The organism is Burkholderia sp. Bp8984, assembly GCF_003853755.1.
Classification (GTDB): Bacteria; Pseudomonadota; Gammaproteobacteria; order Burkholderiales; family Burkholderiaceae; genus Burkholderia.
Genome location: NZ_QTQN01000004.1, coordinates 56,224 through 111,101 on the forward strand (window position 1 = coordinate 56,224; position 54,878 = coordinate 111,101).

Annotated in this window: 53 protein-coding genes and 1 pseudogene (2 of these 54 only partly in view); 20 read left to right on the forward strand and 34 right to left on the reverse strand. The window is 68.2% G+C overall.

Annotation, left to right across the window (positions count from 1 at the left end; translation table 11 throughout):
* The 3 genes in view from DID98_RS05880 to DID98_RS05890 are tightly spaced (at most 12 nt apart) and all read right to left on the reverse strand, a layout consistent with a single transcriptional unit that may run on beyond the window.
* Window positions 1-759: the 5' portion of an NAD(P)H-quinone oxidoreductase gene (locus DID98_RS05880; protein WP_124486115.1), read on the reverse strand. It extends 237 nt beyond the left edge of the window; the window shows 759 of its 996 coding nt (coding positions 1-759); the start codon lies at window positions 757-759; its stop codon lies beyond the left edge, outside the window.
* Window positions 756-1,133 carry a carboxymuconolactone decarboxylase family protein gene (locus DID98_RS05885; protein ID WP_124486114.1) on the reverse strand — a complete coding sequence of 126 codons (378 nt, stop codon included), beginning with the start codon at window positions 1,131-1,133 and terminating at the stop codon, window positions 756-758. The genes DID98_RS05880 and DID98_RS05885 overlap by 4 nt, the downstream gene beginning before the upstream one ends.
* A gap of 12 nt (window positions 1,134-1,145) precedes the next feature.
* Window positions 1,146-2,582, reverse strand: a complete 1,437-nt coding sequence (locus tag DID98_RS05890) for an NAD-dependent succinate-semialdehyde dehydrogenase (RefSeq protein ID WP_124486113.1) — start codon at window positions 2,580-2,582, stop codon at window positions 1,146-1,148.
* 379 nt (window positions 2,583-2,961) lie between these two features.
* Between DID98_RS05890 and DID98_RS05895 the strand changes: the two genes are divergently transcribed.
* A complete protein-coding gene (locus DID98_RS05895; RefSeq protein ID WP_124486112.1) occupies window positions 2,962-3,897 on the forward strand; it encodes a LysR family transcriptional regulator in 936 nt (311 codons plus the stop codon).
* A 107-nt stretch (window positions 3,898-4,004) separates the two neighbouring features.
* Here the strand turns inward: DID98_RS05895 and DID98_RS05900 are convergent, their stop codons facing one another.
* From DID98_RS05900 to DID98_RS05920, 6 genes are all read right to left on the reverse strand, one after another.
* Window positions 4,005-4,502 (reverse strand): hypothetical protein, encoded by a 498-nt coding sequence (locus DID98_RS05900; protein ID WP_124486111.1) that lies wholly within the window; start codon window positions 4,500-4,502, stop codon window positions 4,005-4,007.
* 89 nt (window positions 4,503-4,591) lie between these two features.
* Entirely contained in the window at window positions 4,592-5,428 is an 837-nt protein-coding gene (locus DID98_RS05905) for a bifunctional allantoicase/(S)-ureidoglycine aminohydrolase (protein ID WP_124486110.1), read from the reverse strand.
* Window positions 5,429-6,128: 700 nt separating this feature from the next.
* Window positions 6,129-6,569, reverse strand: coding sequence for a hypothetical protein (locus DID98_RS05910; RefSeq protein WP_124486109.1), 441 nt, complete (start codon window positions 6,567-6,569; stop codon window positions 6,129-6,131).
* A 377-nt stretch (window positions 6,570-6,946) separates the two neighbouring features.
* Window positions 6,947-7,606, reverse strand: coding sequence for an isoprenylcysteine carboxylmethyltransferase family protein (locus DID98_RS05915; RefSeq protein ID WP_124486108.1), 660 nt, complete (start codon window positions 7,604-7,606; stop codon window positions 6,947-6,949).
* A 166-nt stretch (window positions 7,607-7,772) separates the two neighbouring features.
* Window positions 7,773-7,940, reverse strand: a complete 168-nt coding sequence (locus tag DID98_RS35740) for a hypothetical protein (protein WP_185500310.1) — start codon at window positions 7,938-7,940, stop codon at window positions 7,773-7,775.
* A 256-nt stretch (window positions 7,941-8,196) separates the two neighbouring features.
* A complete protein-coding gene (locus DID98_RS05920; protein WP_044848523.1) occupies window positions 8,197-8,616 on the reverse strand; it encodes an HIT family protein in 420 nt (139 codons plus the stop codon).
* A 289-nt stretch (window positions 8,617-8,905) separates the two neighbouring features.
* Between DID98_RS05920 and DID98_RS05925 the strand changes: the two genes are divergently transcribed.
* On the forward strand, window positions 8,906-10,093 hold the full coding sequence (locus DID98_RS05925; protein WP_185500309.1) for a hypothetical protein: 1,188 nt from the start codon (window positions 8,906-8,908) through the stop codon (window positions 10,091-10,093).
* Between the two features lie 203 nt (window positions 10,094-10,296).
* Window positions 10,297-11,700, forward strand: a complete 1,404-nt coding sequence (locus tag DID98_RS05930) for a serine hydrolase (protein ID WP_124486107.1) — start codon at window positions 10,297-10,299, stop codon at window positions 11,698-11,700.
* A 66-nt stretch (window positions 11,701-11,766) separates the two neighbouring features.
* Here DID98_RS05930 and DID98_RS05935 read toward each other — a convergent pair whose 3' ends face one another.
* The 4 genes from DID98_RS05935 to DID98_RS05950 all read right to left on the reverse strand — a co-directional run bounded on the left by DID98_RS05935 (window position 11,767) and on the right by DID98_RS05950 (window position 14,927).
* Complete coding sequence (locus tag DID98_RS05935) at window positions 11,767-12,390, reverse strand: glutathione S-transferase family protein (RefSeq protein WP_044848521.1); 624 nt, start codon at window positions 12,388-12,390, stop codon at window positions 11,767-11,769.
* 141 nt (window positions 12,391-12,531) lie between these two features.
* Window positions 12,532-13,002: a DUF2269 domain-containing protein gene (locus DID98_RS05940; RefSeq protein WP_124486106.1), complete on the reverse strand. Its 471-nt coding sequence runs from the start codon at window positions 13,000-13,002 to the stop codon at window positions 12,532-12,534.
* Complete coding sequence (locus tag DID98_RS05945; RefSeq protein WP_124486105.1) at window positions 12,999-14,252, reverse strand: SDR family oxidoreductase; 1,254 nt, start codon at window positions 14,250-14,252, stop codon at window positions 12,999-13,001. Before DID98_RS05945 ends, DID98_RS05940 begins: the two co-directional genes overlap by 4 nt.
* A gap of 141 nt (window positions 14,253-14,393) precedes the next feature.
* Complete coding sequence (locus tag DID98_RS05950) at window positions 14,394-14,927, reverse strand: GbsR/MarR family transcriptional regulator (protein ID WP_006760784.1); 534 nt, start codon at window positions 14,925-14,927, stop codon at window positions 14,394-14,396.
* A gap of 206 nt (window positions 14,928-15,133) precedes the next feature.
* Here DID98_RS05950 and fabV point away from each other — a divergent pair, with 206 nt between their 5' ends.
* Window positions 15,134-16,336, forward strand: coding sequence for an enoyl-ACP reductase FabV (fabV, locus tag DID98_RS05955; protein ID WP_124486104.1), 1,203 nt, complete (start codon window positions 15,134-15,136; stop codon window positions 16,334-16,336).
* Between the two features lie 57 nt (window positions 16,337-16,393).
* On the opposite strand, the gene DID98_RS05960 is transcribed toward fabV, so the two are convergent.
* On the reverse strand, window positions 16,394-17,098 hold the full coding sequence (locus DID98_RS05960) for an SDR family oxidoreductase (protein WP_044848517.1): 705 nt from the start codon (window positions 17,096-17,098) through the stop codon (window positions 16,394-16,396).
* 338 nt (window positions 17,099-17,436) lie between these two features.
* Here DID98_RS05960 and DID98_RS05965 point away from each other — a divergent pair, with 338 nt between their 5' ends.
* Window positions 17,437-18,021, forward strand: coding sequence for a TetR/AcrR family transcriptional regulator (locus tag DID98_RS05965; RefSeq protein WP_124486103.1), 585 nt, complete (start codon window positions 17,437-17,439; stop codon window positions 18,019-18,021).
* A 31-nt stretch (window positions 18,022-18,052) separates the two neighbouring features.
* Here the strand turns inward: DID98_RS05965 and DID98_RS05970 are convergent, their stop codons facing one another.
* Window positions 18,053-18,631 carry a hypothetical protein gene (locus DID98_RS05970; protein ID WP_124486102.1) on the reverse strand — a complete coding sequence of 193 codons (579 nt, stop codon included), beginning with the start codon at window positions 18,629-18,631 and terminating at the stop codon, window positions 18,053-18,055.
* A gap of 178 nt (window positions 18,632-18,809) precedes the next feature.
* Entirely contained in the window at window positions 18,810-19,340 is a 531-nt protein-coding gene (locus tag DID98_RS05975) for a GNAT family N-acetyltransferase (protein ID WP_044848514.1), read from the reverse strand.
* 196 nt (window positions 19,341-19,536) lie between these two features.
* On the opposite strand from DID98_RS05975, the gene DID98_RS05980 reads away from it, so the two are divergent.
* The 3 genes from DID98_RS05980 (at window position 19,537) to DID98_RS05990 (ending at window position 20,957) form a co-directional block, all read left to right on the forward strand.
* Entirely contained in the window at window positions 19,537-19,914 is a 378-nt protein-coding gene (locus tag DID98_RS05980) for a helix-turn-helix transcriptional regulator (RefSeq protein ID WP_124486101.1), read from the forward strand.
* A complete protein-coding gene (locus DID98_RS05985; protein WP_124486100.1) occupies window positions 19,877-20,362 on the forward strand; it encodes an SRPBCC family protein in 486 nt (161 codons plus the stop codon). The genes DID98_RS05980 and DID98_RS05985 overlap by 38 nt, the downstream gene beginning before the upstream one ends.
* Before the next feature lie 118 nt (window positions 20,363-20,480).
* Window positions 20,481-20,957, forward strand: a complete 477-nt coding sequence (locus DID98_RS05990; RefSeq protein ID WP_044848511.1) for an SRPBCC family protein — start codon at window positions 20,481-20,483, stop codon at window positions 20,955-20,957.
* Window positions 20,958-20,985: 28 nt separating this feature from the next.
* Here the strand turns inward: DID98_RS05990 and DID98_RS05995 are convergent, their stop codons facing one another.
* The 4 genes from DID98_RS05995 to DID98_RS06010 form a co-directional block, all read right to left on the reverse strand.
* Window positions 20,986-22,116 (reverse strand): amidohydrolase, encoded by a 1,131-nt coding sequence (locus DID98_RS05995; protein ID WP_124492197.1) that lies wholly within the window; start codon window positions 22,114-22,116, stop codon window positions 20,986-20,988.
* Window position 22,117: 1 nt separating this feature from the next.
* Window positions 22,118-23,425 (reverse strand): MFS transporter, encoded by a 1,308-nt coding sequence (locus DID98_RS06000; protein ID WP_124486098.1) that lies wholly within the window; start codon window positions 23,423-23,425, stop codon window positions 22,118-22,120.
* Window positions 23,426-23,510: 85 nt separating this feature from the next.
* Complete coding sequence (locus DID98_RS06005; RefSeq protein WP_124486097.1) at window positions 23,511-24,806, reverse strand: CaiB/BaiF CoA-transferase family protein; 1,296 nt, start codon at window positions 24,804-24,806, stop codon at window positions 23,511-23,513.
* Entirely contained in the window at window positions 24,803-25,789 is a 987-nt protein-coding gene (locus DID98_RS06010) for a hydroxymethylglutaryl-CoA lyase (protein ID WP_124486096.1), read from the reverse strand. The genes DID98_RS06005 and DID98_RS06010 overlap by 4 nt, the downstream gene beginning before the upstream one ends.
* Window positions 25,790-25,962: 173 nt before the next feature.
* On the opposite strand from DID98_RS06010, the gene DID98_RS06015 reads away from it, so the two are divergent.
* From DID98_RS06015 to DID98_RS06030, 4 genes and pseudogenes are all read left to right on the forward strand, one after another.
* Window positions 25,963-26,784 (forward strand): IclR family transcriptional regulator, encoded by an 822-nt coding sequence (locus DID98_RS06015; protein ID WP_124486095.1) that lies wholly within the window; start codon window positions 25,963-25,965, stop codon window positions 26,782-26,784.
* Window positions 26,785-26,918: 134 nt separating this feature from the next.
* The gene (locus DID98_RS06020; RefSeq protein ID WP_044848505.1) at window positions 26,919-27,557 is read left to right on the forward strand and encodes a 2-hydroxychromene-2-carboxylate isomerase; all 639 of its coding nucleotides are present in this window, start codon (window positions 26,919-26,921) and stop codon (window positions 27,555-27,557) included.
* A 39-nt stretch (window positions 27,558-27,596) separates the two neighbouring features.
* Window positions 27,597-27,763, forward strand: a pseudogene (locus DID98_RS36610) (MFS transporter); the annotation flags it as partial.
* A gap of 431 nt (window positions 27,764-28,194) precedes the next feature.
* Window positions 28,195-28,890 (forward strand): phosphatase PAP2 family protein, encoded by a 696-nt coding sequence (locus DID98_RS06030; RefSeq protein WP_044848504.1) that lies wholly within the window; start codon window positions 28,195-28,197, stop codon window positions 28,888-28,890.
* Window positions 28,891-29,026: 136 nt separating this feature from the next.
* On the opposite strand, the gene DID98_RS06035 is transcribed toward DID98_RS06030, so the two are convergent.
* Both DID98_RS06035 and DID98_RS06040 read right to left on the reverse strand, forming a co-directional pair.
* The gene (locus DID98_RS06035) at window positions 29,027-29,686 is read right to left on the reverse strand and encodes a glutathione S-transferase family protein (RefSeq protein ID WP_124486094.1); all 660 of its coding nucleotides are present in this window, start codon (window positions 29,684-29,686) and stop codon (window positions 29,027-29,029) included.
* A gap of 129 nt (window positions 29,687-29,815) precedes the next feature.
* Entirely contained in the window at window positions 29,816-30,886 is a 1,071-nt protein-coding gene (locus DID98_RS06040) for an MBL fold metallo-hydrolase (protein WP_124486093.1), read from the reverse strand.
* A 234-nt stretch (window positions 30,887-31,120) separates the two neighbouring features.
* On the opposite strand from DID98_RS06040, the gene DID98_RS06045 reads away from it, so the two are divergent.
* On the forward strand, window positions 31,121-32,026 hold the full coding sequence (locus tag DID98_RS06045) for an HTH-type transcriptional regulator ArgP (protein ID WP_124486092.1): 906 nt from the start codon (window positions 31,121-31,123) through the stop codon (window positions 32,024-32,026).
* Between the two features lie 159 nt (window positions 32,027-32,185).
* The gene (locus tag DID98_RS06050; protein WP_044848500.1) at window positions 32,186-32,398 is read left to right on the forward strand and encodes a DUF1059 domain-containing protein; all 213 of its coding nucleotides are present in this window, start codon (window positions 32,186-32,188) and stop codon (window positions 32,396-32,398) included.
* A 112-nt stretch (window positions 32,399-32,510) separates the two neighbouring features.
* Here DID98_RS06050 and ltaE read toward each other — a convergent pair whose 3' ends face one another.
* On the reverse strand, window positions 32,511-33,524 hold the full coding sequence (ltaE, locus tag DID98_RS06055) for a low-specificity L-threonine aldolase (protein WP_124486091.1): 1,014 nt from the start codon (window positions 33,522-33,524) through the stop codon (window positions 32,511-32,513).
* A 547-nt stretch (window positions 33,525-34,071) separates the two neighbouring features.
* On the opposite strand from ltaE, the gene DID98_RS06060 reads away from it, so the two are divergent.
* Genes DID98_RS06060 through DID98_RS06070 form a run of 3 tightly spaced genes read left to right on the forward strand, consistent with a single transcriptional unit; the run spans window position 34,072 to window position 36,681 of the window.
* Complete coding sequence (locus DID98_RS06060; protein ID WP_124486090.1) at window positions 34,072-35,493, forward strand: cytochrome ubiquinol oxidase subunit I; 1,422 nt, start codon at window positions 34,072-34,074, stop codon at window positions 35,491-35,493.
* Between the two features lie 29 nt (window positions 35,494-35,522).
* Window positions 35,523-36,530 carry a cytochrome d ubiquinol oxidase subunit II gene (gene cydB / locus DID98_RS06065; protein WP_124486089.1) on the forward strand — a complete coding sequence of 336 codons (1,008 nt, stop codon included), beginning with the start codon at window positions 35,523-35,525 and terminating at the stop codon, window positions 36,528-36,530.
* Window positions 36,502-36,681: a hypothetical protein gene (locus tag DID98_RS06070; protein WP_044848496.1), complete on the forward strand. Its 180-nt coding sequence runs from the start codon at window positions 36,502-36,504 to the stop codon at window positions 36,679-36,681. Before cydB ends, DID98_RS06070 begins: the two co-directional genes overlap by 29 nt.
* Window positions 36,682-36,786: 105 nt before the next feature.
* Here the strand turns inward: DID98_RS06070 and DID98_RS06075 are convergent, their stop codons facing one another.
* From DID98_RS06075 to DID98_RS06110, 8 genes are all read right to left on the reverse strand, one after another.
* Window positions 36,787-37,074 carry a helix-turn-helix domain-containing protein gene (locus DID98_RS06075; protein WP_044848495.1) on the reverse strand — a complete coding sequence of 96 codons (288 nt, stop codon included), beginning with the start codon at window positions 37,072-37,074 and terminating at the stop codon, window positions 36,787-36,789.
* A 14-nt stretch (window positions 37,075-37,088) separates the two neighbouring features.
* Window positions 37,089-38,405, reverse strand: coding sequence for a type II toxin-antitoxin system HipA family toxin (locus DID98_RS06080; protein WP_124486088.1), 1,317 nt, complete (start codon window positions 38,403-38,405; stop codon window positions 37,089-37,091).
* 120 nt (window positions 38,406-38,525) lie between these two features.
* Window positions 38,526-38,720, reverse strand: coding sequence for a YqaE/Pmp3 family membrane protein (locus DID98_RS06085; protein WP_044848494.1), 195 nt, complete (start codon window positions 38,718-38,720; stop codon window positions 38,526-38,528).
* A 285-nt stretch (window positions 38,721-39,005) separates the two neighbouring features.
* On the reverse strand, window positions 39,006-39,461 hold the full coding sequence (locus DID98_RS06090; protein ID WP_124486164.1) for a TIGR00725 family protein: 456 nt from the start codon (window positions 39,459-39,461) through the stop codon (window positions 39,006-39,008).
* Between the two features lie 70 nt (window positions 39,462-39,531).
* Window positions 39,532-40,362 carry an ABC transporter permease gene (locus DID98_RS06095; protein ID WP_124486087.1) on the reverse strand — a complete coding sequence of 277 codons (831 nt, stop codon included), beginning with the start codon at window positions 40,360-40,362 and terminating at the stop codon, window positions 39,532-39,534.
* A gap of 10 nt (window positions 40,363-40,372) precedes the next feature.
* Window positions 40,373-41,461, reverse strand: a complete 1,089-nt coding sequence (locus DID98_RS06100) for an extracellular solute-binding protein (protein ID WP_124486086.1) — start codon at window positions 41,459-41,461, stop codon at window positions 40,373-40,375.
* Between the two features lie 35 nt (window positions 41,462-41,496).
* Window positions 41,497-42,528 carry an ABC transporter ATP-binding protein gene (locus DID98_RS06105; RefSeq protein ID WP_124486085.1) on the reverse strand — a complete coding sequence of 344 codons (1,032 nt, stop codon included), beginning with the start codon at window positions 42,526-42,528 and terminating at the stop codon, window positions 41,497-41,499.
* 7 nt (window positions 42,529-42,535) lie between these two features.
* Complete coding sequence (locus DID98_RS06110) at window positions 42,536-43,387, reverse strand: ABC transporter permease (RefSeq protein WP_124486084.1); 852 nt, start codon at window positions 43,385-43,387, stop codon at window positions 42,536-42,538.
* A 162-nt stretch (window positions 43,388-43,549) separates the two neighbouring features.
* On the opposite strand from DID98_RS06110, the gene DID98_RS06115 reads away from it, so the two are divergent.
* Window positions 43,550-44,446, forward strand: coding sequence for a LysR family transcriptional regulator (locus DID98_RS06115; protein WP_044845028.1), 897 nt, complete (start codon window positions 43,550-43,552; stop codon window positions 44,444-44,446).
* Between the two features lie 79 nt (window positions 44,447-44,525).
* Here DID98_RS06115 and DID98_RS06120 read toward each other — a convergent pair whose 3' ends face one another.
* Window positions 44,526-46,202 (reverse strand): alkaline phosphatase family protein, encoded by a 1,677-nt coding sequence (locus DID98_RS06120; RefSeq protein WP_124520065.1) that lies wholly within the window; start codon window positions 46,200-46,202, stop codon window positions 44,526-44,528.
* A gap of 303 nt (window positions 46,203-46,505) precedes the next feature.
* Here DID98_RS06120 and DID98_RS06130 point away from each other — a divergent pair, with 303 nt between their 5' ends.
* A complete protein-coding gene (locus tag DID98_RS06130) occupies window positions 46,506-46,727 on the forward strand; it encodes a hypothetical protein (RefSeq protein ID WP_185500307.1) in 222 nt (73 codons plus the stop codon).
* 65 nt (window positions 46,728-46,792) lie between these two features.
* Here the strand turns inward: DID98_RS06130 and DID98_RS06135 are convergent, their stop codons facing one another.
* Both DID98_RS06135 and DID98_RS06140 read right to left on the reverse strand, forming a co-directional pair.
* Window positions 46,793-50,623, reverse strand: coding sequence for a DUF748 domain-containing protein (locus tag DID98_RS06135; RefSeq protein WP_124486081.1), 3,831 nt, complete (start codon window positions 50,621-50,623; stop codon window positions 46,793-46,795).
* A 152-nt stretch (window positions 50,624-50,775) separates the two neighbouring features.
* Entirely contained in the window at window positions 50,776-52,215 is a 1,440-nt protein-coding gene (locus tag DID98_RS06140) for a DUF1254 domain-containing protein (RefSeq protein WP_124486080.1), read from the reverse strand.
* A 379-nt stretch (window positions 52,216-52,594) separates the two neighbouring features.
* Between DID98_RS06140 and DID98_RS06145 the strand changes: the two genes are divergently transcribed.
* Window positions 52,595-54,878, forward strand: the 5' portion of a protein-coding gene (locus DID98_RS06145; protein WP_124570440.1) for a heavy metal translocating P-type ATPase. It continues 575 nt past the right edge of the window; the window shows 2,284 of its 2,859 coding nt (coding positions 1-2,284); it begins with the start codon at window positions 52,595-52,597; its stop codon lies off the right edge, out of view.

Genomic DNA, 54,878 nt, shown 5'->3' on the forward strand with positions numbered 1-54,878 from the left:
GATCTGTTCGAGACTCACGCTCACGTCACCGCCGCCGCCGAGTATGCCGACCTGCACCAGCCGGCCGCCGTTTGCCAATGACGCGACATTCCGGGAAAAATACGGCGCGCCCACGAAGTCGATAACCACGTCGACGCCGCGTTTGTCTGTCCTGCTTGCGACGACTTCCGAAAAGTCCTGCGTCTTGTAGTCGATCGCATGGTCCACACCCAGTTGAACGATCCGTTCCAGCTTCGAGGCTTCGGCGGTCGCGAATATCGTCGCGCCGGTTGCGTAGGCCAGTTGGACCGCCGCGGAACCCACCCCGCCCGCCGCTGCGTGAATAAGCACCGATTCGCCACGCTGCAAGCGGCCAAGATGCAACAACGCTTCGTGCGCCGTGACGAAGACTTCCGGTATCGCAGCCGCGTGCACGTAGTCGATCGTTGCCGGAATGGGCATCGCCATTCTCCAGTCAATGCGCGCCAGTTCTGCATAGGCCCCGCCGCCCACGACGCCCATTACACGATCACCGACCTTGTAACCCTGCACGGAAGGTCCCGTCTCGATCACCTCGCCGGCGATTTCGAGCCCCATGATCGTCGAGTCGCCGAAGTTCGGACGGCCGTATCCTCCTCGCCGATGCGTAAGATCCGCGCGATTCACGCCTGCGGCATGGACGCGTACCAGCAGATCGTCGGGGCGAACCTCGGGAGCCTGAACGTCGGCGAGCTGGAGAACCTCGGCCTCGCCGAATTCGTTGAATGTGATGGCTTTCATTTCAAACCGTCCTGCGTCGTGGATGAATGGCCGGCGAAATCGTCGGACCGGGGTTGCGCGCCGAGCGTTGCCTGCGCCGCGGCCGATGCCGAGATTGCCGCAGGAAACCCCGCATAGAACGCGAGGTGAGTGATCGTCGCGGCGAGTTCTTCGCGGGTTACGCCGTTTGCCAACGCGCGGCGCAGGTGCGCCGGCAACTCGTCGAGATGGCCCCCCGCGATCAGCGCGGCGACGGTCACGAGGCTGCGGTCCCGCGGCGAGAGCGCCGGATCGCTCCAGATCCGCGGATAGAGCGTGTCGTCGACGAATGCCGAGAGCTTCGGCGTGAAGGCACGCGCGGCCTCGCGCGGACTGTCGAAATGCGTATGAGACATGGCGATCCCCCTTCAGGCCTGGCTGATGAACTTGCGCGTGAGGTAGTACTCGATGCCCTCGGCGCCGCCTTCCGAGCCGTGGCCGCTTTCCTTCATGCCGCCAAACGGCAGTTCGGTCGAAACGATGCGGTACTGGTTGATGCCGATCATGCCGGCTTCGAGACCGTCTGCTACATCAATGGCCGTGCGCGCACTGCGCGTGAATGCGTAGGCGGAGAGCCCGTATGGCAACCGGTTCGCTTCGGCGAGCCCGTCGGCAAGGGCATCGAAGCGCATCAGCACCGCGATCGGGCCGAACGGTTCTTCGTGCATCACACGCGCGTCCTTCGGTACGTCGGCGAGGACCGTGGGCTCGAAGAAATACCCTTCTCCCGCGATGCGCTTTCCGCCGGCGAGGACCCTTGCGCCACGCTCCACCGCATCGGCGATGAGTTCCTCCATCTTGGCAAGCTGGCGCGGATTTGCCAGCGGCCCGACCTGCGTGCCCGCATCCAAGCCGTTGCCGACCTTGAGCGCGTTGGCTGCGCGCACGAAGTGCCCGACAAACTCGTCGTAGACGTCGCGTTGGATCAGGAAGCGCGTCGATGAGATGCAGATCTGGCCCGTACCGCGAAAGCGATTCGCCGCGCCTTCGACCGCGGCCTTTTCGACATCCGCATCGTTGAATACGAGGACGGGCCCGTGGCCGCCCAGCTCCAGCGTGATGGGTTTGACGCCTTCGGCTGCGCGCGCCGACAGCAGACGGCCGATCGGCACCGAGCCCGTGAACGTCACCTTCCGGATGACCGGGGAAGCGATCAGCTGCTTCGACACCTGGTCGGGCACGCCGAATACGACCTGAAGCACGCCCTTCGGCAAACCGGCGTCGTCCAGTGCGCGTGCCAGCGCGAGCGCCGTTGCGGGGCTTTCCTCGCCGGGTTTGATGATGACACTGCATCCGGCGGCGAGTGCGGCGGAGAGCTTGCGCGCCGGGGTGATCGCGGGAAAATTCCACGGCGTGAATGCGGCGACGGGCCCGATCGCCTGTTTCTTCACGAGCTGTTGCACACCCGGGCGATTGGACGGCACCACACGGCCGTCGATGCGGCGCGCCTCTTCGGCGAACCATTCGAAGTAGTCCGCGGCACGCAGGACTTCGTCACGGCTTTCCGCCAGCGGTTTGCCTTCCTCGAGCGTCATGACGGTGGCGATGTGCTCGGCGCGCTCGCGCATCAGTTCCGCCCCGCGCTTCAGAATGCGCGCGCGTTCGGCTGGCACGGTGTTGCGCCAGACGTCGAACGCCTGTGCAGTGACCTGCAGGGCGCGATCCAGGTCGGCTGCCGTCGCCAGCGGGACGCGGCCGATCTCGATTTGCGTGGCGGGGTTGATCACCGGCGCCGTTTCGCGTTCGCTCGCGCCGATCCATTCGCCGTTGATGAAAAGATGAAGTGCGTCGTAAGTGATGTCCATGGTATTAACCTTTATGGTTAGGATTGCGATTCAATATGTGTTCGCCGCGAGCCGGATTGGGGGACCGTGCCGCCACGCCGTGCCGGGATGATTCGCCGTGTCGGGCTGGGCTCGGGTATGAAACGTCCGTGTTCCGACTGCCTGACTTCGGGACCAAGTCTAGACGTGAAGCGGACGGCAACTTAGGGGGGCCGGAAAGAATGAATCTTGTCTCCGGAGAGAAAATCCCCGATGAACATGAAGGCATATTGAAAGGATGCACAAAAACGACACGCGGTCGCACGCTGACTGCACGAAACAGGCGCGGGCCCTATGATCACAGGCTCGCGCGGGCCGAAACGCAGCGATTCGACGAAAAATTCAAAGCCAGGGATGCGTAATGGACAAGGTTCACACCATGTCGGTGTTTGCGAAAGTGGTCGAGATGGGCAGTTTCACGGCTGTTGCAAACCACCTCGATACGACTGTCGGCAACATTTCCCGAGCGGTCTCGGTACTTGAGGACAATCTCAACACGCGGTTGCTGCAGCGCTCGACGCGACGGCTCGTAGTCACCGATGCGGGGCGACGTTTCTACGAGCGCAGCGTTGCGATCCTGTCGGACATCGAGCGGGCAGAAGCAGAAGCCCGCGATGCGCTGCTGGAGCCGCGTGGTGTATTACGCGTGCACACGGTTCCGGGATTAGGCCGTCAGCTTGTTTCGCAAGCCGTGCTTGCCTATCGAAGCGCATACCCGGAAGTATCGGTCGATCTTATGCTGTCGCAGCGGATGCCGAATCTGCTCGAAGAGCAGCTCGACGTTGCGATCGTGATTGCGCGCACACTGCCGGACTCGGCGTATGTGAGCCAGAAGATCGGCGCCAGCCATTGCATTCTGGCGGCGTCGCCCGATTATCTGGCACGGCATCCGGCTCCCGAGTGTGTGGAAGATCTTGTCGATCACACATGTGTGCTCCTGAGCACGGTCGATTACGCACCGGACGAGTGGCATCTGCAAGGCAGGGCCGGCGAGGCGGTGTATCGTCCAACGGGATCGCACTTCAGTGTCAACGACATGGACGCGATGTCCACGGTGCTGCAGGAGGGCGCGGGAATCGGGCTGATCGCCGCTTTCTCGGCAATCGACGATTTGCGTAAAGGGTCGCTCGTTCGCGTCCTGCCTGAATTCCACACCGCTCAGCGCAACGTGTACGCGGTGTATTCGTCCCGCCAGTTCGTCGACGCGAAGATCAAACGGTTCATCGATACGCTGAAGGTGCGGGTAGGTGACCGGTTGAATGCGTATGCGGAGGAACTCGCCATCACGGTCGTATGACCGACTTTACAGTCGGCATCGTCGGGGAAGGTGTCCGATTTCCCGGCGCCGAGAGTCGTATCCGCGATCCGGATCGCATGCGGGGTGCTTCGTGCGAAGGTGGTCGGTCAACCGTGGAGCGTCGACCGCTGAATCAACCGATTCACGCCCCATACGATCAGACCCGCGATACCAAGGCAAACACCGAGAACGAGAAGGAGCCCGACTCCTTCAACATCATCGGCATGTGCGATCGTGTCGACGCCGAAAAGCGCCATCACCGATTCGATGGTTGACGGAATCGACGTCTCGATTGGAAGTCGGACGAACCAGCGCGCGAGCAGCACGCCGAGAGCTCCCGTTGCAAGAACATTGATGCTGTAGCGGACCGCTTTCATTACCTGACCTCGACGATTCCATATGCCTTGATGGCGGTGCCCGGAATCGGAACCGTTGCGCCGTGCGCGCAAAATCATGGAGCCGTCCCAAGCGCCCGCCAGTCTGTGTGTCGACAATGTAATAGAGGCCACGCGGTAGCGGGCCTGATTTCGGTTTAGCGACCGGTTCTGCTTCCGCTCGATTCCTTGTTCTATCCGGCGCTTCTTCGCGCCCGCAAAACGTGTCAATCTGTTTCCGGACGGGTCACAGGTCACAATGAAAAAAGCCCGCCGGCTTGCACCGGCGGGCTTTCGTATCCGACTTGCGCGGTGGCGCGTTAACGCGCCGGATTCAGCGTCAGGTTCATGTGACGGTTCACGTCTTTATACAGCAGGTAACGGAAGCGGCCGGGGCCACCCGAATAGCAAGCCTGCGGACAGAACGCGCGCAGCCACATGAAGTCGCCCGCTTCCACCTCGACCCAGTCCTGGTTCAGGCGATAGACGGCCTTGCCTTCGAGCACGTACAGGCCGTGCTCCATCACGTGCGTCTCGGCGAACGGAATCACGCCGCCCGGCTCGAAGGTCACGATGTTCACGTGCATGTCGTGACGCATGTCGCTCATGTCGACGAAGCGCGTCGTCACCCACGCGCCGTTGGTGCCCGGCATCGGGATCGGCTCGACGTCCTGCTCGTTGGTCACGAACGCTTCCGGCAGCGGAATGCCGTCGACGACCTGGTAGTGCTTGCGGATCCAGTGGAAACGCACGGCGGCATCGCTGACGTTGTGCAGCGTCCAGTCGGCGCCCGGCGGAATGAACGCGTAGCCGCCCGGCTTCAGCGTGTGCTGCTTGCCCTGCAGCGTCAGCTCGGCCTCGCCCTCGACGACGAACAGCACGGCTTCGGCGTTCTTGTCCTGCTCGGGCTTGTCGCTGCCGCCGCCCGGGTTCACTTCGACGATGTACTGCGAGAAGGTTTCGGCGAAACCCGACAGCGGACGCGCGATCACCCACAGGCGCGTGCTGGTCCAGAACGGCAGCCAGCTCGTGACGATGTCGCGCATCACTCCCTTCGGAATGACCGCGTACGCCTCGGTGAACATCGCGCGATCGGTCAGCAGATCGGTCTGCGGCGGGTGGCCGCCATGCGGCGCGTAATACGTTGTCTTAGACATAAAGCATCCAGGCAATGGGTTGGTCCGGCCCCGGGTCGCAACGGCAGGCGCGGCACGCGCGTGGGGCACGCATGCGGCGGCGGGACATCGTTGCCGGGGTGGCTTGAAAGCGCGGGCGCCTTCGTTCGGTCGGCCAGGCTTCGCGACGGGTCCGCCCGGTTCAGCGGGCGGGGCGCCCCATGCTTGCGGGTCCGGCGGCCGGGCCGCGGACACTCGGGGTGATGCGGCGGGGCACGGGGGACGGCACGGTTCGAGTCCGTACGCGGGCAGCGTTGACGATAGCGAAGTCGATCCTGATCGACCAATTAAATGTTGCGATGCCATCCATTCGATTTCCCACTACCCGCCGCGGTGCGCGACGGCCGGCGAACGCGTGCCGCGGATGCGTCGGCGCATGAGGGAAATCCTGATGACCGGACGCCAACGCGTCGATCAGCAATATCGAAACGGGGTCGGCCGAACCTGCCCGGCTGCATGTCGATGCAACGGGAGAATGCCGTCTACAAGCGGGAAAAGTCAGGCGGGAGAGAAGGCGCCAAGCCGTCGAACGAGGCTGGGCATGAACTGCCGAAGGGGAGAAGCCGCCGGTCTTGCCGGCGACGGCCGCCCGGCTGAAGCTGCCGGGCCGGCCGTCGGATCGGGTGCCGACGCGTCGGGCGCGCCGGTGCGCAAAGCGCGCACCGTGCCGCGCCCGCGGGGATCAGTCCCAGTCGCGGTGATGGCGATGCTTGCGGTGACGATGGCCGCGATCGCCATAGTCGCCGCGGTCGTACGAGTTGCGCGACAGGTTGCCGCCGAGCGCCGCGCCGGCGCCGCCGCCGACGGCTGCGCCCAGCAGGCCGCCCGTGCGGCCGCCCATCGCGTTGCCGGCCGCGGTACCCGCGCCGCCGCCGAGTGCGCCGCCGATGATCGCGCCGGTGCGTTCGCGACGGTTCGACGTCACGGCACCACCCGCGCCGCCGCCGATCGCGCCGCCGATCACGGAGCCCGTGCTGCCGCCGACCGCGCCGCCGACCGCTGCGCCGGCAACCCCGCCGAGCGCGCCGCCAAGCGCGTTGTTCATGTCACCGGCCATTGCCGGCAGTGCGGTCGCGCCGGTCAGCACGGCGACGACGAGAGTGGGGGCGATTTTCTTCCACATTCCCGTATTCTTCCTTGTTCGCAATCTGGTTATTAAAGGTCTGCTCGTTACGACGATCTGAATCGATCGACGTCGATGCCGGCATTGTGCCGAATCCCGGACCAATTCATTTCAATGAGCTTGCGGCGAAGAATAGCACCGGTCGTGTCCCCTTGCCGTCGACATTCTGGTAACAAGTTGTTTACCGCAACAGGACCGGAAAAGGTTGCCGAAAACCGCCTGCAAAGCCCGCCGGCACGGGCTCCGGCCGTGGGCCGGCCGCACTCGAAGGCGGTGCCGGAAGCGCCCGTCGCGCGGGTTCGGACACACGTGGCAACACATCGCGGGTGCGCCACGAGGCGGCCGGGATCGACCGGGCCATCCAGGACGAACGAGGGTCAGTACACGCCCGGCAGCAGCCGCCACGTGTGCGCGCAGTACGCGTCGTATTCGGCACCGAATTGCGCGCGCAGCAACGCTTCCTCGGAACGGATGCGGGCGACCAGCGGGATCATCGTCAACGCGACGAGCAGCAGCCCGATGCCCGAGCGGAACGCGCACGCCCAGCCGGCCGCATTGACGAGCAGGCCGAGATAGCTCGGGTTGCGAATTCTCCGATAGATACCGTCCGTCACCAGCGTGTGGCCCGGCTGGATCGCGACGAGCCCGCTGAAGCGCTTGCCGAGCACGAACACGGGCCAGATGCGCAGCACGCCGCCCGCGACGTACAGCACGACGCCGATCCAGCGCACCGTGTCGCCGCCGAAGGTCCATACGTCGAGCCGGTCGGTCAGCGCGGGCAGGTAAGCGAGCAGGAACCCGCTGGCCGCGAACGCCGCGAGCACCCAGCGGTTGTCGCGGTTCTCGCGTTCGCCGGCGCTCAGGTTGCCTTCGGTGAACAACGCGGCGACGGCCAGCGCGAGCGTCGCGACGGCAATGACGGTCAGTTGCGGATGCGAGAAGAAGGCGGCGAACCCGCCGATGCCGAGCACGGCGAGCCCGAGATAGACGAGCGTGGAGACGCTCGCCACGATTGCGACCTTGCGCGTAACGGCCATGGCTGCCTCGCCGGAGTGGGCTTTCCTGTGAAGTATAGGAACCCGGGCGGGCCATGCGCACGCGCGCCGTCATGCGGCGCGCGAGTCGTCCGTGCGGGAAGCGGCGGCCAAGCGTCGAACGACGGGGCCGCTCGACGTGCGGGCGGCGCCCGCGCCCGCCGCCCGGTCAGCGAATGCGGAAGTTGCCGCCGATGCCGACGCTGACGGGCGGTGCGTAATAGGCGGGCGCATAGCCGTAGTAGGCCGGCGCGGGTGCGTAGTAGCCGTAAGGCGGCGCGACATAGCAGCCGGACAGGCCGCCGATCAGCGCAAAGGTGATGAGGATTTTGTACATGACTCGATTCCCGGCGAAGAGGGCACGTTGCATCTCGCGAAAACCACGCCGTCGCAGCCTGCGACGGCCGGCACGGAAGAGACAACCGGCCCTTCCCGTCGCTCGATGCGGCAATGCGCGGAGTCTAGCGCCGGGGCCACCGGGACACGTTTCGCGAGCGGTTACACGTGTTACGTGGTGTGACCGCTGAAACAGGCGCGCCCGGCGTCGCGGCACGCGCCGGCTGGCGCCGCCCGAACCACGCGCCGTCTGCGCGTTACACGAAACGCGCGCGGATCCGCTCGGCGACCGATTCGAGCGTCGCCGAATCGGCGATGTCGCGCGCGTGCATCCGCAGCTCGACGCCTTCCCAGCGCGGAATCACGTGGAAATGCACGTGCGGGACCGTCTGGCCCGCCGCCGCGCCGTTGAACTGGCCGATGAACACGCCGTCCGGCCCGAGCGCCGCGCGCACGGCCGCCGCGACGCGCTGCGTCATGCGGATGCCGGCCGCGGCCGCGTCGCCGGACAGCTCGAAGATCTGCGCGGCCGGCTCCTTCGGGATCACGAGCACGTGACCGTCGGCCTGCGGCATGAGATCCATGATCGCGAGCGTTGCGTCGTCTTCGGCGACCTTCACGCACGGCAGTTCGCCGCGCAGGATCCGGGCGAACGGGTTGTTGTTGTCGTAGGACATGGGCGTTTTCCGATGTTTGCGATTGCGGTTTGACTGGGAACGATGCCGGACGATTATCGGCCGACGGCGGTCCGGATTTCAACTTGTCAGGCCGTGTCGCCATGGCGGCGAACAATGCGCGCCGACTCGCGTGCAATGCCCGTCGCCGGATGGAATATCCGGCCGTCGCGATCCGTTTATTTCGAGTGCGGACTCGCACGGCAAGACTGCGGATCCGCGCCGGACATCCGCGCGCTGCGCAGGCCGGCAGCCGGGATGACTGCTCGCGATCATCAACCGGAGTCATGCCATGGACCCTCTCCCATCCTGTCGTTCGCCCGCCCCGCCCGTGTTTGACGCCGCGTTTGCCGATCACCCGCCGATCCTCGCCCACGCCTGTCGCACGATGGCGCGCACGCTATGCCGCGCGGCTTGCGGCGCGGGACTGATCGCGTTGTCGTCGGCTTTCGCGTGGGCCGGCGGCGGCAATTCGATCCTGCCGGTCTCGTCGGTCACGGCGTCGACCGTGCCCGCCAACGGCGACGTCAATCCGTACGGCATCGCGTTCGTGCCGCGCGGCGTGCCGAGCTGGAGCACGCTGAAACCGGGCGACGTCGTCGTATCCAACTTCAACGCGGCATCGAACACGCAAGGCACCGGCACGACGGTCGTCAAGCTGTCGCCCGGCAAGACGCCGGCAACGTTCTTCCAGGGCAGCAATGTCGGCCTGACGACCGCGCTCGCGGTGCTGCGCAGCGGCTTCGTGCTGGTCGGCAACGTGCCGGCACCGGACGGCAAGACCGTGGTCCCCCCGGGCTCGCTGCTCGTCATCGGTCCGCAAGGCAATCTCGTCACGCAACTGTCGAGCACCACACTGCTCGACGGACCGTGGGACATGACCGTGATCGACCGCGGCCAGCGCGTGACCGCGTTCGTGTCGAACGTGCTGAACGGGACGGTCGCACGGATCGAGCTGATGATCGGCAGCGACGGCGTCAGGATGCTGCCGGGCTCGCAAATCATCGCATCGGGCTACGTGAACCGGACCGATCCCGCTGCGCTCGTCGTCGGCCCGACCGGCCTCGCGTACGATCCCGACATCGACGTCCTGTATGTCGCCTCGACCGGCGACAACGCGGTGTTCGCGATCCAGAATGCCGCGACGACGCATCGCAACGGCGGCGTCGGACGGATGATCTACTTCGATGCGGCGCACCTGCACGGCCCGCTCGCGCTGGCGCTCGCGCCGAACGGCCATCTCGTGACCGCGAACGGCGACGCGGTCAACCCCGACCCGCTGCAACCGAGCGAGATCGTCGAATTCACGGTGGACGGGCGCTTCGTCGCGCAGATGCAGGTCGATACCGTGCCGGGCGCGGCATTCGGGCTCGCGTTCGGGCGCGGCAGCAAAGGCCAGCCGGAATTCGCGGCCGTCGACGACAACACGAATACCGCGACGGTCTGGACACTGCGTTCGGACAACGGCAACGCACAATGACGCATCACGCGAACGGGCCGCGTGCGGCCCGTTCGAACCTGCGCGATCGACACATGCGATTCGCAGACGCCGGGCACCATGCCGCCTGACCGACGCCGCCCGGCGTCACCCGCCCCCACGATTGCCACCGCTCGCGCGAACCTGCGACACTGCCGGATCGTTGCCATCGTTGCCGGCCGGCACGCCACCGAGGACGCTCGCGCATGACGATCCCCTTCAAATCGCTGATCCTGCGCGGTGCCGCCGTCGCGCTCGTCGCCGCGGCCGGCTACACCGGCTACATGCTGTCGCGGCTCGCGCCCATCGCGACGGGCTATGCCGCGAAGGCGCTGTGTTCGGGCGTGTTCGTGTCGGGCCGTCCGGCCGCGTCGGTGATCGACGTCGACATCATGGCCGGCGTGCATCCGCTGCTGAAGCTGGTGCGTCCGTCGATCGATCCCGAGCATCATCGCGCCGTCGCGACCTTCGCCGGATTCGCGCAACGCGAGGCGGACTTCCGGCCCGGGCTCGGCTGCACGCTCGCGCTCGGACCGTCGCCCGGCGGGCTGCCGGCCGCGCTGCCGCCCGTCCCCGATCCGCCGCCCGCGCACGAAGCGGCGCCGGCCGCACCGCCCGCCGGCATCGACGCACGCAAGCTGCAGGCCGCGCTCGACCGCGCGTTCGACGAACCCGATCCGGCGCGGCCGCGGCGCACCCGCGCGGTCGTCGTGATGTGGCGCGGCCAGGTGATCGCCGAACGCTATGCGCCCGGCTTCGCGGCCGACACGCCGCTGCCCGGCTGGTCGATGACGAAGACCGTGACGGCCGCGCTGGCCGGCATGCTCGTCGCGCAGCACAAGCTGTCGCCGGACGCGTCGGCGCTGCTGCCCGAATGGCGCGACAGCGGCGATCCGCGCGCGGCGATCACGCTCGACGAGCTGCTGCGGATGACGAGCGGCCTGCAATTCAACGAGGACTACGACGACCCGCTGTCCGACGTCGCCGTGATGCTGTTCACGCAGCCGGACACCGCGCGTTTCGCGTCGGCCATGCCGCTCGCCGCGCAGCCCGGCACGCAGTGGTACTACTCGAGCGGCACGAGCGCGATCGTCGCGCGCGTGATGCGCGAGGCGATGGGCGGCACCGAAGGCGACTACCTCGCGTTTCCGCGCTGCGCGCTGTTCGCGCCGCTCGGCATGCGCAGCGCGGTGTTCGAGCCCGATGCGGCCGGCACGCTCGGCAGCGCGTCGTTCATGTATGCAAGCGCGCGCGACTGGGCGCGCTTCGGGGAGCTTCTGCGGCAGGACGGGGTGTGGGACGGGCAGCGGCTGCTGCCGCAAGGCTGGGTGCGCTACCTGACGCGCGCGACGCCGCTGTCGACGCGCCAGGAATTCGGCGCGCATCTGTGGGTGAAGGTGCCGGAGCCGTTCAACGATCGCGATGCGCACGCGAGCCCGCTGCCCGTCGACGCGTTTCATGCGGTCGGCCATGAAGGCCAGTTCGTGAGCGTGGTGCCGAGCCGCGAGCTGGTGGTCGTGCGGCTCGGGCTGTCGCGGCCGGAATCCGCATGGAATCACGAGGCATTTCTCGCGCGCGTGCTCGAGGCCGTACCGGCATCGGGCTCGTGACGGCCGCGGCGCGGCGGCGATGCGGCGGCACATCACGCCGCCGCGCCGCGCACGACATGCGATGCGTTACGGGTTCGCGCTGCCCGCGTACTGCTGGAAACCTTCGCGCGTCGCCAGGCGCTCGATGTAGCGCTTCACTGCCGGGAAATCCGGATGCTCGAACGGCGTGCCGAACCAGCGGTTCACCGACAGGCCGATCGGAATGTCCGCGAGCGTGAAGCGGTCGCCAGCCACGAACGCGCCGGTCGCTTCGAGCTGCGCGTTCAGTATCTGCATGTGCTTCGTCCAGCCCGCGATCGACTGCGCGATCGCCGCCGGGTCCTGGTGATCCGGCGACTTGCGCACGAGGCCGAGGAACGCGCCGACCCACGAGCGGTTCAGGTCCGTGCCCTGCCAGTCGATCCACTGATCGACCCGCGCGCGCGCCTGCGGCTCGGCCGGATAGAGCGCGTCGCCGCCATAGCGGTTCGCGAGATAGCGGATGATCGTGTTCGACTCCCACAACACGAAGTCGTCGTCCTTGATGACCGGCACGAGGCCGTTCGGATTCAGCGCGAGGTAGGCCGGGTCGTTGGTCGTGCGAAAGCCCGCGCCCCAGTCTTCCTGTTCGAACGGCAGGTTCAGTTCGGTGCACAGCCACAGCACCTTGCGGACGTTGATGGACGGGATCTTGCCGAGGATGTGCAGCATGCAGGCTCCTTGTGAGGTCGAATGCGAAGCGTTCGGGAGGCGCGACACGGCCCGGACGCGCTCCCGTCGAAGTTATACACGAGCCCGCGAGAATCGACAGCGCGTCAGGCGAAATCGCCGTTGCAGGCCCCACTGCCTCGCTCACATCGGCTTGAGCACCATCAGGAAATAAACGCTCAGCATCGCGAAGAACGCCGGATAGCCGAGCAGCTCCCAGCGCTTCGCATAGCGCCAGTACCGTTCCGGCAGCGCGGCAGCGCCGTTCGCATGCGCGAGCTTCGCCATCGCGGCCAGTTCGATCTGCAGCCATACGACCGGCAGCCAGCACGCGCCCGCGACCGCATACAGCACGATCGACGCGACCAGCCACGGCGTCGTCCACGGCCAGCCGGCCGTATGCGCGAGCCACAGCCCGGATGCGGGCTGGAACAGCACGGCCGGCGTCGTGAACCACCAGTCCGCGCGCACGACGAGGCGCGACACGGCGGCGATCGCCGGCACCGAGCGCGTGCGGTTCGCGAAGAACAGGTAGAACGCGGTGCCGAAACCCGTGCCGACCATCAGCACCGAGGACAGGATATGCAGCGTCTTGATCACGAGATAGGTGTTCATGCGTGTTCTTCTTCTGAAAAGAGGATCAACAGGATCGCCAGAATCGGCACGTTCTTGAGCACGGGGCCGAACGGCTCGGCGAGCAGGCCGGGCATCGTGACCGCGATGACGGCCGAATACGCGACGATCAGCGCGCCTTGCGCGGCCCACAGCCGGCGGGACGGCGCGACGACGGTCGCCACGCCGAACGCGAAGTCAAGCGCGCAGGCCGCGTAGAGCGCGATCAGCGCGGGCAAGCCAGTCAGGTGCGCGCGGGCGAGCATCGCGAGGCTGTCGTGCCGCGGATGGATGAACGCGCTGACGATGGCCGTCCAGATCCAGACGATCGCGAGCGCGCCCAGCAGCAGCGGCCGCCGCCACATCGCGAGCGCGTCGCGGCGCAGCGCGGGCGCGTCCGCGCCGATGAAATGCCGCAGCCCGCGCGGCGGCCGGCCGAGCACGGCCGCGAGCGCCGCGGGGTCGCCGGTGTTGCCGCCGCGCAGCATCGTCCACGTGTCGCGGGTCAGCATCGCGCCCGGCAGCGCGCCGAGCAGCGCGGCCGCCGCCCCGACCAGCGGGCCCGGCAGCGCGATGCGCGCCGCCGGCGGGAAGCCCAGCGCGGCGCGATAGACGCTCAGCATCTCGCGATACTCGACTTCGTCGCCGCCGACCGCGTCGATGACCGGGTTGCCGGCCGCCGGCGCATCGACGAGCCGCGCGACGAGTTCGGCGAGATCGTCGATGTGCACGGGGCGCAGCCGCTGATGGCCGCCCGTCGGCAATGCCTGCACGGGCAGGCTCGCGAGCATCCGGAAGAACCGTGCCGACGTGCCGGAAGCGCCGTAGACGAGCGCCGGGCGCACGATCCGGTAATCGAGCGGCAGCGTCCGCAGGAAGGTGTCGGCTGCGTATTTGCTGGCGAAATACGACGTGTCGCCGCGCTCGACGCCCAGCGCCGAGATCTGGATCACGCGTCGCACGCGGGCACGACAGCACGCGGTGAAGAGCGCGCAGGGCGCCGCGCGATGCACGGCGTCGAAGGTCGCGTCACGCCGGTCCGCAAGGATCCCGACCGCATTGATCACCACGTCGACGCCGTCGAGCCGGGCGAGCCACGCATCGGGATCGACGTCCTTCGTGAAGTCGATCGCGACGTCGTGCGGACCGACCGCATGCCGCACGCCGCGCAGCACGCGATGGCCGCCGGCTTCGAGCCGCGCGCCCAGCGCCCGCCCGATGAAGCCGTTCGCGCCGCAGAGGAGGATGTTCATGTCGCACTCCGCGGTGCGGCATGCCGGCGGATCGATCGCGATGCCCTGTTCATTTTCGTCCTTTACCTACAGTTATTTCTGTAAAGACAGAAATTTCAATTTCAAAAAAAGCGGGCTGCGTGCCCGCACGTCCGGTACCGCTTACTTCGACGACTTGCGCCTGACCGTCTGGCTGATCTTCGCGCCGATGCCGAGCGCCTTCATCAGCGTGTCGGGCTTGAGCCGCAGCATCTCGTCCGACCAGGTCGTGAGCGTCTCGACGAACTGCAGCGTGTCGCGGATGCGCTGTTCGGTTTCGCGGCTCTCGTCGGCGATCTCCGGGCTCGTCAGGCAATCGCGCAGCACCGTGAGCGTCGGTTCGATCTCGCGCTGCCGCCGCCCTTCGACGATCAGCTTGAACAGTTCCCAGATGTCGGTCGACGTCTCGAAGTGGTCGCGCCGGTCGCCCAGCACGTGCACGACCTTCGCGAGCCGCCATGCCTGCAGTTCCTTCAGGCTCGTGCTGACGTTGGAACGCGCGACGTTGAGCGTCTCGGCGATCTCGTCGGCCGCAACCGGCCGGCCGGCCAGGTACAGCAGCGCGTGAATCTGCGAGACGGTGCGGTTGACGCCCCAGCGCGAGCCCATTTCGCCCCAGTGGAGGATGAATCGTTCGGCAATCGGTGTGAGTTCCATGTCGGGGAATTTAGTTTTTTCAGTTATTTCTGTCAAGAGAGAAATAACGGGCGGCGACGCGAATGGCTGCCTCGACCGTCCCGCCCGCGGGCAACTGCGACCGCGGCCACGGCTCGCCTTTCCCGCCGTTGCGCCCGCTTCCATTACAATGCGCGGGATTTTTCCGATTTCAGGCCGTCCGCGCCTTTCTGACTAGAGGTTCTCCCATGATCATCAAACCGCGCGTGCGTGGCTTCATCTGCGTGACGACTCATCCGGTCGGCTGCGAAGCCAACGTCAAGGAACAGATCGACTACGTGACTTCGCACGGCCCGATCGCCAACGGTCCGAAGAAGGTGCTCGTGATCGGCGCGTCGACGGGCTACGGCCTCGCCGCCCGGATCTCGGCCGCATTCGGCTCGGGCGCGGACACGCTGGGCGTGTTCTTCGAGCGCGCCGGCAGCGAGACGAAGCCGGGCACCGCCGGCTGGTACAACAGCGCCGCGTTCGAGAAATTCGCCGCCGAAAAGGGGCTCTATGCGCGCAGCATCAACGGCGACGCCTTCTCCGACAAGGTCAAGCAGATCACGATCGACACCATCAAGCAGGATCTCGGCAAGGTCGACCTGGTCGTCTACAGCCTCGCGGCACCGCGCCGCACGCACCCGAAGACGGGCGAAACGATCAGCTCGACGCTGAAGCCGGTCGGCAAGTCGGTCACGTTCCGCGGCCTCGACACCGACAAGGAAGTGATCCGCGAAGTGTCGCTCGAGCCGGCGACGCAGGAAGAGATCGACGGCACCGTCGCCGTGATGGGCGGCGAGGACTGGCAGATGTGGATCGACGCGCTCGATGAAGCCGGCGTGCTGGCCGACGGCGCGAAGACGACCGCATTCACGTATCTCGGCGAGCAGATCACGCACGACATCTACTGGAACGGCTCGATCGGCGAAGCGAAGAAGGATCTCGACAAGAAGGTGCTGTCGATCCGCGACAAGCTGGCCGCGCATGGCGGCGACGCGCGCGTGTCGGTGCTGAAGGCTGTCGTCACGCAGGCGAGCTCGGCGATCCCGATGATGCCGCTCTACCTGTCGCTGCTGTTCAGGGTGATGAAGGAAAAGGGCACGCACGAAGGCTGCATCGAGCAGGTGTACGGGCTCCTGAAGGACAGCCTGTACGGCGCGACGCCGCACATCGACGAGGAAGGCCGCCTGCGCGCGGACTACAAGGAGCTCGACCCGCAAGTGCAGGACAAGGTCGTCGCGATGTGGGACAAGGTCACGAACGAGAACCTGTACGAGATGACCGACTTCGCGGGCTACAAGACGGAATTCCTGCGCCTGTTCGGCTTCGAGATCGCGGGCGTCGACTACGACGCGGACGTGAACCCGGACGTGAAGATCCCGGGCATCATCGACACGACGGTCTGACGAAACGCCCGCCGCCGCGCTCACCGAGCGGGCGGCGGGGTCGCGCTGCCGGCCGCGTCAACGCGGCGCCGGCTCCTCCAGATAGACGCCCGACGACAGCGTGGCCTTCACTTGCCGCGTGAACTCGTCGGTCGACACTTCCTCCTCCCCTGCTTCGATTGCCTCGTAGGCCTGGCGCACGACGTCGGCCGGCGTGGCCTTCGGCACGTCGAGGCCGGCCGTCAGGTCGGTATCGATGAACCCCGCATGCAGCCCGACGACCTGCGTATGCTGTTCGCGCAGCGAATGCCGCAGCCCGTTGGTCAGCGCCCACGCGGCCGACTTCGACACGCCGTAGCCCGACAGGATCGGCCGGTTCACCCAGCTCGCGACCGACAGCACGTTCAGGATCGCGCCGCCGCCGTGGCCGGCCAGCGTTCCCGCGAAGGCGCGCGACATCGCCAGCATCCCGAACACGTTGGTTTCGAAGTGATCGCGCAACGCGTCGAGCGCGCCGTCGTCGGTCAGGCTGCCGAGTCGTGCGATGCCCGCGTTGTTGATCAGCAGCGTGACGTCGCGCGCGATATCGGCGGCCGCGGCAACCGTCGCCGGATCGGTCACGTCGAGCCTCACGGGCACCACGCCCGGCAGCGTCACGCTGGCCGGATCGCGCGCGCCCGCATAGACCTTGCGCGCCCCGCGTTCGAGCGCCTGCTTCGCGAACTCGCGGCCGAGCCCGCGGTTCGCGCCCGTGACGAACACCACTGCACCTTCGATCTTCATGCTCGTTCCTTTCGGAGAAAGGATCCCGCTCGCGTCGGTTCGCCGCGCGCCCGGGATCCGGTGATAAACCACGCCGCCATCGCGGACCGAACCGTTGCTCCGCCGGTGCCGTGCCGGAAGCCGGGCAGTCCGCCGCCCACGCCACGCCGCACCGGGACCGATATCCATCCGTGCCGCGTCGGTCGCTTCGCTTCATTCGCGAAGTCGGCTACACTCGATGTCAATGTCGATCACCATTGTCTTTGCGGTGCATTGTGTCAGCGCGATTTCGACACGTCAATGGCGATCACCATTGTGTTTTTTCAATCGACGCAATTGCCGGAATGAGGGAGGGATCGATGGGCGTCTCGAGACAACAGGCCGCCGAAAACCGCAACGCGATCGTCGCGGCCGCCGAGCGGCTGTTCCGGGTGCGCGGTGTCGACGCGGTGGGGTTGACGGAGCTGATGAAGGAAGCCGGCTTCACGCAGGGCGGCTTCTACAACCACTTCAAATCGAAGGATGCGCTGGTCGCCGCGGTGATGGAGAAAGCGATCCAGGACCGCGCGGATTCACCGAACGCCGGCAGCGTCGCGAAGCAGGCGACGGCGTACCTGTCGGCCGCGCATCGCGACAACGTCGAAGCCGGTTGCCCGCTGTCGGGTTTCGCGGGCGATGCGCCCCGGCTGACCGACGCGGCGCGCGCGTGCTACGCGCACGGCGTCGCCGCGTATCTCGACCGGCTGGAACGGATGGTGGCCGCCGAAGGCCCGGCCGCGGCGGACACGCGCCGCGACGCGATCGCCGTCTTCAGCCAGATGGTCGGGGCGCTCGTGCTGTCGCGCGCGATCGCCGGCACCGATCCGGCGCTGGCCGACGAGATCCTCGACGCGGGTCGGCGCACGCTCGGCGCGCAGCCCGACGATCCGGCCGTGCCGGCGTAGCGGCACGACGGGCGCCGGTCGCGCGCGATCGCTATTGCACGGCCCTGGCGGCATCCCACAACGGCCGCTGGCCGAGCGCCGCATGCCACGCCGCGAATTGCGTGCGCCACGACTCGAACGGCTCCGTCAGCGGATGACGCGGATCGTCGCTCAACGCATACGCCATCCCCTCGATCAGCCAGCGCGGCTTGGTGGCGACCGCGAGGTTGCCGAGCACTTCGGCCTGCCGGTGGTGGATCAGCTCGTGGGCAAGAAAGTAGGTCTGCCAGCCGCGCGGCGCGACGACCACGCCGAAATCCCCGAGCGTCAGTGCCGCCCGTTCGCCGAGACCGAACTGGTCGGCGCACGCGCGCGTCGAGCAGAACACGACGCGCGGCGCGTCGCGAAACGGGCCGACGGCCGCGGCCGCGCGCGCGTAGCCGTCGCGATAGAGCTGCTGCGCGATGCCGAGCTTCGCGGCATCGTCGGTGCAGATGTCCGCGCTCGGGCATGACACGCCGGGCAGCAGCGCGGGCGCGACGACGCGCAGCGGCTTGACGAGCGCGTAGGCGGCGATCGGCACCGCGACGAGCAGGCCCGTGAGGGCGAAGGCGATACGGGAGCGTTTCATCGAGGCGGCAATTCCGTTGGCGTGGCGGTGAGGTGTTCCAGCACGAATATATCGGAGCCGCGGCGGCGCCGGCCGGCTTTTCCGGTTCGCCCGGCTTCCGGCGGCGGTACTGCCGCGCCGCTGCGCCGCCGCGCATGCGCGCCGGTCGCGACCCGGATCGCGACCGCATCCGGCCCCGTTACGCGAGCTGCTTGTGAAAATAAGTCGTCGCGCACAACGCGCCGTCGGGCATCAGCGCATAGTTCGGCACGACGCCGACGCGCTGCCAGCCGGCCCGCTCGTACAGGCGCTCGGCATCGCCACCCGTCACGGTGTCGAGCACGAGCACGGTCTTGCCGGCGGCGCGCGCGGCGTCGTCGGCGGCCGCCATCAGCCGCGCGGCGACGCCCTGCCGGCGCGCATGACGCGACACGAGCATCTTCGCGAGGTCCGCTCGATGCGGCTGGTTCTCCGGCTGCGCGGTCACGAGTTGCACGGTGCCGACGATCCGGCCGGCCGCGTCCTCGGCGATCAGCAGGATGCGCTCGCCGCGCGCGACGCCGTCGGCAACTCGCGTCCAGAACGCGACGGCCGTCGAGCGTTCGATCGGCAACATGAAGCTGACGGACGCGCCGCCTTCGACGCAATCGATCAGCACGTCGGCCAGCGCGTCGATGCAGGCGCGGGCTTCGCTCGCGTCGACGCGGCGGACGGTCACAGGTTCTGTCATACCCTCTCCGGTATATCAGGCGGGGCACGCGCTCGGCCGGCGTGCGCCCGGATCGAATGGAATGCCGCCGTGCGGTCGCACCCCGCGCAACATCGGCGGATGCCCGGCAACACGACGCCCGGCCCGGTCGGCGCGTGTTACCACCCCATCATCCTAAGCGACGAAAATTCCCGTTGCATTGCCTATACTTAGCCGCATGGCTAACTTTCAACCCGGCATCACCGACGTATTCCAGGCGCTCGCCGATCCGACGCGCTGCGCGATCGTCAGCGCGCTCGGCAACGGCGTGCGGACCGTTTCGGAACTGGCCGCGCCGTTCGACATGGCGCTGCCGTCGCTGATGAAGCATGTCGCGGTGCTCGAGCGCAGCGGCCTCGTCACGACCCGGAAAACCGGCCGCACGCGCACCTGCGAGCTGGTCGGCGGCAGGCTGGCCGAAGCCGAGCAGTGGCTCGCCGCGCAGCGCGCACTGTGGGAAGCGCGCGCCGATCGCCTGGTGGAATTCGTCGAACGCCGCCACCAGGAGGAGCACGCGCATGTCAACCCGCCACGTCGACCCCGCCGAAGCTCATGACCTCGTCATCACACGCACGCTGCATGCGCCGCGCCAGGCGCTCTGGCGCGCGTGGACCGATCCCGAACTGCTGAAGGAATGGTGGTGCCCGAAACCGTGGACCACCGAAGTCCGTGCGTTCGACCTGCGCCCGGGCGGCGCCTTCCACACGTTCATGCGCGGCCCCGACGGCGGCACGAGCGACAACCCCGGGTGCTTCCTCGACATCGTGCCGGAAGCGCGCATCGCGTTCACGTCGATGCTCGCGGGCGGCTGGCGGCCGCAGGTGCCGTGGCTGGGCTTCACGGCGATCATCACGATGGCGGATGACGCCGCCGGTTGCCGCTACGAGGCACGCGTGATGCATCCCGACGCCGCGACGCGCGAGCGCCACGAGGCCCTGGGCTTCTTCGAGGGCTGGAACACCTGCATCACGCAGCTCGACGAATTTGCGTCCGCATTGCGCTGAATACGCACATGCGCGGGCCATTGCATGCCGCCGCGCGCGCGCCTAGGATTCCTGAATGAAGCGTGACGACACGCCGGCATCCGGCGTGCACCGTCGCGCGCGCTCCGCGGGAGGCCACATGCTGCAGATGCACACGCATTCGACCCGGGTCAGCCGGCACCTGAACGCACCGCGCGGGCGCGTCTACCGCGCGCTGCTCGATCCGCACGCCGTCGAACAATGGAAGGTGCCGGACGGGATGACGTGCCGCGTGCTCGCCTACGACGCGCGCGAAGGCGGCGCGCTGCGCGTGTCGCTGAGCTACGACGAACCGTCGGACGGCACCGGCAAGACCACCGCGCACACCGACACCTATCACGGCCGCTTCGTGACGCTCGTGCCCGACGAACGGATCGTCGAAATCGACGTGTTCGAAACCGACGATCCGATGCTGCGCGGCGCGATGACGATCACGATCACGCTGTCCGACGAAGCTGGCGGCACACGCGTCGACGCGGTGCACGACGGTGTGCCGCCCGGCGTGCCGGCAGCCGACAACGAGACCGGCTGGCGCATGGCGCTCGCCCGGCTGGCGGCGCTGGTCGAGACGGGCTAGCAGCGCGACGCGACGTGCTCGGTATGCGTCAACCGAGCCGGTACGCGTGCGAGACGGTCCCGCGGAACAGCGCATCGCGCTCGTCCGGGCTCGCGTGTGCGGTCAGCCGCTTGAACGCGTTCCAGCCGTTCACGTACGAATACGAGCCCTTGTCGACCGGAAAATTGCTCTCGAACATGCAGCGCTTCGCGCCGAACGCCTCGATGCACGTGAGCATCCACGGCTTCCACGCGGCGGCGAGCTGTTCGGACGACGGCGGCCGCGCGCCCTTCTCGAAATCGAACCCGTTGATCCGCATGCCGAGGCCACCGACCTTCACGAATACGTTCGGCAGCCGCGCGAGTTCGCGCATCGATGCCGACCAGCGCTGGAAGACTTCCGGCCGCTGGTCCACGTAGCTCGCGATCCGCACGACGCCGCCGCAGTGATTGACGACGATCCGCGTGTCGGGGTTCGCCTTCGCCAGATCGAACAGCTCGGGCAATTGAGGAAAGAACAGCCACGCGTCGTACGACAGTCCGAGCGGCGCGAGCTGCGCGACGCCAGCCCGGTACGCGGGGTCGAGCAACAGCCCGCGCGGCACCGCCGACAGCGGATTGGCGAGCGTCGGATCGGCATCCCAGGTACTCAGGTGTCGAACGCCGCGAAAGCGTCCGCGCCCCGCGTCGACATGCGCTTCGAGCACGTCGCGCACGCGCTCGCCGAGCCGCAGGTCCGCGTGCCCGACGATGCCTTTCGCGACGGCCGGGCCGCTGCGTTGCAGCGGCTCCGTCACGCCGGCGACGTAGGCCGTCTCGCCGACCGGCTTCAGTTCGGCCGGGCCCGCGTCGCGATAGCGCGTCAGCGCCTGCATGTAGACGGATGCCTGGACGTTGTGGCCGGATCGCGCGTCCTGCAGATAGTCGTCGAGCATGTAGATCCAGCCCGGCCGCTCGTAGAAGTGATGATGCGCATCGACGATCGGCAGATCCGGATCGAGTGCGGGTTCGAGCGCAGATGCGAGCCAGTCGCTTCGCACCGCGAGATAGTTGCCTTGGGTCGTCATGCGGGAGGGTCCGTTTTCAGCCGGCGCGCGCGTATCGGCCCATGCAGGGAGCGCGAGCGATGCGGCGGCCGCACCGAGCAACCGGCGTCGTTTGATCGAAATGGTCGCGTCCATGTCATTCGCTCCGGTCGAATGCGTACAGCGACAGCGTGAGCAGCGTCGTGATCGCCAGCACGATCGCGAGGCCGAGCATCCCGGCCGTGAAGGTGCCGAAGCCGTCCTTCAGGTAGCCGACGAGATAAGGGCCCGCGAATCCGCCGAGCGCGCCGATCGAATTGATCAGCGCGAGCCCGCCGGCCGCCGCCTGGCCGGACAGGAAGCGTGAAGGCAGCGTATAGAAGATCGTGCGACCGGCAATCGTGCCGATCAGCGCGAGCGTGATGCCGACGAGTGCGGGCCCGAGCGTCAGGAAGTGGGTCGACACGCCGAGCGCCACCGCGCCGATGGCCAGCCCGATCGCCAGGTTCGCGACCGGGCCGCCGCGCCGGTCCACCCGCTTCGCCCACCACAGCAGCGCGATGGTCGCGAAGAAGTACGGCACAGCGGAAAGCCAGCCCGTCTGCATCGTCGACATGCCGTGTGCCTTGAGCATCTGCGGCAACCAGATGCCGATCCCGTAAGAACCCATCGTGAAGCCGAACGAGATCAGCGCGAGCACGTACACGCGCACGTCGCGCAGCGCGACGCCGAAGTGCTTCTTGCGGCCGGCGGCCGCGCCTTCGCGCTCGAACGCGCGCTGCAGCGCGGCACGCTCGTCGCTCGACAGCCACGCGGCATCCGCGGGCGAATCGGACAGCAGCTTCAGCACGAGAAAGCCGAGCGCGCACGCGGGCAGCCCTTCGACGATGAACATCCACTTCCAGCCCGCAAGGCCGAGCACGCCGTCGAGCTGCAGCAGCCACGTCGACAACGGGCCGCCGATCAGCGACGACAGCGGTGTCGACACGGTGAACCACGCCAGCACCCGCGTGCGGTAACTCGCCGGAAACCACACCGCGAGGAAAAAGATCACGCCCGGAAAGAAGCCCGCTTCGCCGATGCCGAGCAGCAGCCGGATCGCATAGAAACTCGTCGGCCCGGTCGCGAGCGCGGTCGCCGCCGCCATCAGCCCCCACGTGATCATGATGCGCGCGAGCCAGCGCCGCGCGCCGAAGCGGTACAGCGCGAGATTGCTCGGCACCTCGAACACGCAGTAGCCCGCGAACATGATCCCCGCGCCCCAGCCGAACTGCGTCGCGGTCAAGCCGAGATCGCGGTTCATGGTCAGCGCCGCGAACCCGACGCTCGTGCGGTCGAGGTAGTTGAAGAAGTACGCGAGCGCGAGCAGCGGAATGAAACGCCACGCGGCCTTGCGCACGGCCCGTTGCTCGATCGACGCGTCGGTTTCGCGATCGGCGGCCAGCGCCGGGGAAGCGGATGTCATGGTTGTCTCCGTGGATACGGCGCTCCTCGCCCGCGCGATCGCACGGGCACGACGCCTGTTGTTCGTTCGATGGATCGCGGCGGCGCTACGCGCTCGCCACTTCGTTCGCCGAAGGCACATCGGCCGCCACGCCCGGCGGTTGGACGTCCGCACCATGTCCGTGCGACCCGGCGACGACGCCGGCAGCGATCAGCGCCCGGGCCTCGTCCGGCGTATAGCCGAGCTCGCCGAGCAACGCGCACGTGTCCTGACCGAGCGCGGGCGGCGCTGCGCGCAGCCGCAGGCGCTCGCCCGCGAGCGTGAGCGGCAGCAGCGCGGTGCGCGTGTCGACCGGCCGGCCGGCGCTGCTCGCGTCGGCCGGCAGCGTCACGGCTTCGAGCCCGCCCGTCGCGAGCAGATGCGGATCGTCGAACAGGTCCTGCGGCTTCGTGATCGGCGCATACGGCAGGCCGATCGATTCGAAGATCGCGCCGATCTCCGCGGCCGAATGCGCGGCGAGCCGCGCACGCAGTTCGGGCAGCAGCCACTCGCGGGCCTGCACGCGCAAGTTGTTGGTTGCAAGACGCGCATCGTCCTTCAGCGCGGCAAGGCCGAATGCATCGCAGAACAGCGCCCATTGCGTGTCCGATACGACCGCGAGAAAGATCTGCTCGCCATCCTTCACCGAAAACACGTCATAGACCGCCCACGCGGAAATGCGGCTCGGCATCGGCGACGCGGCCTGCCCCGTCACCGCGAACTGCATCATGTGCTGCGCGACGAGGAACACGTTGTTCTCGAACAGCGAACTCTGCACCTGCTGGCCGCGGCCGGTGCGTTCGCGCTGCGCGAGCGCGGCCATCGCGCCGATCGCGCCGAACATCCCGCCCATGATGTCGTTCACGCTCGAGCCCGCACGCAACGGCCGGCCTTCGGGGCCCGTCATGTACGCGAGACCGCCCATCATCTGCACCACTTCGTCGAGCGCGGTGCGATGTTCGTACGGCCCCGGCAGGAAACCCTTGTGCGACACGTACACCAGGCGCGGATTCAGCGCGGACAACGCGGCATGGCCGAGCCCGAGCCGATCCATCGTGCCGCTCTTGAAGTTCTCGCTGAACACGTCCGCCGTCGCGACGAGCCGCCGCACGATCTCGAGCCCGCGCGGATCCTTCACGTCGACCGCGAGGCTCTTCTTGTTGCGGTTGAACATCCCGAAGAAGCCCGCGCCGGAACCGCGCAGCGCACGCGTGCTGTCGCCCGCGATCGGTTCGATCTTGATGACTTCCGCGCCGAGATCGGCGAGCAGCATGCCGCAGGTCGGGCCCATCACCATGTGCGTCATCTCGATCACGCGCACGCCTTCGTACGGCAGCGCCGCAGCCGGTTGGCGATCGTTCATTGCGCGACTCCCGTCAGGCAACCTTCCGGCTGGGCCGCCGACGGCGCACGGCCGTCCGCGTAACGGAATCCCTTCGGCAGCCCCGCGTCCGGCACGTGGCCGTACAGCGGCTCGGCAGGCAGCGCCGCGTGCAGGATTGCGCGCGCGGCGAGCAGCGCATCGGCGTCGATGCCCGTGTCGATCCCCATCGACTCCAGCAGGAACACGAGATCCTCCGTGACGATGTTGCCGGTCGCGCCCGGTGCATACGGGCAGCCGCCAAGACCGCCCTGGCTCGCGTCGATCGTCGTCACGCCAGCGTCGAGCGCCGCGACGACGTTGGCGAGCCCCTGCCCCCGGGTGTTGTGGAAGTGCGCGCCGCCCGCCTTGTCGCCGACTTCGCGTTGCAGGCGCGTGAACAGCCGGCGCACCTGCACCGGATTCGCATAGCCGCTCGTATCGGACAGACCGATCTCGTCGACCCCGCATTCGGCCATCGCGACCGCCATCGCGATCGTCTCGTCGTCGGAGACAGCGCCGGCGATCGTGCAGCCGAACGCGACCGACACGCCGGCCTCGATCTGCACCGACGGAAACCGCGCGTCGCGCAGCGCGACGATCGCGCGCACCTCGTCGATCATCTGCGCCGGCGTCTTGCGGATGTTCGCCAGCGAGTGCGCCTCGGTCACCGAGACCGGCAACGTCAGCTTGTGGACGCCCGCCTCGAACGCGCTTTCGGCGCCGCGCAGGTTCGGCGCGAGCGCGGCGACGTGCAGCCCGGGAATCGCCAGCGCATGCGCGACGACTTCCCGCACGTCGGCCATCTGCGGCAACAGCCGCGCGGGCACGAACGACCCGACCTCGATCTCGCGCAGGCCGGCCGCGGCGAGTGCGGTGATCCAGCGCCGCTTGTCGGCCGTCTGCATCACGGCCTTGATGCTCTGCAGGCCGTCTCGCGGCCCGACCTCGCTGACCAGCACCTCTGGATACCCGGAAACGCTCATTCGACACCTCATAGTTCTATCTAAAAGAACATCGTTCTGTTTGACGGAACTTTAGAGGCACGTCGAATCGGCTGTAAGCGGGGTATACCCGTGAAATTGCGATTTTCTGGAACTTGTGTTCTATCAGGCAGAACGATATAGTGGATCGACCGTCACCCAAGGACCTGCAAGCCGTGCCTCCGACCTCGCTCCCCGCAGAACCCACCGGCACCGCCCCCGACTCGTCGGCCGACGCCTCCAGCGGCGTCGCCGTCCTCGATCGCGCGTTCGCGATCCTCCATGCCTTCGGGCAAACCGACGACCGGCTGTCGCTCGCGGAACTGTCGCGCCGCACCGGGCTGTACAAGAGCACGATCCTGCGCCTGCTCGCCGCGCTCGAGCACGGCGGCTTCATGCGCAAGCTCGACGACGGCCAGTACGCGGTCGGACACGAGCCGCTGCGGCTCGCCGCGCTGTACCAGCGTTCGTTCCGGGTCGGCCCGGTCGTCGAGCCGCTGCTCGAGACGCTGAGCCGCGAACTCGGCGAAACGGCGTCGTTCTACGTGCGCCACGGCGAGATGCGCTCGGTGCTCTATCGTGTCGAACCCACGCGCACGGTGCGCGTGTCGATCCGGGTCGGCGAGGAGTTTCCGGTTCACCAGGGAGCGTCCGGGAAGGTGCTGCTCGCGTTCACCGACCCGCACGATGCGCGCTGGAACGACATACGCGAACAGTTGTGGGCCGCGTCGTACGGCGAGCGCGACCCGGAGACGGCTTCGGCGTCCGTGCCGGTGTTCGGCGCGGCCGGCGATTGCGTCGGCGCGCTCACGGTGTCCGGGCCGAAATCGCGGCTGGCCGCCGCGCCGGCGATGGCCGCGGCGCTCGCGCTGCTGTTGCCGCTCGCGCAGAAGGCGACCGTCGCGCTCGGTGGCGCCGGCGCGCGCTACGACGCGCAGGCCGTGCGCGACAGTCTCGCGCGCTTCACCGCGGCCGCGGACGAACCCGCGCAGCCCTAGCCGGCACGCGCGTCCGGCGACGCGGCAGCGCAAACGCCGGCCGCATGCGACACTGGCCGCTGCCGCATGCAGCGCGCCGCCCGCCGGCGCGGCACATGCCACTGCCGTCCGGACACGCACAAGGGAACCCCACGATGAACGCCCCGCGCACCGCCACCTGGTATTTCGATTTCGTCTCGCCGTTCGCCTACCTGCAGCAGGAACGGTTCGACGAGTTGCCGCCGGCTGCCGCCTACGAGCCGAAACCGATCGTGCTCGGCGCCGTGCTCACGCACTGGGGCCAGAAAGCGCCGGCCGAGATCGCGGCAAAGCGCATCTTCACCTATCGCCACGCGCAGTACCGCGCGGACAAGCTCGGCATTCCATTCCGGATGCCGCCCGCGCATCCGTTCAACCCGATCCGGCCGCTGCGTCTCGCGATCGCGATGGGCAACACGCCCGATGCGATCCGGCGGATCTTCCGGCACATCTGGCGCGACGGCCAGGACGTATCGACGCCAGAGGGTTTCGCCGCGCTGTGCGAGGCGGTGGGCTTTCCGGAAGGCGTGACGGCCGTCGACGCGCAAGCGGTGAAGGACGCGCTGCGCGCGAACACCGATCAGGCGATCGCGCATAGCGTGTTCGGCGTGCCGACCTTCGAACTCGATGGCGACCTGTTCTGGGGCGACGATGCGACCGACATGTTCGTCGATTGCGCGACGTCCCGCGCGTGGCTCGACTCGCCCGAAGTGCGCCGCATCAGCGCGCTGCCCGAAGGCATCCGGCGCGGCTGACGGCGCGCCTCGGCGCTGGCGGCTCACGTGTCGCGTCGTTCGACGCGCAGCCGCCTCGACGCGGTGCTGTTCTCGGCATGTTCATCGGGATGACGAGCGGCGCCGCGCTCGGCGGTTCGTTGCTCGCGCAACTTGACCGGCATGCGGTGATCGCGCCGGCGCCGACAACGTCGCCACCGGCACTGGCCGTGCGCACGTGGCGCCGTCGATTTTCGGCAGTGCGATTGCACGGCAGGCGGGTCCGCAGGGCTTGCCCGCCTTTTCTTTTATTTTCGATCGGTGCTGTGCGGCCCCGCGCGGCACGGCCGATTCGTGCGAGAGACAGCCGGCATTCGTTCATCCGATGCAATACTCGGAACGCGTCGCCGGATTGCGCAGTTCAACCGATTATTTTTTCGCCCGCGCCCGGCGCACGCGCGCAATCATCGGATCATTTCTCACGGCCGCACCGCACGGCCCTCCCGAATCCGGCCCCATCGGCAAAGTAGGTTTTCTCAGGGGATTCCCGGTATTTTTTCCCATTTTCTTCGAAATTACCGGTGACATACTTGCCCCCCATTGCGCTCCGGTGCGAGCGCGCTTCCTGATCCCTGCCGGTCGCATGTCCTGTGCTGCGTGTCCGCCGGGGTCGCAGAACATGAACAATTTCGACACCACGATCCAGATCTTCCTCACCCACATTACGTTCGGACCGCTGATGAATCATGCGATCCGCGTGATCGCCGGCCTCTATACGTTCAAGGGCTTCGTCCTGATCCCCGTGCTGTGCTGGCTGTGGTTCCAGCCGGGACCGCAGCGCGAACGGCAACGCGAGCTGGTCATCGCGACGGTCGCGAGCGGGCTCGTCGCGCTCGCGTTCGGCCGGTTGCTCGCGAAAGTCCTGCCGTTCCGCGTGCGGCCGATCTACAACCCCGACCTGCACCTGCACTTCCCGTCCGAGGAATTGCGTGCGGCCACGCTGCAGGCCTGGAGTTCGTTTCCGAGCGATCACGCGATGCTGTGGATGGCGATCGCGACGGGCATCTTCATCATCGCGCGACGCGCCGGCGTGTTCTCGCTGCTGTACGCGGTCGTGTTCATCTGCGTGCCGCGCGCGTATCTCGGCTATCACTACCCCACCGACCTGATCGCCGGTGCCGCGATCGGCATCGCGCTCGCGTGGCTGCTGACGCGCGATGCGATTCGATCGCGCTTCGCGCCGCAGGTGCTGGAGGCGATCCGGCGCTTCCCCGCGCCGGCCTATACGCTCGCGTTCCTGCTGTGCTTCGAGCTGATCACGCAGTTCGACGAACTGCTGACGCTTGCGCAGTCGGTCAAGCATACGGCGATGTAACGGGACGGCGCCGCCATGCATCCGCTGCTGTCGACACGACGCCCGGGCACACGCTGCCGGCCCTGCGCGGCGGCATCGCGCCCGGCGCGCGCCGCCGTCCGGATCGTCGCCGCCGCGGCGACGGCGGCCGCGCACGTCAGTCGCGGTCGGGCGCCCCGAGCGGGAAGAACGAGCGATACGGCCGCGCTTCGTCGACCGCACGCGCGAACGACGGCCGCGCAAGCAGCCGCCGGCGATATGCGATCACGTTCGCGAACGACGGATCGATCCGGTGCGTCCAGTCCGCGTAGAACAGGAACGGTGCCGCGCCGCAGTCGGCGAGGCTGAAGCGGTCGCCGGCCGCCCATTCGCGATCGGCCATCGTGCGATCCAGCCATGCGTACGACGTTTCGAGCATCGCGCGCGCATCGGCGACACCCCGCGCATCGCGCTCGTGTTCCGGCCGCAACGCATCGAACACGACCTTCTGCTGCGGGGTCGCGACATAGTTGTCGAAGAAACGATCCATCATCCGCACTTCCAGCGCCGCGCGCCGGTCGTCGGGCACCAGCCGCGCGGGGCCCGGGTGGTAGAGATCGAGATACTCGACGATGATCGTCGCCTCGATCACGGTACGGCCCGCGTCGACGAGCACCGGGAAGCGCTTCAGCGGCCACAGCGCGGCCAGTTCCTGCATCGGCTTCGGATCGTCGTGCGCGAGCACGCGATAGTCGAACGGCGTGCCGTTCTCGTACAGCGCGGTCAGCACCTTCTGGCAATAGGACGAAAAGGGATGGGCGTAAAGCGTCGGCGTCATCGCGGGTCTCTCGGGGTTTCGGCGCCGCGTCATGCGGCGCCACGTGATCGGATACCTTGACGACGAACGGCGCCGGGCCGAATCGACACCGGGCCGAACATTTTTTTTCCGTTGCGCGGCATCGCGCCGCTACGACCGGCCATCCATCACGACGCGGCCTTCGCCGCGCCAGCGCAGCATCCCGCCGCCGAGGTTCGCGACGGCATCGAAGCCGGCCTTCAGCAGGATCACGGTCGCCTGCGCGGAGCGGCCGCCCGCGCGGCACACGGTCACGATCGGCCGGTCGCGCGCGAGTTCGCCGGTGCGCGCGGCCAGTTCGCCGAGCGGAATCGGCGTCGCGCCCGGCAGGTGGCCGAGCGGGCCGGTGAATTCGTCCGGCTCGCGCACGTCGACGACCTGCACCGCCGGCAGGTGATCCTCGAGCCACTGCGGATCGATTTCCCAGAATCCGGCGAACGTATAGACGAGCGGCGCCCAGTCGGGCGCCGCCTGCACGTCGGGCGCATTCGCGGCGAGTCCGCACTGCAGGTTCGCGGGCACCGCGACGTCGATCTGGCGCGGATGCGCGAGCCCGAGGTTGCGCATGTAGCCCGCGAAATCGTCCTCGCTGAGATCGCCGCCGAGGCGCGGATTGAAACGCCGCTCCTCGCCGACGCTCGTGACCGTGAGCCCGCGATAGTCGTGCGCGGGATACAGCAGGCATGCGGCCGGCAGCGTGAAAAGCCGGCCGTGCACCGCGCGATACAGCGCGCGCGGGTCACCCTGCTGGAAGTCGGTACGGCCGGTGCCGCGAATCAGCAGGCAGTCGCCGGTAAACGCCATCGATTCATCGTCGAGCACGAGGCTGATGCAGCCGCTCGTGTGGCCCGGCGTCGCGCGCACGGTCAGGTAGCGCGGGCCGAATGCGCAGCGATCGCCGTCGTTCAGGTAGCGGTCGGCGCCCTGCGCGCCGCTCGCGGCCGAAATCGCGATCGCGCTGCCGGTGCGCTGCTTCAGCAGCCACGCACCCGTCACGTGATCGGCGTGCACGTGCGTATCGACGGTCGCGACGAGCCGCAGCCCGAGCTCGTCGAGCAGCGCCGCATCGCGGCGCACCTGCTCGAACACCGGGTCGATCAGCAACGCTTCGCGCGATGGGCGGTCGGCGAGCAGGTACGTGTAGGTCGACGATTGCGGGTCGAAGAGTTGCCGGAAGATCATCGCGAAGTCGCTCCGTCGGCTGGGCGTGTCGGTCGGGTGAAGGGTGCGGGTCGTGCAACCCGCACCGCGTGTGGCGCCGGCTCGCGACGCACACGTTCATACAGCGTAGTTCAAAACACGCGCGCCACCGGCGTCGTTGCACGCGGCGAGACGTCACGCCGCATCCGGTCCGTCGCGCGTGCTGCCTTACACTACCGCCTGTTCTCGTCTTACGTTCACAAGAATTGCGTCGACATGTCTCTGACGATCGATCCGAAGCAAGCCGCCGCGCTGCTGGCCGTCGCCGATACCGGCAGCTTCGAGCAGGCCGCCGTGCGCCTGCACGTGACCGCGTCCGCCGTCACGCAGCGGGTCCGCGCGCTGGAGGCGAGCCTCGGCGCGCCGCTCGTGCTGCGCACGCGGCCGTGCCGGCCGACGGCGGCCGGGCAGCGCGTGCTGCAGCACCTGCGCCGCGTCGCGCTGCTGCAGGCCGACCTGCAAAGCACGCTCGCGACCGAGCGCGAATCGCCGATCTCGGTCACGATCGCGCTGAACTCCGACAGCCTCGGCACCTGGTTCCTGCCCGCATTGACGTCGGTGCTCGCGGGCGAGCGCATCCTGTTCGAGCTGATCGTCGAGGACCAGGACCACACGTTCGCGCTGCTCGAAAGCGGGATGGCCGTCGGCTGCGTGACGACCGAGCCGAAGCCGATGCGCGGCTGCGTCGCGACGCCGCTCGGCACGATGCGCTACCGGCTGCTCGCGGCCGCCGCGTTCGCGCTGCGCTGGTTTCCGCGCGGCCTGAACCGCACGGGCGCGCGCCATGCGCCGGTCGTCGCGTATTCGCGGCGCGACACGCTGCAGTCCTCGTTCCTGAAGGAGAAGTTCGGGTTGCCCGAAGGCGCGTATCCGTGCCACTACGTGCCGGGCACGCACGCGCATTTCGCGGCGGTGCGGCACGGGCTCGGCTACGCGATGGTGCCGGAGCCGCTGCTCGGCGGCACACCGCTCGACGCGCAGGGGCTCGTCGATCTCGCGCCGCTGCATCCGACCGACATCACGCTGTACTGGCACGCATGGACCGTGCAATCGCCGACGATGGCGTCGCTGTCCGCACGGGTGGTCGAAGCGGCGCGCCGGTTGCTCGCGCCGCTGCCGTGACGAACGGGTGATCGACACCGCCGGCGCGGCACGTCGCGCGGCATGCGTGGCCAAGAGAAACGCCGCCGCGCCGCCTATACTTTTTCCATCGGCCCCGCGAACGCGCCGCGCGGCCGATCACGCACATCCGGCCGTTCCCTTTTCCGTGAGGAGAACATCATGCCCCGCCGCTATATCGATTGCCGCGAGTTTCCCAGCGCGATGAATTGCTCGGTCGCAATTTCCGCCGACTCCGACGACGAACTGCTGGAGGCCGCCGTGCAACACGCGGTCTCGGTGCACCAGCACACCGACAGCGCCGAACTGCGCACGCAACTGAAAACACTGTTCCGCGACGGCACGCCGCCCGCCGACATGCTCCGGCAAGCGTAACCGCCGGCACGCCAGATATCGACAGACGGGCTGCATCGCCGCCCCCGTCGCTTCCTTGCTCCTGCTTCGCGCCACGACGCGCCGGCGCCCCCGCCGGCCGGCGCACTCGGCTTTACGTACGCCGCTGCGCGAAATACGCGCCGACCGCATCGATGAAGGTATCGATGTCCGCGCGCGACACGTCGCAGTGCGTGACGAAGCGCGACGCGTACAGCATCTGCGTGAGGATCCCGCGCGCCTTGAGCCATGCCTCGAGCGGCGCGCAATCGGCTTCGGGGAATTGCGCGAACACCATGTTCGTCGCATGCGACAGCACCTTCACCGGCTCGATGCGCGCGAGGCCTGCCGCGAGATGCGCGGCGTTCGCGTGATCGTCGGCCAGCCGCTCGACATTGTGGTCGAGCGCATACAGGCAGGCCGCCGCGAGAATGCCCGACTGCCGCATTCCGCCGCCCAGCACCTTGCGCCAGCGCTGCGCGCGCTCGACGAGCGCACGATTGCCGACCAGCACCGAACCGACCGGCGCGCCGAGCCCTTTCGAGAAGCAGATCGACACGGTATCGAACGGCGCGCACAGTTCCGCGATCGGACGGCCCGACGCGACGGCCGCATTGCACGCGCGCGCGCCGTCGAGGTGCGTGGCCAGCCCGCGGCTGCGCGCGAGCGCGACGGCTTCCTGCACATAGCCGTCCGGCAACACCTGGCCGCCGATCGTGTTTTCGAGCGCGAGCAGGCGCGTGCGGGCGAAGTGATTGTCGAGCGGCTTGATCGCCGCGGCGATCTTCGCGAGCGGCAGCGTGCCGTCGGGCGCGTTCTCGATCGGCTGCGGCTGGATGCTGCCGAGCACGGCCGCGCCGCCGCCTTCGTACTTGTAGGTGTGCGCGAGCTGGCCGACGATGTATTCGTCGCCGCGTTCGCAATGGGCCATCAGCGCGGCGAGGTTGCTCTGCGTGCCGCTCGGGAAGAACAGGCCGGCTTCCTTGCCGGCCCGCTCGGCCGCGACCGCCTGCAGGCGCAGCACGGTCGGGTCGTCGCCCCATACATCGTCGCCGACTTCGGCGGCAGTCATCGCGGCCAGCATCGCCTGGCTCGGACGTGTCACGGTATCGCTGCGTAAATCGATCATCTTCGTGCCCTGAGTGAACGCGGACCGGTACCGATGCGCCCGGCCCTGCCGAAACGAGACTCAGAGTGTACGCAATTCGCGCAGCGCTTGCCGATGCTTCGCGCCGGGCGAAAGCCACGTGACCGGGCGCCGCCGGTGCACGATCCGGATACAACCGGCACGACGCGACGCAGTCCACGCCGGCGCGGCATCGTCAACAACGCGGCGGCGGCCGGACACCCGGCATAGGCATCGGCATCGGCATAGGCCGCGCGTGCCAACGCGCGGCACCTTCGCGCACGCCGCATCGTTCCCGTGATGCGACGCGCCATATTGCCGCACGTGCGGCAGACCGCCACGCCACGACCGCCTGCGGCGCGCGCCGCGATCTTGATACGAATCAACGATTTATCTCGAAACCGCGCGCGCCGGGCTGGACATCTGCGACGAGTTGGCGCATTTCGCGGCGCAACATCGCGGCACATACTCCAGCCAACCCCGATGCCCCCTCCGGCCGGGGTCCGCCGGCACCCCGCCGGCGGGTATCGTCAAGCCTCGGTCAACTGGTATGGACACCGCATTTTCGGCCCTCGATCTGGCCCGCCTGCAATTCGCGTTCACCGTCTCCTTTCACATCGTCTTCCCGGCGCTGAGCATCGGCCTCGCCAGCTTCATCGCCGTGCTCGAATATCGCTGGCTGAAGACCGGCAAGCCGTACTACAAGACACTCTGCCTGTTCTGGTCGAAGATCTTCGCGGTCGCGTTCGGGATGGGCGTGGTTTCCGGCGTCGTGATGAGCTATCAGTTCGGCACCAACTGGTCGGGCTTCTCGAGCTTCGCCGGCTCGGTCACCGGCCCGCTGCTGATGTACGAGGTGATGACGGCGTTCTTCCTCGAAGCCGGCTTCCTCGGCATCATGCTGTTCGGCTGGAACCGCGTCAGCCCGCGCGCGCACTTCGGCGCGACGCTGATGGTCGCGATCGGCACGCTGATCTCGACGTTCTGGATCCTCGCGTCGAACAGCTGGATGCAGACGCCGCAGGGTTTCGAGATCGTCGACGGCCGCATCGTGCCGACCGACTGGTTCGCGATCGTCTTCAACCCGTCGTTCCCGTACCGCCTGTTCCACATGGCGATCGCCGCGTTCATCGTCGCCGCGCTGGTGGTGGCGGCGACGGGCGCGTGGCACCTGCTGAAGGGCCGCCGCGACAAGGGCGTGAAGAAGATGTTCTCGATGGCGCTGTGGCTGCTGCTGGTGCTCGCGCCGCTGCAGGCCGTGATCGGCGACCAGCACGGCATCAACACGCTGAAGCACCAGCCCGCGAAGATCGCCGCGATCGAAGGGCTGTGGGAAACCGAAAAGGGCGGCACGGCGCTCAACCTGTTCGGCATTCCGGACATGAAGGCCGAAACGACCCGCTACGCGGTCCAGGTGCCGCACCTCGGCAGCCTGATCCTCACGCACAGCTGGGACGGCGAGATCCGCGGACTGAAGGAATTCCGCCCCGAGGATCGTCCGAACTCGACGGTCGTGTTCTGGAGCTTCCGGATCATGGTCGGCCTCGGCTTCGCGATGATCGGCCTCGCCGCGCTCGCGTGGCTGCTGCGCCGCCGCGGCAGCCTGTATGAATCGAAGTGGTTCCAGCGCCTCGCGCTCGTGATGGGCCCGACCGGCTTCGTGTCGCTGCTCGCGGGCTGGGTGACGACCGAAGCGGGCCGCCAGCCGTGGGTCGTGTATGGCGTGATGCGCACCGCGCAGGCCGTGTCGCCGCTGTCGGTGCAGCAGGTCAGCCTGTCGATGATGACGTTCGTGATCGTCTACTTCCTCGTGTTCGGCACCGGCGTGTACTACATGCTGAAGCTGATGAAGGCCGGCCCCGCGCTGCCCGACGTCAAGCACGACGCGCGGCACGGCGAGCCCGACACGCGCCCCGATCACACCGCGCGCCGCCCGATGTCGGCCGTCGACGAGCTGATCGAGACCGTCTGAGCCCCCCACTTTCGCAAACGAGAAAACCTATGGACGTCACCGTAATCTGGGCCGCGATCATCGCATTGGGGCTCTTCATGTACGTCGTGCTCGACGGCTTCGACCTCGGCATCGGCATCGTCTTCCCGTTCTTCCCGGACGAGAAGGAACGCGACCTGATGATGAACACCGTCGCGCCCGTGTGGGACGGCAACGAGACGTGGCTCGTGCTCGGCGGCGCCGGGCTGTTCGCGGTGTTCCCGATCGTCTATTCGACGGTGCTGTCGGCGCTGTACCTGCCGCTGATCTTCATGCTGGTGTGTCTGATCTTCCGCGGCGTGTCGTTCGAGATCCGCGCGAAGGCGCGGCGCACGAAGCAGCTGTGGGATCTCGCGTTCATCGGCGGCTCGGCCGGCGCGACGCTGTTCCAGGGGATCGCGCTCGGCGCGTTCCTGCAGGGCATCGACGTGAAGGACGGCGTGTACGCCGGCGGCGCGTTCGACTGGCTCACGCCGTTCAGCCTGCTGACGGGCCTCGGGTTGATCGTCACGTACGCGCTGCTCGGCTGCTGCTGGCTCGTCGCGAAGACGGAAGGCGACCTGCAGCGGCGCCTGCATCGCGTCGTGTGGCCGCTGACCGTCGTGCTGCTCGGCTTCATCGCGGTCGTCAGCCTGTGGACGCCGCTGCAGGATCCGGCGGTCGCGCAGCGCTGGTTCGATTCGGGGCTGTTCTGGCGCCTGCTGCCGGTGCCGTTCCTGGTCGCCGGGTGCGCGGTGTGGATGCGTCGCGCGGTACGCAACCGGCACGACATGACGCCGTTCGTGCTCGCGCTGGCACTCGTGCTGCTCGGCTACGTCGGCCTGCTCGTCACGATGTTCCCGTATGCGATTCCTCAGACGATGACGATCTGGGAAGCGGCGGCGCCGCGGTCGAGCCAGACCTTCACGCTGGTCGGCGCAGCGGTTATCCTCCCGATCATCATCGCCTACACGACGATGGGTTACTGGGTATTCCGAGGCAAGGTGCGCCATGAAGACCAGCATTACTACCACCACTGATCCCGCCGCCCGCCGGCCCGACGCGCCGCGGCCGCGGATGCGCGGCTGGATGTGGTTCGTCGTCCTGTGGGCGGGCGGCGTGCTCGGCGCCGTCACGCTCGGCTATGCGTTCAAGATCTTCATGAACCTGACGCTGTTCGCGGTGAAGTAAAAGGCAGCGCGCCGGCCGGGCGATCGCGTCACGCGCGCGGCCCGGGCGCGGCGCGCATCGATCGCCCGATGGATGCGTGATCCGCTGCCTCTTCCTCCGCGTGCGTTATTGCGGCGCCCGCCGCACGACGCCGAGCTTCAATCCCAGCATGCCGAATATGCGGTTCATCGTCTGAACCGTCCCGTCGCTGCGGCCCTGCTCGATATCCTGAATCGTCTTTGTCGACACACCGGCGAGCTTCGCCATTTCGGCGCTCGTCAGCCGCATCGTCTGCTTCAGATGACGCACGGATTCGCGCAGCGACCACTCGGGATGCGCGAGAACGTCCTCGATCGCTTGCCGGCGCAACGCGAGCTGATCGGGAAGCGACATCGCGTTATAGCGTTTGTCCATCGTGTCGCCCTCGCCTAGCGCAGTGCATCCAGTTCGCGGGCGAGCCGCTCGATGCCCGGTTTCAGGAAAGCATGCACATCGTGCTCCAGTCCGAGATCGACACCCCGATCGGCGATCTCCTGCAAGCGCGGCGCCATTGCGTGCAGCCGTGCCCGCAATGCGTCGCGATCCAGCGCGGCATGCGCCTCCCCCGCCTGCGGCTCGCTCGACCGGACGACCGCATCGAGTACCCGCGCCCAGTCTGGCTGACCACCGTCATTTCCTTCCCAGCGGATGCGCCGTGCGATGCCGTCGGGGTGCAGATACATCGGTGCGAAGTCGTAAAGCGGCGTCAACGCAACGCGTCCATCGAAGTCGCGTTGCAATGCCGAGTTCCGTGCATGATTGTCTTTGTTCCCCAACGCGAGATTCGCGACGTCGCGGCACAGATACTCGGCCACCTCGGCTTGAGGATCCGTGCATCGGCGCACGAGATGCCCGCACACCTCGTCGTGACTCGGCACGACGCCGAAGCCGGCTTTTCCGGTCAGCGACGCAATACTTTCCTGAGCGAACCGGACAACGCTGCCACCAACGCGCGCGCGATCGAACCGCGGAATGAATAGCGACCGATCGCGCAGCGTCAGCGGCGCATGCACGCGCAATCCAAGACGCTGGGCCAATGCCATGTAGGGCGCTTCGTGACGAAGGATTTGTGCAAGACGCTCGTTCGTGCCACGTCCGAACTTGACGATGTAGTGCGCGACCGCGCGCGCATCGGGCAGCGTGTGATCGAGATAGAGCAGTCCGTCGTCGGCACGGGTCAGCAGCAGCTTCGGCCACTCGCCCTGCACACCCGAGGAGCCCGCGACGAAGAATCCATGTTCGGCAAGGTATTCGCTGAATGCGTCTCCGCGTGCGACAACGTCATCGTCGGTAAATCCTTGCCGCGGCCCCTGGCGCTCGGCGAGCCACTGCGCGGCTTCCTTGATCCGCAGATTGCCGATCGAGTTACCGGCTCCCGCGAGCAGCAACGGCCAGTCGGCACGCTCCTCGGCTGTTTCCGGCAGATCGAGGCGGCGCAACAACTCCTGACGGCCGAAGCCTTGCGGCAGCAAATCGATCAGGAAAGTCGGCCAATGGGGCGTCACCAGTGGCTCGAGATCGACCGGAAAACCGCATGCCATCGCGTGCGCATCGCGGGCGAATTGATGTCGAACGATCCATTCGACGTCGTAACCCGTACAGGCACGACTGCGCCAGCCCTCGTCAGGCTCGCCGAAAAGGGTGACGACGCCGATGTCGTGCCAAATACCATCGGCGTGGAGCTGGATCGTGCAGGAAGCGTTCATTTCAGCAGAAATCTATACAAATCATGCTGTTCATCGTAGCTGAATTATATAAATTTCTACCGAAATAGGAATCGAGCCCCTTGAACTCCGGAAGCAGCGGTCGAGGGAAACTGCCGCCGCTTACCGCCGCTCGCGCAGCGCCGCCTCGATCTTGCGATCGGTCTTGTACTGGCTCAGCGCATACACCGACCAGATCGCGGCCGGCAGCCAGCCGATGATCGTGAGCTGCAGGATCAGGCAGATCACGCCGGCGATCGGGCGGCCGATCGTGAAAAACTGGAACCACGGCAGCAAGAGGGCAAGCAGCAGACGCATCGGATTTCCTTTTTCGCATCGTTGAAGAACAGCGTACGCGGCCAATATGGCGCGTCACGCACCCCATTTCAAGCCGGCGCGCGCCCGGCACGCAGCCGACGCCCCGCGCCGGAACGTCCGCACCGCCCCGCCTTCTTCACCCGCCGGCCGCAAAAAAAAACGGCCCTCGCATCGCGCGAGAGCCGTATCGGAATCGCTGGAGAAGGTACTGCGCCGCGCCCGGAACATGTGCCGCATGCCGATCCGCACGCGCGTCCGCGTGTTCCCGTCAGCCGGGATGCCGACCTACGCCGAACCGGACAGCCATCGCGCAACCTGCGCGACGAGCGGATCCGCTTCGTCGAAACGCTCGACACCCGCCACCTGCGGCGCGTCGCAGATCGCGAACACCGGCTTGCCCCATTGCAGCCCCAGCGCGATTTCGGACAGCGTGCCGAGGCCGCCGCCGACCGCGATCAGGCACAGCGACGCGCGAGCGATCAGCGCGTTGCGCGTGATGCCGAGCCCGGTCGGCAGCACGACCGACAGGTACGGATTCGCGTCCCGCGCATCGTCCTCGGGCAGCAGCCCGATCGCGCATCCGCCTGCGGCCCGCGCGCCGCGCGCGGCCGCCTCCATCACGCCCTGCTTGCCGCCGCCGACGATCGCGATGCCCGTCGCCGCGATCGCGTGCGCGATCCGCTCGGCGACGGCGAGCTGCGCGTCGGTCGCGTCGCGCGGCCCGATCACGCCGACCGGCATCCGGTGCCGGCGTGCGCCGCGCTGTCGCTGTGCGAGCTGCGCCAGCGCGCCGCGCGTGTCGTCCGACCATTCAATGACGTCGTTGCCGTGCAAGTCCTTCCCCCAGTGCAAGAACGCAGGTGCAAAGCGCCGTCAGCACGATCGACAGTACGGCGGCCTGCGAGAAATCGGTCTGTCCGTCGGACAGCTTCAGGTACATCAGCAGCGGCAGGATGTTGACCTGCGTGCCGGCCAGCGCGAGCGCCGTGCCGTACGTGCCGAGCGCGATCGCACCGACGAGGCACCACGCCGACGCGATCGACGGCCACAGCTCGCGCCACGCGACGTCGAACCACGCGCGCCACGGCCGGGCGCCGAGCGTCAGCGCCGCCTCGAGCGGCCGCCGGTCGAGATTCGCGAGCGCCGGGTAGAGCATCAGCGCGACGCGCGGGATCAGGTAGTACGCGTAGGCGAACGCGAGCCCCGGCATCGTGTAGATCGCGCCGCCGACCACGGTCGGGTCCGCGCCGAGCGACGCCAGCAGCATCGTCACGAAGCCGGCGCGGCCGAACACGAGGATGAAGCCGTACGCGATCACGAGGCCGGAGAAGGCAAGCGGCACGCCGAGCAGCGCGAGCGACCAGCGGCGCCGCGCCGGCGACTGCCCGGCCAGCACGAACGCGACCGGCACGCCGACGGCGACCGACAGCGTGCCGGCGCCGATCGCGAGCGCCAGCGAGCGCACGATCGCGTCGGCGACGAGCGGATCGCCGAACACCGCGGCGAACGCACGGCCGCCGCCGTCGAACGCGGCGCCGACGAGCGCGGCGAGCGGCAGCACGAAGCACACCGCGAACAGCCCGGCCGCCGGCACCGCGCCGTAGCGGCGCAGGACGCCGCGCTGCATGGACGAAACCCGCATCGCGCGCCCCTTACTTGCCGAGCGTGGCCTGCGACCAGAGCTGGTCGACTTCGGCCTTGTGCGCCGCGGCCTTCGCGACGTCGAGCGGACGCACCTGCGGCGCGTTCGGCAGCTTCGCGGCGACATCCTGCGCCACCGGCGTGCCGGGTACGGCCGGACGCACGAAGCCCTGCGCGAACAGCCCCTGCCCGACGTCGCTCATCACGAGGTTGAGCCACAGCTGCGCGGCGGCCGGATTCGGGCCGTTCTTCACGAGACTCATCGCGTACGGCGCCGACACGCTGCCGTCCTGCGGAATCACGACTTCGGCCGCGTCACCCATGCCGTCCGCGTACTTGGCCTTGAGCCCGTCGTTCTCGTAGCCGATCAGGACCGGAATCTCGCCCTTGACGAATTTCGCGTACGGCGTCGTCCCCTCGACGCGCAGCACGTTGCCCGCCTGCTTGAGCTTGCCGAAGAAATCCGCGCCCGGCTTCGGGTTGTCGACGCTGCCGCCGTTCGCATAGGCGGCGGCGAACACGGCGACCTGCCCCTGCCCGGTCGAGCGCGGATCGAGATAGACGACCGCATTGCGATATTCGGGCTTCAGCAGGTCCGACCAGCGCTGCGGCACGTTCTTCACGAGCTTCTTGTTGACGAGCAGCGCGATGTTCAGCGAATGCACCGCGAACCAGCGGCCGTCGGCCGCGCGGAACACCGTGGGCAGCTTGTCGAAATTGACCGGCTTGAACGGCGCGACGACGTCCTTGGCCGTCGCATCGAGCGCCGACGCCGCGAAGTAGTACGCCGTGTCGGCCTGCGGGCGGCGGCGCGACTTGTCGAGCGCGACGACCGTGGCCGCCGAGCCGATGTCGTTGTACGTGATCTCGACCTTCGGGTAGCGCTTGCGGAATTCGGCGAACAGCGACTTCCAGTTCGCCCATTCCGGGCCCGTGTCGAACGACACGACGAGCCCTTCGTCGGCGGCCTTCTCGTACAGCGCGTCTTCGCCGGGATACAGCGGCGCGGCATGGGCCAGCGCCGGCGCGAGGGTCGCGAACGCGCAGAGCGCCAGCAGGCGGCGGCGCGTCGCATGAAGGAAATGGCGGCGTGCAGACATCGTGATTCTCCGTTGAATGAATGGGTCGCCCGCGCTCACGCGGCGGGCAGCACGAGCAGATGGCGCGGCTCGATCGACACGCAGCGCGCGGGCAGCTCGCGCCCTTCGCCGAGCAGTGCGTCGGTCGCGCCGGCCGGTACGAAGTCGAAGCGCTGGGTCGCGCCGAAGTAGCGCACCTCGCCGACCCGGCCGTCGATGCGGTTCGCGACGGACTCGGGCGGATCGGGCTGCAGGTGTTCCGGCCGGATCAGCACCTCGACCGGGTCGCCCGGCCGGTGCGCACCCGTATCCGCGCGCAGCGTCGTGAACCGCACGTCGACCGCGCCATGCGCGAGCACGCGGCCGCGCAGCAGCGTCGAATGGCCGACGAACCGCGCGACCTGCGCGGTCGCCGGACGCTCGTACAGGTCGCGCGGGGTGCCGGCCTGCAGCATGCGTCCGCCGTCGACGATCGCCACGCGATCGGCCATGCTGAGCGCTTCGTCCTGGTCGTGCGTGACGAGCAGCGTCGTCGCGCCGCATGCGCGCTGCAGCGCGCGGATCTCGTCGCGCAGCTGGTGGCGAATGCCGGCGTCGAGCGCCGCGAGCGGCTCGTCGAGCAGCAGCAGCTTCGGTTCGATCACGAGCGCGCGAGCCAGCGCGACGCGCTGCTGCTGCCCCCCGGACAGCAGCGCCGTGCTGCGCCCGGCCTGCGCGGCGAGGCCGACGCGTTCGAGCATCTCGAGCGCGCGGCGACGGCGCGGCGCCGCGGCCATGCCGCGCATCTTCAGGCCGTAGGCGACGTTGTCGACGACCGACAGGTTCGGAAACAGCGCGTAGTGCTGGAACACCATTCCGACCTCGCGCTGCCACACCGGCACGCCGGCCATGTCGCGGCCGCCGATCGCGATACGGCCGTCGTACCCGTCGAGCAGGCCGGCGGCGAGGCGCAGCAGCGTCGATTTGCCGGAGCCGCTGCGGCCCATCACGGCGAGCAGTTCGCCCTGGGCCGCGGACAGCGTGACCGCGTCGACGCCGTGACGGGCGCCCGGATACTGGAAGCTGACGTTTTCGAAATCGAGACTCATGACGGTTTCACTTCAGGCGTGGCACGGTGAGGACGGAGGCGAGCGTCGCGAGCACGGCAAGGACGAGCAGCACGACGGTGGCCGCGCAGGCCATCCCGGACGCGCCGTAGAACGCCTGCAGCAGCACGATCGGATAGTTGCGGTAACGGAAGCCCGCGATCAGGTTCGAGATCTGGAATTCGCCGATCGACAGCGCGGCGACCATCACGAGACCGGAAAACAGGCTGTGCCGCAGGTTCGGCAGCACGACCGTGAAGAACTGGCGCAGCGGCGTCGCGCCGAGCGTCGCCGCGCACGCCTCGAGATGCGCGAGCCCCAGGTGGCGCAAGTCGCTCAGCAGCGTCTGCAGCAGGTACGGCAGCGTCAGCACCGCGTGCGCGGCGATCATCAGCGGCAGCGTGCCGAGCCACGGCAGCGCATCGCCGCTGAAGATCGCGATGTAGCCGAACCCGAGTGTCAGCGCCGGCACCGCGATCGGCATCAGCATCACGATGCGCGCCGCGAAGCCGCGGCCGGCCAGTGCGCGGTGATGCAGCGCATAGGCGAGCGGCAGCGCCAGCACGGCATTGATCGCGCAGCAGGTGAGCGCGACGACGAGGCTCGTGCCGAATGCGCGGGTGAAGCTGCGATTCGCGGCCAGGTCCGCGAACCAGTGCGACGTGATGCCGGTCGGCAGCAGCGTGTTCGTCCACGACTGGCCGACCGAGCCGATCAGCAGCAGCACGATCGGCAACGCGAGGTACAGCCCGAAGACCGCGACGAGCGCCTGCAGCAGCAGGCGTCCCGCGATCGCGCGCGGCCGTTTGTTACGACGAATCGGAATAGCTTCGGCAAGGGCCGGAGCGGCTGGCGGATGCATGGCGAATCTCGCTGACGGACACGGAACGAGTCACGCAACGCCCGCCGGGCAGGGCCGGCACGCGTTGTCATGAAGGCCGCAGTGTGCGGATCCGACATGGCATCGTCATGAAAAAAACGTACAACGCCCGCATCGATCTGTGCGCGCAAGGAATAGTTCGCCGTGAAGCACCTGTTTCCCAACGTCGCGGAGCTGCACGCGTTCGCGACTTCCGTGAAGTACCTGAACTTCTCGTATGCGGCGCGCGAGCTCGGCCTGACGCCGAGCGCGGTCAGCCGGCAGATCGCGAATCTCGAGACGCTGTTCGGGGTGAAGCTGTTCGTGCGCGAGGGGCGCAATCTCGCGCTCACGCGGGCCGGGCAGGTTTATCACGCACGCGTGATCGGCCCGCTGCGCGAGATCGGCAACGCGTCGATCGAATTGCTGAGCGCGCGCGAGGACAGCGACCTGCTGACGATCGCAAGCGTGCCGACCTTCACGACGAAGTGGCTGGTGCCGCGCCTCGCGCGCTTTCTGGCCGGCGCGCCGGACGTCACGCTGAGTTTTCGCCGCCATCTCGCGCACGGCGACGTGTTTCCGTTCGGACTCGACGCGGCGATACGCTATGGCGACGGCGCATGGGAAGGCGTCCGCTGCGATTACCTGGACGGCCGCACGTTCGTGCCGGTCTGTTCCCGCGAATTCGCGGCGCGACATGCGCTGCGCACGCCCGCCGACACGGCCGCCGCGCCGCGGCTCGTGCATGAGCAGGCGGAAATCGCGTGGTCGCTCTGGGCGGAGCGCCACCGCGTCGCCCGGATGAACGCGCTGGCCGGGCCGCGCTTCGAACAGTATTCGGTGCTGATCCAGGCCGCGCAAGCCGGGCTCGGGCTCGCGCTCGTGCCGCGCTTCCTGATCGTCGACACGCTCGCGAGCGGCGCGCTCGTCGAACCGTTCGACGCGCCCGTCGACGTCGATGCGCAGGGGCACTACCTGTGCTATGCGCCGGAGCGCCTGGAGACGAGTGCCGCGTTGCGGCGCTTCAGGGAATGGATCCTCGGCGCATGCGCGGAGCGCTGAGCGTGCCCGGCATGGCCGGGCACGCCCGGACGGCACGGCGGCGCCGGTAACACGGCGCCGTGCCGCCCGTGCCGTTGCGTCAGTGGTCGATGCCGAGCCCCGGCAGCACGTGCGTGTTCTCGGCCACGACCGCGTGCAGCAGCTTCGGTTCGGCGCCGAGCAGCCCGAGGATCGTCGGCGCGACCTGCTTCGTGCCGACCACATCGCTCACGGTACGCGCACGATGGAGGCCCGGGTACGACACGAGCAGGCCGAGGTGGCTGTCGTCAGGCGCGTTGCCGCCGTGTTCCTCGTCCTTCTTCGTGCTCGACGTGTAGATCACGCCCGGATTCGGCTGGACGATGATGTCCGGCGTGCGGCCGTTGGCCGGATCGCCGAACCGGTCGGCCAGCGCCGCGCCGTACAGGATGGATGCCTGCGGGCCGTCGGCGCAGATCCCCGGCGCGTTGCAGCCGAGGTTCGACTTCAGCGTCTGCACCACGGCCGCGCGCTGGCTGCGGTCGCGCAGCCAGATCAGGCCGACGTCGTCGGTCTGCACGAAGCCCGTGCCGACCAGGCCCGAACCGTCGTTCAGGTTGCCCGTCGTCGTGTTGTTCTGGCCGAAGTTGCCGTTCGGGTCGACGTAGTTGTTCGCTTCGAGCAGCTTCGTCAGCGTGTCGCCGTTCTTCACGAGCTTCGTGTGATCGGTCGGCGACTGGCCGTGCTTCGCCGTGACGATCACGGCCGTCGACGTGTACAGGTTGCGCTGCTTCAGCTCGGCGACGATGCGGCCGATCGAGTTGTCGACGTACGTGATCGCGTTCGCGACCTGGCCGTTCGGCGTGAAGTTCGCGTCGAGGTAGCCGCCGCCCTTCGCGACCGGCGCCTTCTGCGCGACGCTCAGCGTCTGGAAGTTGGCGCCGAACAGCGTCGGCACCGGCGCGTTCTTCGTGCCCGTCGAATCGCGGCCGTCGATCTGGTTGACCAGCGCCTGCACGTGCAGGTTGTCGAAGCGCGCCGTGTGCGAATAGACGTCGGTATAGGCGGTGTTCGTCGCCGGGTCGATCGAGTTGATCTCGGTGCGCATCAGATCGTCGACGCCGGTGCCCGACGGGCCGTTCAGCCAGTCGTAGCCCCACGCGTGCTTGTCCGCCCACGCGGTGTAGGCGTTCGGCACGCCGGCCTTGACGGCCTCGAACACCGTGTTGGTCTTCACGTAGTTGTGCGGATAGACCGGCACGCACTGGCCGTCGACCTTCGCATGCGGAATCGCCTGCGGATTGAATGCGCCGCCGCCGTCGAGGTGCACGAGCGCGCCGCCGTTGAACGCATCGATGCCGGTCGTCTCGTCGAACACGACGTTCCAGCCCTGCTTGCCCGAGCAGGTCGTGTCGCTCGGCGCGTACAGGTTGCGGTCGTACGACACGTCGTAGAACAGGCCGGCCGTCTTCGGCGAGCCGCCCGTCACGAGCGCGGCGAGCCCCGGGAACGAGTCCGACAGGCCGGGCGTGTAGGCGTTCGTGTACGTGACGCCGCTTTGTGCGAGCACGGCGAGGTTCGGACACGTGTTCGCGCCGATGCAGCGTGCGAGATCCTGCTCGTGCAGCCCGTCGACGCTGATCAGCAGCACGTGCTTCACGACACGCCGGCCGTGGCCGGCGTCATCGCCCTGGCTGTTGCCGTCCTGCTGCGCCGCGTAGGCGCCGGCGCTTGCGAGCGCCAGCGCGCCCGCCACCATCACCGCCATTTTTCGTTGCTTAGCGAACCTGGAAATCATCACCCCACCTCATCGATTGACGTTGAACTGCGTGACCTGCCATCAGGCGCGCAAAATATCGCCGCGCCGTGGGGCGCTCGCGTGAAGCGGGGCTTTCTGTTTTCTGTCAAACGTAACCAATCGCAAGTGACACGACGCGGTCGCAAAACGAGGCGACCCGGCGCACGCCGCGACGTGTGCGCGCGAGGTTCGCACCGGGTCGGTGCATCGGGCGCGCCGTCGCCCGCCGCGCGAATTTTTTTCACGCTTGGCGTATGACTATTGGCGTGTGATAAAGGGTTTTCCCTGACCCGGAGCACGAGTATGTCGACCCTGGAAGCTCTCCGGTTCGTGCTGGACGATGCACGCACCCCCGAAATCATTCGCCACCACGTCGTCGACGCGCTGCAGTACGCGTTGCGCAACTACGGCCAGGTGTTCACCGCGAAGGAAGTCGAATGGCTCACGCATTGGGACGATGCGCGCCTGCCGCTGGCCGCGAGGAAGGAACTGGACAAGCGCGAACCGGCGATCGAGGTGCGCTGACGGGAAGCGCGCCGCCGCGCCCGATTGCCGATCGGACGCGGCGGCGGCGGATGAGGGCGTAACGCTTACTGCAGGCCGAAGTCGACGCGCGTCGTCGCGCCCTTGTCCTCGATGCCCTTCGCATCGAGCTTCGGCGCCACGACGAACATGCGGCTCGCATCGATCTTGCCGTCGAGGTACTGGCGCACGGCCTGCGCGCGCTGCTGCGCGAGCGCGCGCAGCGCGTTGTCGTCGGCCGGCGCGTGATCGGCGAGCGCCTGCTTCATGTCCGCATCGGGCAGCGTCTTCTGCAGGCCGATCAGGTTGCGCGGCTTCTTGAAGTCGGCGTCCTTGTAGGCGCGCGTCAGGTACTTGGTGTACTCGGCCGGCTCGACCTTCACCGACATCGGATCGATGCTCTCGCCCTGGCCGACCACGTCCTTCAGCTTCTGCTGGCGGACCAGCCGTTCGACGTACGCGTCGCGCAGCCCCGGCGTATCCTTCGCCGGATCGACGCGGCCGATCAGGTCCAGCCGGATCGACGGCTTCTCGGTCAGCATCTTCACGACGGTATCGAGCTTCTTCTGCTGCGCGTCGGTCAGCTCGTACGCGCCCGGCGCGAACTCGACGTAGCCGAGATCCTCGCCGCCGCTGCCGCCGAACGCATTCGCGAGCAGCGTGAACGGCGACGTGACGGCCTTCGCGATCAGGTTCAGCACCGCGCGCCAGATCAGCCCGCCGACGCTGAACTCCGGATTCGACAGCGAGCCCGACACCGGCAGGTTCACGTCGATCTGGCCGCGCGTGTTCTTCAGGAGCGAGATCGCGAGCTTCACCGGCAACTTGGTCGCCGTGTCGTTTTCGACGTGATCGCCGAACGTGAGCTGATCGATGAAGATGTGGTTGTTCGCCTGAAGCTGGTCGTTCGCGAGCTGGTAGTGCAGGTCGACGTTGAGCTTGCCCTTCGTGATCGGGTAGCCGGCGTACTTCGCCGAATACGGCGTCAGGTTGGTCAGTTCGATGTCGTGCGCGGTCGCCGTGAGATCCAGCGCGGGCTTGTCGATCAGCGGGTTCACCGAGCCCTTGATCGAGATCGGTCCGTTGCCCGCGAGGTTCGCGGCGACGTCGACCGGCGCGGACGTCGTCGAGTCAGTGCCGAACGCGCCGACCGTCCCCTTGATCGCGACCAGGTTCGCCGTGTAGTTCGGCTTGATGAAGTTGTCGGTGTAGGTCACGCGGCCGTCCTGCAGCAGGAGCTCGCCGAAATGCATGCGCACCGGATTCTGCGGCGGCGGCGCGGCCTTCACGACGACCGTCGCCGATGCGGCGGCCGGCGCCGACGCCTGCTGCGCGGCCGCGGCCGACGAGGCCTGCGCGGCGGCGGCCGGCGGCGTCATGCCCGGCGACAGCGGCACCGGTTCGGGCTTGCTCGCGTCGCGCGTCAGCGACTGCGCGGGGCCCGTCTCCTTCGCGACGACGTCCTTCAGGTTCAGCCGACCCTGCGCATCGAGCAGCACGCGGCCGTAGAAGTTCGAGAACGTCACGCGCGCGGCGTCGACGTCGGTGCCCTTCTCGTCGTGGTTCACCTTCAGGTTCGACAGCGCGAGCGAGCGCCAGCCGGCGAACGGGTCGGACGTCGCCTTGTCGAGCATCCGCACGTCGACCAGCGCGACATCGCCGCGATAGGTCGCGCGCGGCGTGTCCTTCACCTGCGCGAACGTCAGGTTGCCCTGCGCGTTGAGCAGCGCGCTCGCGATGGTCGCGTTCAGCGCGCTGCCGAAGTACGGCTCGAACGCGGCCGCGTCGAGGCGGTTGCCGTTGATCTTCAGGCCGAGCTTCAGCGGCTGCGCGGTCACGTCGCCCGACACGTTCACCGAGCCCTTGCGGTTCAGCGTCGCCTTCAGCTGCACCGGCAGCGGCTTCGTCAGGTCGTCGCTGATCTTCTGCACCGACAGGTCGAGCGGCTTGATCGCGAGCTTCACCGGGCGCGGCGTCGACAGGTCCGTGAAGTTCGCGGACGATTCCTTCACGTTCAGCGCGTCGATCCGGTAATGCCACGACGGCGCGGCCGCCGCGGCCTTGCGCGCGACCGTGCGCCTGGGCACCGCCGCCTGCGCGGGTTCGGCCAGCGCCGCCAGGTCGATCTTGCCGTCCTTCAGGCGCTTCACGTCGAGCGCGAGCCCGGTCGCGTCGACGCTCGCGATTTCCGCGCTGCGCGCGGCGACGTCGACCTTCGTGATCTTCGCGCTCGCGTCGGGCAGCACGATCGCGGGCGCCTTCGCGTCCGGCGTCGCGAGCTTCAGCGACTTCAGGCTCACCGTGCTGTCGGCGACCTGCGCGTCGAGCGGCGTCTTGCCCCAGTCGGCCTTCGCGTTGACGCTCGCGCCGAGCGTGCCGTCGAGCACGCGCGCGCGGGTCGCCTCGCCGAGATACGGCTGCAGCGCCGGCAGCGCGAGCGCATCGACCGTCAGCTTCGTGTCGGCCTGCTTCGCCGCCAGGCTGAACGCGCCTTCGGCCTTCAGGTCGCCGCCGCGCGACAACGACGTCGACAACGTGTATTTCGCGGGCGTCTTGCCCTGCAGCGTGAAGCCGTCGAGCGTCGCGGCCAGCTTCGTCAGCGACAGCGCGGTCGGCGTCGCCGGCACGCGGTCGTCGACGTTGATCGTGCCGCCGTCGATCGCGAAATGACGGATCGTCAGATCGAGCGGCGGCGCTTCCTTCGCGACGGCTTCGGCCTTCGCGCCGCTCGCGGCGGCGACGGCGGCGGCTTCGCTCGATGCGGCGGCACCCGATGCGGCAGCGGCCGGCTTGCCGGCGGCCGGCTTGCCGGCGGCCGCCTTCGGCGCGGCAGACGGCTGGCCGGCGAGCTTCTCGACGTTCAGCACGCCCTGCTTGTCGCGCGCCAGGTCGACGACCGGCTGGTCGAGCCGGATCTCGTCGAAATGCAGCACGTTGCGCAGCGGCTCGAGGCCGGCGGCCGCGACGTGCACGCCGCGCGCGGCGAACAGCGGCGCGGACGCGCGGTCGGTCACCTTCGCGTCGTTGAGATCGACGGTGCCCGACACGCGCAGCGCGGGTGTGTCGCCGCTCATCACGAAGTGCAGCTTCAGGTCGCTGCTCAGGAGGCCGCTCGTGACGATCACCGGCAGCTTCGCCGGCGCGTACGAAATCAGCTTCGGCACGTCGAGCCGGTCGAACGTCAGCGCGACTTCCGACTCGCGCGACTGCGCAAACGGCTTCGTCCTGCCGTCGATCGCGATCGGGCTGCCGTCGAACCGCGCGCGCAGCTTCGGCTGCACGAAGATGTCGGTCTTCGACGGCAGCGTCGCGATGAACGGGATGCCGAGCATCCAGTTGTCGACCACGTGCTTTTCGTTCAGCAGGCGGTCGTCGAAGTCGATCCGGCCGTCGTTGACCTGGATGTTCGACACCGAGAAAAGTGTCGGCTTGCTTTCGGGTTTGGACGGCGTCGAGAACTTCTCGATCAGGTCGGTGAAGTTGAAGCGCTGCGCGTCGTAACGGACGATATGGAAGCGCGGCGAGTCGACGCGCACTTCGTTGACGATCGGCGCGCCGCGGAACAGCGACGACCACGACGGCCTGACGACGAGCTTGCCGATGTCGATGAAGTCGCCCTGGCCGCCGCGCTCGCCGACGTGCACGCCGTCGGCTTCGAGGTTCAGCGTGTACGGGTTCAGCGCGACGCGCTGGACCGTGGACGGCCGGCCGAGCTGCTGGCTCAGTTGCTGTTCGGCGATGTGGCGGATCAGCGGCGGCGCCGCGAAGAACCCGAGCAGTCCGAATAAAACGAGGAAGATCAACACGCCAAGGCCGATACGCCGGGTCCGGCGCGAGCGTGCAACGCCGCCGAGGGCATGGAGGGTCGAGGGTACGGTTTCTTTGTCTGCGCTTGCCATGCTTGGATGCCTCGGGAATGGATGCCTGGCCGCGCCGGAAAACCGGCACGGCCGTGCACGCTATCCCGAAAGTATAGGCTCAGGTGGTAACGGAACGACGTTCGGGCGCGGCCGCCGCGCCCGCGGATCGGACAGCGGCGGCGCCCGTCGGTTCATTTCCGGACGACGACGGGCGGCATCCACGAGCCGTCGCTCGCTTGCGGCTTCGGCGCGTACAGCCGCAGCGCGAGCGCGAAATCGGTGCGCGGCGCCGGCAGCCAGTTGGCCGCATGCGTGCCGCCCGGCGATGCCGACACGACCACGTCGATCGAGCCGTCGTGGTTGCGACGCAGCCGGTCGCGGTCGCCGAGCGAGCGGCGCGCCGAGCCGACGTCGGGCAGCGCACCGTTCGTCGCGTACGGCGTGAGCGTCCAGAACCCGCGCACCGGCGGCAGCGCGCCCGGCGCGAAGTGCAGCACGTAGCGGTTCGCGCCGTTCAGCGCATGGCCGTCGCTGTCGACGCGCACGAACGCGAGCGTTTCGTCGTCGCGCGTCGCGGTGCCGAACTGCGTGTAGGCCGCGTACGCGCGCAGCGTGTAATCCTGACCGTACTTGCCGGCCGTGTCGCCGATCCAGCTCCAGCCGTTCGCGTTGAGCAGGTTCGACGGCGGTGTCGCGAGCCGCGCGCGCGCCTCGGCGACGCCGGCCGTCGCGGCGTTCAGGCGATCGCCCGTCCACAGCACCGGGTAGCCGGCCGTCACGCCGATGTCGTTCAGCTGCTCTTGCGCGTGCGCATCGTCGGCCGGCGCCGGGTTGTCCTGCAGCGCCCGCGCAAAGCGCGTGAAGAACGCCTTCGGGTCGAGCGCGGCCACCTGCTCGGCCGGCGTGCCGCCGCTCGCCGCTTCCGACGGCGCGCTGCCCGCATGGACCGCGACCGACGCGCCGCGCGCACTGCCCGTATAGACGGACAGCGGCACCACGCGGATCGTCCGCTGCAGTTTCTTCACGTTCGTGAGGTCGCGCCCGCCACTCGTCTGCAGCCGCACTTCGAGCCACGCGTTGGCCGACGGCACGTCGATCCGCAATGCGCCCTTCGGCAGCGTGCCCTGCCAGTCCTTCGCGGCGAAGGCAATCGTTTGCGCTCGCACGGCGCCGCGAGCGCCACGCGCCGCCACGCTCGACGCCGACCACAGCACGTTCGTCCACATGTCGAGCGCGCGGGCATCCCAGTAACGGCCGCGGGTGTCCGGCAGCGTCACGATCACCGGCTCGGCGCCGACGTCGAGCCAGCCGGTCGAGTCGAGCGTGTCGACGCCCGGCAGCGGCGGGTTCAGCGCGCCGACGGGCGGCAGCGCCTGCGCGTGACGCAGCGTGTTGAGCGGCGCCTGGCCCGGCTGAGCGCCGTCGCCGCCCGTCGCGGCTTCCTTCGCGACGTCCATCAGCACGAGCGGATACGCGTATACATAAGAGTCGGCCACTTCGGCGCGCATCCAGCCGGTTTTCCGCTGGATCGCATCCGGTTGCGACGCGCATCCTGCCAGCAGCATCGCCAGGGCCAGCGACGCGCCTGCCGCGCGCCGCAGAGAAATTGATTCTCGTAGGTTTTCAATCATTGAGTACTGGCCGAATATCGTTCTTGTCAGTCAACGCCTTGTTCGACTCACGATCGACGAAGGCAAGGCACCCCAGCCTGCCCGGTCGCCGCTTCGCCGGGCGGACGCTGATGTCAGGCCGGTATCATAGCGCCTGAGGGCATCCCCCAATATGCCGAATAACGGGCGCAGCAGTAGCCGGCCTGTCGTCAGCCTGAATCTCCGCTGATCCGGCCCCTTGTACGAAGCGGTCCGCCGCCTGCGCTGGCCGGGCATGACAGGCGAGAATGCGTTGGCCGTCGACACGATCCTGTATTGCATCCCCCCTTGACCTTCCCATCATGGGAATGTTGATACTGACATCACTCGCGGCTCGATCCGCGCTCCTGGGGAATCCGACATGACTGAACCACTCGCCTCCGCAGCCCTGCAAACGGTCGAACTGACCGTCGACGGCATGCATTGCGGCGGCTGCACCGGCCGTGTGCAACGTGCGCTGGCTGCGGTGCCGGGCGTCGTCGAGGCCGCGGTCGATCTCGACGCGCATGCGGCCACGGTCACCGCGCATGATGCGGTCACGCCGGCGCAGCTCGTCGACGCGGTCGGCGCCGCCGGCTATCGCGCTGCCGTGCGCGAAGCGACGAGCGCAGCCCCGGCGGCCTCGCCCGCGGGGCACGCGACGCGCGTCGCAGCACCGCCGGTAACGGCAACGGCATCGCCCGCCACCGCCACCGCCACCGCCACCGCCACCACGATCGAACTCGATATCGACGGCATGACCTGCGCGTCGTGCGTGTCGCGCGTGGAGAAAACGCTCGCGAAAGTGCCGGGCGTCACGCGCGCAACGGTCAACCTCGCGACCGAACGCGCGACGGTCGACGCCGCAGCGGACGTTTCCGCGTCGCAACTGGCGGATGCCGTCAGGCAGGCCGGCTATGGTGCGACGCCGCTCGCGCCGGATACCGCCGCCCTCCCTGCCCCGTCCGCGTCTCCGGCATCCGCCAGCCTCGAACTCGCCATCGACGGGATGACCTGCGCGTCATGCGTGTCGCGCGTCGAAAAGGCGCTGGAGAAGGTGCCGGGCGTCACGCATGCGTCGGTCAATCTCGCGACCGAACGCGCATCGGTGCATGGCACCGGCGCGCTCGACGCCGCCACGCTGATCGCGGCGGTCACGACGGCCGGCTATCGGGCGTCGCTCGCCGCCTCGCCGGACGCGGGCGCCTCGACCGACGCCACCGCCCGCGCCGGCACCGGCGCCGCCGCGCAAGCCCCCGACGCCCGCAAGCAACGCGAAGCGATCCGCGAGCGCAATCTCGTGATCGGCTCGGCCGTGCTGAGCGCGCCGCTCGTCGTGCCGATGCTCGTCGCGCCGTTCGGTTTCGACGCGATGCTGCCCGGCTGGCTGCAGCTCGTGCTCGCGTCGATCGTCCAGTTCGGCTTCGGCGCGCGCTTCTACCGCGCCGCCTGGCATGCGGTGAAGGCACGCACGGGCAACATGGACCTGCTCGTCGCACTCGGCACGTCGGCCGCGTTCGGCCTGAGCCTGTGGATGCTGCTGCGCGACCCCGCGCACCCCGGCCACCTGTATTTCGAGGCATCGGCCGTCATCGTCACGCTGGTGCGCTTCGGCAAATGGCTCGAAGCGCGCGCGAAACGCCAGACGACGGAGGCGATCCGCGCGCTGAACGCGCTGCGTCCGGACCGTGCGCGCGTCGTCGAGCACGGTGTCGAACGCGACGTGCCGCTCGCGCAGGTGCGCGTCGGCACGACCGTCAGCATCCGTCCCGGCGAGCGCGTGCCCGTCGACGGCCGGATCGTGTCGGGCCGCTCGCACGTCGACGAATCGCTGATCACCGGTGAAAGCCTGCCGGTGCCGAAGGACGACGGCGACTCGGTCACGGCCGGGTCGATCAACGGCGAAGGCGCGCTCGTCGTCGAAACCACCGCGATCGGCGCGGAAACGACGCTCGCACGCATCATCCGCCTCGTCGAATCCGCCCAGGCGGAGAAAGCGCCGATCCAGCGGCTCGTCGATCGCGTCAGCGAAGTGTTCGTGCCGGCGATCCTCGGCATCGCCGTGCTGACGCTGATCGGCTGGCTGATCGCCGGCGCCGGCACCGAAACGGCGATCCTCAACGCGGTCGCGGTGCTCGTCATCGCGTGCCCGTGCGCGCTCGGCCTCGCGACGCCCGCGGCGATCATGGCCGGCACCGGCGTCGCGGCCCGCCACGGCGTGCTGATCAAGGACGCCCAGGCGCTCGAACTCGCGCAGCGTACCACCGTGATCGCGTTCGACAAGACCGGCACGCTGACCGAAGGCAAGCCATCCGTGACGGCGTTCGACGCCGTCGGCATCCCGCGTGAGCAGGCGCTCGCGCTCGCGGCCGCGGTCCAGCGGCAAAGCGATCACCCGCTCGCGCGCGCGGTAGTCGCCGCACACGATGCGGACGTCTTGGCCCGCGGCGGCGGCGCGGGCTCGGCCGAGATCGTCGCGGCCGATGCGCGCGCGGTGGCCGGACGCGGCGTCGAAGCGCGTGTCGACGGGCAGCTTCTCGCACTCGGCAGCACCCGCTGGCGCGACGAACTCGGCATCGTCGTGCCGCCCGAACTCGACGCGCGTGCCGCGGAACTCGAACGCGCGGGCAACACGATTTCGTGGCTGATGCGCGCCGATGCGCCGC

Excerpts from the sequence above, each read along its gene's own strand:
- DID98_RS05885 (WP_124486114.1), bottom strand. The coding sequence starts at position 1,133 with ATGTCTCATACGCATTTCGACAGTCCGCGCGAGGCCGCGCGTGCCTTC.
- DID98_RS05890 (WP_124486113.1), bottom strand. The coding sequence starts at position 2,582 with ATGGACATCACTTACGACGCACTTCATCTTTTCATCAACGGCGAATGG.
- DID98_RS05895 (WP_124486112.1), top strand. The coding sequence starts at position 2,962 with ATGGACAAGGTTCACACCATGTCGGTGTTTGCGAAAGTGGTCGAGATG.
- DID98_RS05905 (WP_124486110.1), bottom strand. The coding sequence starts at position 5,428 with ATGTCTAAGACAACGTATTACGCGCCGCATGGCGGCCACCCGCCGCAG.
- DID98_RS05910 (WP_124486109.1), bottom strand. The coding sequence starts at position 6,569 with ATGTGGAAGAAAATCGCCCCCACTCTCGTCGTCGCCGTGCTGACCGGC.
- DID98_RS05915 (WP_124486108.1), bottom strand. The coding sequence starts at position 7,606 with ATGGCCGTTACGCGCAAGGTCGCAATCGTGGCGAGCGTCTCCACGCTC.
- DID98_RS35740 (WP_185500310.1), bottom strand. The coding sequence starts at position 7,940 with ATGTACAAAATCCTCATCACCTTTGCGCTGATCGGCGGCCTGTCCGGC.
- DID98_RS05920 (WP_044848523.1), bottom strand. The coding sequence starts at position 8,616 with ATGTCCTACGACAACAACAACCCGTTCGCCCGGATCCTGCGCGGCGAA.
- DID98_RS05925 (WP_185500309.1), top strand. The coding sequence starts at position 8,906 with ATGGACCCTCTCCCATCCTGTCGTTCGCCCGCCCCGCCCGTGTTTGAC.
- DID98_RS05930 (WP_124486107.1), top strand. The coding sequence starts at position 10,297 with ATGACGATCCCCTTCAAATCGCTGATCCTGCGCGGTGCCGCCGTCGCG.
- DID98_RS05935 (WP_044848521.1), bottom strand. The coding sequence starts at position 12,390 with ATGCTGCACATCCTCGGCAAGATCCCGTCCATCAACGTCCGCAAGGTG.
- DID98_RS05940 (WP_124486106.1), bottom strand. The coding sequence starts at position 13,002 with ATGAACACCTATCTCGTGATCAAGACGCTGCATATCCTGTCCTCGGTG.
- DID98_RS05945 (WP_124486105.1), bottom strand. The coding sequence starts at position 14,252 with ATGAACATCCTCCTCTGCGGCGCGAACGGCTTCATCGGGCGGGCGCTG.
- DID98_RS05950 (WP_006760784.1), bottom strand. The coding sequence starts at position 14,927 with ATGGAACTCACACCGATTGCCGAACGATTCATCCTCCACTGGGGCGAA.
- fabV (WP_124486104.1), top strand. The coding sequence starts at position 15,134 with ATGATCATCAAACCGCGCGTGCGTGGCTTCATCTGCGTGACGACTCAT.
- DID98_RS05960 (WP_044848517.1), bottom strand. The coding sequence starts at position 17,098 with ATGAAGATCGAAGGTGCAGTGGTGTTCGTCACGGGCGCGAACCGCGGG.
- DID98_RS05965 (WP_124486103.1), top strand. The coding sequence starts at position 17,437 with ATGGGCGTCTCGAGACAACAGGCCGCCGAAAACCGCAACGCGATCGTC.
- DID98_RS05970 (WP_124486102.1), bottom strand. The coding sequence starts at position 18,631 with ATGAAACGCTCCCGTATCGCCTTCGCCCTCACGGGCCTGCTCGTCGCG.
- DID98_RS05975 (WP_044848514.1), bottom strand. The coding sequence starts at position 19,340 with ATGACAGAACCTGTGACCGTCCGCCGCGTCGACGCGAGCGAAGCCCGC.
- DID98_RS05980 (WP_124486101.1), top strand. The coding sequence starts at position 19,537 with ATGGCTAACTTTCAACCCGGCATCACCGACGTATTCCAGGCGCTCGCC.
- DID98_RS05985 (WP_124486100.1), top strand. The coding sequence starts at position 19,877 with ATGTCAACCCGCCACGTCGACCCCGCCGAAGCTCATGACCTCGTCATC.
- DID98_RS05990 (WP_044848511.1), top strand. The coding sequence starts at position 20,481 with ATGCTGCAGATGCACACGCATTCGACCCGGGTCAGCCGGCACCTGAAC.
- DID98_RS05995 (WP_124492197.1), bottom strand. The coding sequence starts at position 22,116 with ATGGACGCGACCATTTCGATCAAACGACGCCGGTTGCTCGGTGCGGCC.
- DID98_RS06000 (WP_124486098.1), bottom strand. The coding sequence starts at position 23,425 with ATGACATCCGCTTCCCCGGCGCTGGCCGCCGATCGCGAAACCGACGCG.
- DID98_RS06005 (WP_124486097.1), bottom strand. The coding sequence starts at position 24,806 with ATGAACGATCGCCAACCGGCTGCGGCGCTGCCGTACGAAGGCGTGCGC.
- DID98_RS06010 (WP_124486096.1), bottom strand. The coding sequence starts at position 25,789 with ATGAGCGTTTCCGGGTATCCAGAGGTGCTGGTCAGCGAGGTCGGGCCG.
- DID98_RS06020 (WP_044848505.1), top strand. The coding sequence starts at position 26,919 with ATGAACGCCCCGCGCACCGCCACCTGGTATTTCGATTTCGTCTCGCCG.
- DID98_RS06030 (WP_044848504.1), top strand. The coding sequence starts at position 28,195 with ATGAACAATTTCGACACCACGATCCAGATCTTCCTCACCCACATTACG.
- DID98_RS06035 (WP_124486094.1), bottom strand. The coding sequence starts at position 29,686 with ATGACGCCGACGCTTTACGCCCATCCCTTTTCGTCCTATTGCCAGAAG.
- DID98_RS06040 (WP_124486093.1), bottom strand. The coding sequence starts at position 30,886 with ATGATCTTCCGGCAACTCTTCGACCCGCAATCGTCGACCTACACGTAC.
- DID98_RS06045 (WP_124486092.1), top strand. The coding sequence starts at position 31,121 with ATGTCTCTGACGATCGATCCGAAGCAAGCCGCCGCGCTGCTGGCCGTC.
- DID98_RS06050 (WP_044848500.1), top strand. The coding sequence starts at position 32,186 with ATGCCCCGCCGCTATATCGATTGCCGCGAGTTTCCCAGCGCGATGAAT.
- ltaE (WP_124486091.1), bottom strand. The coding sequence starts at position 33,524 with ATGATCGATTTACGCAGCGATACCGTGACACGTCCGAGCCAGGCGATG.
- DID98_RS06060 (WP_124486090.1), top strand. The coding sequence starts at position 34,072 with ATGGACACCGCATTTTCGGCCCTCGATCTGGCCCGCCTGCAATTCGCG.
- cydB (WP_124486089.1), top strand. The coding sequence starts at position 35,523 with ATGGACGTCACCGTAATCTGGGCCGCGATCATCGCATTGGGGCTCTTC.
- DID98_RS06070 (WP_044848496.1), top strand. The coding sequence starts at position 36,502 with ATGAAGACCAGCATTACTACCACCACTGATCCCGCCGCCCGCCGGCCC.
- DID98_RS06075 (WP_044848495.1), bottom strand. The coding sequence starts at position 37,074 with ATGGACAAACGCTATAACGCGATGTCGCTTCCCGATCAGCTCGCGTTG.
- DID98_RS06080 (WP_124486088.1), bottom strand. The coding sequence starts at position 38,405 with ATGAACGCTTCCTGCACGATCCAGCTCCACGCCGATGGTATTTGGCAC.
- DID98_RS06085 (WP_044848494.1), bottom strand. The coding sequence starts at position 38,720 with ATGCGTCTGCTGCTTGCCCTCTTGCTGCCGTGGTTCCAGTTTTTCACG.
- DID98_RS06090 (WP_124486164.1), bottom strand. The coding sequence starts at position 39,461 with ATGCCGGTCGGCGTGATCGGGCCGCGCGACGCGACCGACGCGCAGCTC.
- DID98_RS06095 (WP_124486087.1), bottom strand. The coding sequence starts at position 40,362 with ATGCGGGTTTCGTCCATGCAGCGCGGCGTCCTGCGCCGCTACGGCGCG.
- DID98_RS06100 (WP_124486086.1), bottom strand. The coding sequence starts at position 41,461 with ATGTCTGCACGCCGCCATTTCCTTCATGCGACGCGCCGCCGCCTGCTG.
- DID98_RS06105 (WP_124486085.1), bottom strand. The coding sequence starts at position 42,528 with ATGAGTCTCGATTTCGAAAACGTCAGCTTCCAGTATCCGGGCGCCCGT.
- DID98_RS06110 (WP_124486084.1), bottom strand. The coding sequence starts at position 43,387 with ATGCATCCGCCAGCCGCTCCGGCCCTTGCCGAAGCTATTCCGATTCGT.
- DID98_RS06120 (WP_124520065.1), bottom strand. The coding sequence starts at position 46,202 with ATGATTTCCAGGTTCGCTAAGCAACGAAAAATGGCGGTGATGGTGGCG.
- DID98_RS06130 (WP_185500307.1), top strand. The coding sequence starts at position 46,506 with ATGTCGACCCTGGAAGCTCTCCGGTTCGTGCTGGACGATGCACGCACC.
- DID98_RS06135 (WP_124486081.1), bottom strand. The coding sequence starts at position 50,623 with ATGGCAAGCGCAGACAAAGAAACCGTACCCTCGACCCTCCATGCCCTC.
- DID98_RS06140 (WP_124486080.1), bottom strand. The coding sequence starts at position 52,215 with ATGATTGAAAACCTACGAGAATCAATTTCTCTGCGGCGCGCGGCAGGC.